45 protein-coding genes and 1 pseudogene (1 of these 46 running past the window's edge) are annotated in these 46,369 nt (G+C 65.5%); 32 read left to right on the plus strand and 14 right to left on the minus strand.

The genetic code is table 11. The features are described from left to right. Positions 1–433, minus strand: partial view of an efflux transporter outer membrane subunit gene (locus FHT32_RS20955; protein ID WP_176666496.1) — the 5' end (the start) only. The gene continues 1,025 nt to the left of window position 1, outside the view; only the first 433 of its 1,458 coding nucleotides appear in the window; its start codon is at positions 431–433; its stop codon lies off the left edge, out of view. Between the two features lie 107 nt (positions 434–540). Here FHT32_RS20955 and FHT32_RS20960 point away from each other — a divergent pair, with 107 nt between their 5' ends. The 6 genes from FHT32_RS20960 to FHT32_RS20985 all read left to right on the plus strand — a co-directional run bounded on the left by FHT32_RS20960 (position 541) and on the right by FHT32_RS20985 (position 7,784). After that, the gene (locus FHT32_RS20960) at positions 541–1,158 is read left to right on the plus strand and encodes a TetR/AcrR family transcriptional regulator (RefSeq protein ID WP_126472221.1); all 618 of its coding nucleotides are present in this window, start codon (positions 541–543) and stop codon (positions 1,156–1,158) included. An 82-nt stretch (positions 1,159–1,240) separates the two neighbouring features. Next, positions 1,241–2,365 (plus strand): efflux RND transporter periplasmic adaptor subunit, encoded by a 1,125-nt coding sequence (locus FHT32_RS20965; RefSeq protein ID WP_176666497.1) that lies wholly within the window; start codon positions 1,241–1,243, stop codon positions 2,363–2,365. Positions 2,366–2,373: 8 nt separating this feature from the next. Then, complete coding sequence (locus FHT32_RS20970; protein ID WP_176666585.1) at positions 2,374–5,451, plus strand: efflux RND transporter permease subunit; 3,078 nt, start codon at positions 2,374–2,376, stop codon at positions 5,449–5,451. 41 nt (positions 5,452–5,492) lie between these two features. Next, positions 5,493–6,299 carry an oxidoreductase gene (locus tag FHT32_RS20975; RefSeq protein WP_176666498.1) on the plus strand — a complete coding sequence of 269 codons (807 nt, stop codon included), beginning with the start codon at positions 5,493–5,495 and terminating at the stop codon, positions 6,297–6,299. Positions 6,300–6,337: 38 nt separating this feature from the next. Further along, a complete protein-coding gene (locus FHT32_RS20980) occupies positions 6,338–7,243 on the plus strand; it encodes a LysR family transcriptional regulator (RefSeq protein WP_176666499.1) in 906 nt (301 codons plus the stop codon). 193 nt (positions 7,244–7,436) lie between these two features. Next, positions 7,437–7,784: a hypothetical protein gene (locus FHT32_RS20985; RefSeq protein ID WP_176666500.1), complete on the plus strand. Its 348-nt coding sequence runs from the start codon at positions 7,437–7,439 to the stop codon at positions 7,782–7,784. Positions 7,785–7,997: 213 nt separating this feature from the next. On the opposite strand, the gene FHT32_RS20990 is transcribed toward FHT32_RS20985, so the two are convergent. Both FHT32_RS20990 and FHT32_RS20995 read right to left on the minus strand, forming a co-directional pair. Beyond that, positions 7,998–8,603 carry a hypothetical protein gene (locus FHT32_RS20990; RefSeq protein ID WP_176666501.1) on the minus strand — a complete coding sequence of 202 codons (606 nt, stop codon included), beginning with the start codon at positions 8,601–8,603 and terminating at the stop codon, positions 7,998–8,000. Between the two features lie 659 nt (positions 8,604–9,262). After that, positions 9,263–9,868, minus strand: a complete 606-nt coding sequence (locus tag FHT32_RS20995; protein WP_176666502.1) for a TetR/AcrR family transcriptional regulator — start codon at positions 9,866–9,868, stop codon at positions 9,263–9,265. A gap of 189 nt (positions 9,869–10,057) precedes the next feature. Between FHT32_RS20995 and FHT32_RS21000 the strand changes: the two genes are divergently transcribed. From FHT32_RS21000 to FHT32_RS21020, 5 genes are all read left to right on the plus strand, one after another. Beyond that, on the plus strand, positions 10,058–11,152 hold the full coding sequence (locus FHT32_RS21000) for an alkene reductase (RefSeq protein WP_176666586.1): 1,095 nt from the start codon (positions 10,058–10,060) through the stop codon (positions 11,150–11,152). Between the two features lie 57 nt (positions 11,153–11,209). Then, positions 11,210–11,998, plus strand: a complete 789-nt coding sequence (locus FHT32_RS21005) for an SDR family oxidoreductase (protein WP_176666503.1) — start codon at positions 11,210–11,212, stop codon at positions 11,996–11,998. 51 nt (positions 11,999–12,049) lie between these two features. Further along, on the plus strand, positions 12,050–12,880 hold the full coding sequence (locus FHT32_RS21010) for an alpha/beta fold hydrolase (protein WP_176666504.1): 831 nt from the start codon (positions 12,050–12,052) through the stop codon (positions 12,878–12,880). A 49-nt stretch (positions 12,881–12,929) separates the two neighbouring features. After that, positions 12,930–13,931, plus strand: a complete 1,002-nt coding sequence (locus tag FHT32_RS21015; protein ID WP_176666505.1) for an NADP-dependent oxidoreductase — start codon at positions 12,930–12,932, stop codon at positions 13,929–13,931. A gap of 80 nt (positions 13,932–14,011) precedes the next feature. Beyond that, entirely contained in the window at positions 14,012–14,836 is an 825-nt protein-coding gene (locus tag FHT32_RS21020; protein ID WP_218088319.1) for an SDR family oxidoreductase, read from the plus strand. 344 nt (positions 14,837–15,180) lie between these two features. Here the strand turns inward: FHT32_RS21020 and FHT32_RS21025 are convergent, their stop codons facing one another. Continuing rightward, complete coding sequence (locus tag FHT32_RS21025; protein ID WP_371132224.1) at positions 15,181–15,513, minus strand: helix-turn-helix domain-containing protein; 333 nt, start codon at positions 15,511–15,513, stop codon at positions 15,181–15,183. Between the two features lie 185 nt (positions 15,514–15,698). Between FHT32_RS21025 and FHT32_RS21030 the strand changes: the two genes are divergently transcribed. After that, on the plus strand, positions 15,699–16,271 hold the full coding sequence (locus FHT32_RS21030) for an XRE family transcriptional regulator (RefSeq protein WP_176666507.1): 573 nt from the start codon (positions 15,699–15,701) through the stop codon (positions 16,269–16,271). Positions 16,272–16,756: 485 nt separating this feature from the next. After that, positions 16,757–17,674, plus strand: a complete 918-nt coding sequence (locus FHT32_RS21035; protein ID WP_176666508.1) for an AraC family transcriptional regulator — start codon at positions 16,757–16,759, stop codon at positions 17,672–17,674. A gap of 25 nt (positions 17,675–17,699) precedes the next feature. Here FHT32_RS21035 and FHT32_RS21040 read toward each other — a convergent pair whose 3' ends face one another. Then, on the minus strand, positions 17,700–18,617 hold the full coding sequence (locus FHT32_RS21040) for a LysR family transcriptional regulator (RefSeq protein ID WP_176666509.1): 918 nt from the start codon (positions 18,615–18,617) through the stop codon (positions 17,700–17,702). Positions 18,618–18,796: 179 nt separating this feature from the next. Between FHT32_RS21040 and FHT32_RS21045 the strand changes: the two genes are divergently transcribed. The 10 genes from FHT32_RS21045 to FHT32_RS21090 all read left to right on the plus strand — a co-directional run bounded on the left by FHT32_RS21045 (position 18,797) and on the right by FHT32_RS21090 (position 27,037). Continuing rightward, positions 18,797–19,516: a pirin family protein gene (locus tag FHT32_RS21045; protein ID WP_176666510.1), complete on the plus strand. Its 720-nt coding sequence runs from the start codon at positions 18,797–18,799 to the stop codon at positions 19,514–19,516. A gap of 133 nt (positions 19,517–19,649) precedes the next feature. Next, entirely contained in the window at positions 19,650–20,303 is a 654-nt protein-coding gene (locus tag FHT32_RS21050) for a hydrolase (protein WP_176666511.1), read from the plus strand. Positions 20,304–20,328: 25 nt separating this feature from the next. Next, complete coding sequence (locus tag FHT32_RS21055) at positions 20,329–20,622, plus strand: DUF1427 family protein (protein WP_176666512.1); 294 nt, start codon at positions 20,329–20,331, stop codon at positions 20,620–20,622. A 104-nt stretch (positions 20,623–20,726) separates the two neighbouring features. After that, on the plus strand, positions 20,727–22,622 hold the full coding sequence (locus FHT32_RS21060; protein WP_218088321.1) for an amidohydrolase: 1,896 nt from the start codon (positions 20,727–20,729) through the stop codon (positions 22,620–22,622). Positions 22,623–22,633: 11 nt separating this feature from the next. Then, positions 22,634–23,032 (plus strand): DoxX family protein, encoded by a 399-nt coding sequence (locus FHT32_RS21065; protein ID WP_176666514.1) that lies wholly within the window; start codon positions 22,634–22,636, stop codon positions 23,030–23,032. Beyond that, positions 23,025–24,638, plus strand: a complete 1,614-nt coding sequence (locus FHT32_RS21070; protein ID WP_176666515.1) for an MFS transporter — start codon at positions 23,025–23,027, stop codon at positions 24,636–24,638. Before FHT32_RS21065 ends, FHT32_RS21070 begins: the two co-directional genes overlap by 8 nt. A 47-nt stretch (positions 24,639–24,685) precedes the next feature. After that, on the plus strand, positions 24,686–25,261 hold the full coding sequence (locus FHT32_RS21075) for a Dps family protein (RefSeq protein ID WP_176666516.1): 576 nt from the start codon (positions 24,686–24,688) through the stop codon (positions 25,259–25,261). A gap of 118 nt (positions 25,262–25,379) precedes the next feature. Then, a complete protein-coding gene (locus FHT32_RS21080) occupies positions 25,380–26,033 on the plus strand; it encodes an AraC family transcriptional regulator (RefSeq protein ID WP_176666517.1) in 654 nt (217 codons plus the stop codon). Positions 26,034–26,105: 72 nt separating this feature from the next. Next, positions 26,106–26,399, plus strand: a complete 294-nt coding sequence (locus FHT32_RS21085) for a GNAT family N-acetyltransferase (RefSeq protein WP_371132226.1) — start codon at positions 26,106–26,108, stop codon at positions 26,397–26,399. Positions 26,400–26,422: 23 nt separating this feature from the next. After that, on the plus strand, positions 26,423–27,037 hold the full coding sequence (locus tag FHT32_RS21090) for an antibiotic biosynthesis monooxygenase (RefSeq protein ID WP_176666519.1): 615 nt from the start codon (positions 26,423–26,425) through the stop codon (positions 27,035–27,037). Here FHT32_RS21090 and FHT32_RS21095 read toward each other — a convergent pair. Then, positions 27,028–27,750 (minus strand): YoaK family protein, encoded by a 723-nt coding sequence (locus FHT32_RS21095; RefSeq protein WP_176666520.1) that lies wholly within the window; start codon positions 27,748–27,750, stop codon positions 27,028–27,030. The genes FHT32_RS21090 and FHT32_RS21095 overlap by 10 nt on opposite strands. Positions 27,751–27,961: 211 nt before the next feature. On the opposite strand from FHT32_RS21095, the gene FHT32_RS21100 reads away from it, so the two are divergent. After that, entirely contained in the window at positions 27,962–29,404 is a 1,443-nt protein-coding gene (locus FHT32_RS21100; protein ID WP_256099090.1) for a catalase, read from the plus strand. 27 nt (positions 29,405–29,431) lie between these two features. Here the strand turns inward: FHT32_RS21100 and FHT32_RS35455 are convergent. Then, a pseudogene (locus FHT32_RS35455) lies at positions 29,432–30,006 on the minus strand (DsbA family protein). A gap of 78 nt (positions 30,007–30,084) precedes the next feature. Then, positions 30,085–30,969 carry an AraC family transcriptional regulator gene (locus FHT32_RS21110; RefSeq protein WP_256099091.1) on the minus strand — a complete coding sequence of 295 codons (885 nt, stop codon included), beginning with the start codon at positions 30,967–30,969 and terminating at the stop codon, positions 30,085–30,087. Positions 30,970–31,850: 881 nt separating this feature from the next. On the opposite strand from FHT32_RS21110, the gene FHT32_RS21115 reads away from it, so the two are divergent. The 4 genes from FHT32_RS21115 (at position 31,851) to FHT32_RS21130 (ending at position 35,731) form a co-directional block, all read left to right on the plus strand. Beyond that, the gene (locus tag FHT32_RS21115) at positions 31,851–32,687 is read left to right on the plus strand and encodes an alpha/beta fold hydrolase (protein WP_176666589.1); all 837 of its coding nucleotides are present in this window, start codon (positions 31,851–31,853) and stop codon (positions 32,685–32,687) included. Between the two features lie 342 nt (positions 32,688–33,029). Further along, positions 33,030–33,455, plus strand: a complete 426-nt coding sequence (locus FHT32_RS21120) for a MarR family winged helix-turn-helix transcriptional regulator (protein WP_176666522.1) — start codon at positions 33,030–33,032, stop codon at positions 33,453–33,455. A 5-nt stretch (positions 33,456–33,460) separates the two neighbouring features. Next, complete coding sequence (locus FHT32_RS21125; RefSeq protein ID WP_176666523.1) at positions 33,461–35,224, plus strand: chloride channel protein; 1,764 nt, start codon at positions 33,461–33,463, stop codon at positions 35,222–35,224. 201 nt (positions 35,225–35,425) lie between these two features. Continuing rightward, entirely contained in the window at positions 35,426–35,731 is a 306-nt protein-coding gene (locus FHT32_RS21130) for a 2Fe-2S iron-sulfur cluster binding domain-containing protein (RefSeq protein WP_176666524.1), read from the plus strand. 992 nt (positions 35,732–36,723) lie between these two features. Here the strand turns inward: FHT32_RS21130 and FHT32_RS21135 are convergent. Further along, entirely contained in the window at positions 36,724–37,086 is a 363-nt protein-coding gene (locus FHT32_RS21135) for a helix-turn-helix domain-containing protein (protein WP_176666525.1), read from the minus strand. 102 nt (positions 37,087–37,188) lie between these two features. On the opposite strand from FHT32_RS21135, the gene FHT32_RS21140 reads away from it, so the two are divergent. Continuing rightward, positions 37,189–37,917 (plus strand): SDR family NAD(P)-dependent oxidoreductase, encoded by a 729-nt coding sequence (locus FHT32_RS21140; RefSeq protein ID WP_176666526.1) that lies wholly within the window; start codon positions 37,189–37,191, stop codon positions 37,915–37,917. Between the two features lie 242 nt (positions 37,918–38,159). Here FHT32_RS21140 and FHT32_RS21145 read toward each other — a convergent pair whose 3' ends face one another. Then, positions 38,160–39,134 carry a GlxA family transcriptional regulator gene (locus FHT32_RS21145; protein ID WP_371132230.1) on the minus strand — a complete coding sequence of 325 codons (975 nt, stop codon included), beginning with the start codon at positions 39,132–39,134 and terminating at the stop codon, positions 38,160–38,162. On the opposite strand from FHT32_RS21145, the gene FHT32_RS21150 reads away from it, so the two are divergent. Genes FHT32_RS21150 through FHT32_RS34810 form a run of 3 tightly spaced genes read left to right on the plus strand, consistent with a single transcriptional unit; the run spans position 39,133 to position 41,149 of the window. Then, entirely contained in the window at positions 39,133–39,828 is a 696-nt protein-coding gene (locus FHT32_RS21150) for a DJ-1/PfpI family protein (RefSeq protein WP_176666527.1), read from the plus strand. The genes FHT32_RS21145 and FHT32_RS21150 overlap by 2 nt on opposite strands. A 15-nt stretch (positions 39,829–39,843) precedes the next feature. Continuing rightward, complete coding sequence (locus FHT32_RS21155) at positions 39,844–40,815, plus strand: tripartite tricarboxylate transporter substrate-binding protein (RefSeq protein ID WP_176666528.1); 972 nt, start codon at positions 39,844–39,846, stop codon at positions 40,813–40,815. Positions 40,816–40,840: 25 nt separating this feature from the next. Continuing rightward, on the plus strand, positions 40,841–41,149 hold the full coding sequence (locus FHT32_RS34810; protein ID WP_218088354.1) for a hypothetical protein: 309 nt from the start codon (positions 40,841–40,843) through the stop codon (positions 41,147–41,149). 155 nt (positions 41,150–41,304) lie between these two features. On the opposite strand, the gene FHT32_RS21165 is transcribed toward FHT32_RS34810, so the two are convergent. The 4 genes from FHT32_RS21165 to FHT32_RS21180 all read right to left on the minus strand — a co-directional run bounded on the left by FHT32_RS21165 (position 41,305) and on the right by FHT32_RS21180 (position 46,206). Next, positions 41,305–42,285: a tripartite tricarboxylate transporter substrate binding protein gene (locus FHT32_RS21165; RefSeq protein WP_176666529.1), complete on the minus strand. Its 981-nt coding sequence runs from the start codon at positions 42,283–42,285 to the stop codon at positions 41,305–41,307. A gap of 54 nt (positions 42,286–42,339) precedes the next feature. Continuing rightward, positions 42,340–43,689 (minus strand): FAD-binding oxidoreductase, encoded by a 1,350-nt coding sequence (locus FHT32_RS21170; RefSeq protein ID WP_176666530.1) that lies wholly within the window; start codon positions 43,687–43,689, stop codon positions 42,340–42,342. Then, on the minus strand, positions 43,686–45,134 hold the full coding sequence (locus tag FHT32_RS21175; protein ID WP_176666531.1) for a sulfatase-like hydrolase/transferase: 1,449 nt from the start codon (positions 45,132–45,134) through the stop codon (positions 43,686–43,688). Before FHT32_RS21175 ends, FHT32_RS21170 begins: the two co-directional genes overlap by 4 nt. Before the next feature lie 112 nt (positions 45,135–45,246). Then, positions 45,247–46,206, minus strand: coding sequence for a LysR family transcriptional regulator (locus tag FHT32_RS21180; RefSeq protein WP_176666532.1), 960 nt, complete (start codon positions 46,204–46,206; stop codon positions 45,247–45,249). Positions 46,207–46,369 lie beyond the last annotated feature (163 nt).

Below are 46,369 nucleotides of genomic sequence, written 5' to 3' on the forward strand. Positions count from 1 at the left end.
AGCTTGCACCGAGATTTGTTTCGTAGGCACTGCCGTGGCGGTCGAAGCCGGGCCTCGAGTTCAAGACCTGTCCCAGCGGCGTTTCAACCGACTGATAGGCCCGGGCGGCTTGCCCACTGAGGTTTCCGGAAGGCAGCAAAGCGGCATTCGCCGCGCCCAGCCCGGCGCGTGCTTGATCGATGCGCGCGGACGCCTGCGCAAGATCGAGGTTCTGCGCCAGCGCAAGCGTGACGAACCGAGCCAGTTGCGGGTCGCCGAAACCTGTCCACCACGCGTTTCGGTCGACGCTGGTCGAGGCAGGACGTGCATCGACGGCTGCCTGGCCGAGGTACTGCGGCGGCAGGGGCGCGTCGGGCCGGACATAGTTGGGGCCGACGGCGCAACCTGCGACGAGGCTGGCAGCGAAAAGCGGGACAAGAATGCGCTGGAGCATGGGCTTCTTTCGGAAAGAAGGGGGAAAGAAAACGTCGAATCGATGTGACTATAATTCAAAATGGTCACTCGTTGTTGATTTCCCTTGCTCGCGGTAAGCTGTCTGCCATGAGCAATGCAACTCTTTCCCCGGCTGTGGCGCGCGGCCCCGCCGATCACGATGTGCGGGACCAGATTGTTGCCGCGGCCACCGAGCACTTCGGCCGGTATGGCTACGAGAAGACGACCGTCTCCGACCTCGCCAAGGCCATCGGATTTTCCAAGGCCTACATCTACAAGTTCTTCGAGTCCAAGCAGGCGATCGGCGAGATGATCTGCGCGAACTGCCTGCGCGAGATCGAGGCCGAGGTCCGAGCGGCGGTCGATGTCGCCGACCGCCCGCCCGAGAAACTGCGCCGGATGTTCAAGTCAGTGGTCGAGTCGACCCTTCGACTGTTTTCCGAGGATCGCAAGCTTTATGAAATCGCGATGTCGGCCGCCAGCGAGCGCTGGCAGACCGTGGTCGTCTATGAGGAGCGCATTCGGCAATTGCTCCAGGACATCCTGCGCGAAGGCCGGGAAATGGGTGAGTTCGAGCGCAAGACGCCGCTGGACGAGGCGGCGGGAGCCATCTACCTCGTCATGCACCCCTACATCAATCCGCTGCTCCTGCAGTACAGCTTCGATCACGCGGCCCAGGCGCCGGTGCAACTGTCCAGCCTCGTGCTGCGCAGCCTTTCGCCATGAACTAAATTTACTGGTGACCATTGACTGAAATAGTCACTGGTCTCAGAATGCGGGTCCTGATCACTTCGTCACTGGGACCCTCATGCTTTGGCGCCGCCTTGCCACCTCTGCAGTCATCTGCGCATTGCCGTTCGCGCTGGTCGCTTGCGGCGAAAAATCGCCGTCCGATCCGCGCACCCAGGCGCCGCAGGTGCGCATCGCCACCGTCCAAGGGGCTGGTGTCACATCGCGCGCCTTCACCGGCACCGTAGCCGCCCGGGTCCAGAGTGACTTGGGATTCCGGGTTTCCGGCAAGGTGCTGGACCGGCTGGTGGACGCGGGGCAGGCCGTCAAGCGCGGCCAATTGCTCATGCGCATCGATCCTGCCGATCTGAAGCTCGCAGCCCATGCGCAGCTGGAGGCGGTCGCCGCCGCGCGGGCGCGCTCGCAGCAGGCGGCGGAGGATGAAGCCCGCTACCGCGATCTGCGCGGCACCGGTGCAATCTCGGCATCGGCCTACGACCAGATCAAGGCGGCCGCGGATGCCGCCAAAGCCCAACTCAGCGCGGCCGAGGCTCAGGCCGACGTGGCCCGCAACGCGAGTCGCTATGCCGAGCTCGTGGCGGACGGCGATGGCGTTGTCATGGAAACGCTGGCCGAACCCGGCCAGGTCGTGAGCGCGGGGCAGGTCGTGGTGCGCGTGGCCCGCGCCGGTCCGCGCGAAGCCGTTGTCCAGCTGCCAGAAACCCTGCGCCCGGCGGTCGGTTCCGCCGGACAGGCCACGCTTTTCGGCAAGGAGGGTGCGACCGTGCCGACCACGCTGCGGCAGCTCTCGGAGGCCGCGGATCGACAGACGCGCACCTTCGAGGCGCGCTATGTGCTCAAGGGCGATCTTGCCAATGCGCCGCTCGGCGCCACGGTCACGATCCGGGTTCCGGACGGGCTTTCCTCTGCGCAAGGGAGCGTACAGGTGCCGATCGGCGCCCTGTTCGATGCTGGCAAGGGACCAGGCGTGTGGGTCATCGGCGGCGAGCCGGCCAAGGTCAACTGGCGGTCGGTCGTGGTCGAGCACCTGGATGACGACGGCGCACGCATCGCCGCCGGCCAACTCAAGCAAGGCGACAGGATCGTCGCGCTCGGCGCCCACCTGTTGCACGAGGGCGAGCAGGTGCGGGTGGCGGACCAGGTCGTTGCCGTTGATGCGGCAAAGCCGGGAGTGCGTCCGTGAGCGCGTCGGTGAGCGAAGGCCGATTCAACCTGTCGGCGCTCGCTGTGCGCGAGCGCTCCATCACCCTGTTCCTGATCTGCCTGATCTCGCTGGCGGGTCTTGTTGCGTTCTTCAAGCTGGGCCGGGCGGAAGATCCCGCCTTCACCGTCAAGGTGATGACCATCATCACTGCCTGGCCCGGCGCCACCGCGCAGGAGATGCAGGATCAGGTCGCGGAGAAACTCGAGAAGCGCCTGCAGGAGTTGCGCTACTACGACCGCACCGAGACCTACACCAGGCCCGGGCTGGCCTTCACGACCCTGACCCTGCTCGACAGCACGCCACCTTCGCAGGTGCAGGAGCAGTTCTACCAGGCCCGCAAGAAACTCGGCGACGAGGCGGGAACCCTTCCAGCCGGTGTGATCGGGCCGATGATCAATGACGAATACGCGGACGTCACCTTTGCGCTGTACGCGCTCAAGGCCAAGGGCGAAGCGCCGCGCCTGCTGGTGCGCGACGCCGAGACGTTGCGTCAGCGCCTCCTGCATGTGCCAGGCGTCAAGAAGGTCAACATCGCCGGCGAGCAATCCGAACGCATCTATGTTGAGTTCTCGCACGAGCGCCTGGCAACCTTGGGCATTGGTCCGCAGGACGTGTTCGGTGCGCTCAATGGCCAGAATGCCCTGACGCCGGCGGGCTCCGTCGAAACCAAGGGACCCCAGGTGTTCATCCGCCTGGACGGCTCTTTCGATGAACTGCAGAAGATCCGGGACACGCCGGTTGTGGCGCAGGGCCGCACCCTGAAGCTGTCGGACATCGCCACGGTCAAGCGCGGCTATGAAGACCCGGCGACCTTCATGATCCGCAACGGTGGCGAGCCGACCCTGCTGCTGGGCGTCGTCATGCGAGAAGGCTGGAACGGCCTTGACCTGGGCAAGGCGCTGGACCACGAGGTCGCAGCGATCAATGCCGAGCAGCCGTTGGGCATGAGCCTGGCCAAGGTCACGGACCAGGCCGTCAACATCGCCGCCTCGGTCGACGAGTTCATGGTCAAGTTCTTCGCCGCACTGCTGGTGGTGATGCTCGTGAGTTTCCTGAGCATGGGCTGGCGCGCGGGCCTGGTGGTTGCCGCCGCCGTGCCGCTGACATTGGCGATTGTCTTCGTGGTGATGGCCGCGACCGGCAAGAACTTCGATCGCATCACGCTCGGGTCGCTGATCCTTGCGCTGGGCCTGCTGGTGGACGACGCGATCATCGCCATCGAGATGATGGTGGTGAAGATGGAAGAGGGCTACAGCCGCGTCGCAGCCTCGGCGTACGCCTGGAGCCATACCGCGGCGCCGATGCTTTCGGGCACGCTGGTCACGGCCGTCGGCTTCATGCCCAATGGCTTCGCGCCATCGACCGCGGGCGAGTACACCAGCAACATGTTCTGGATCGTCGGCATCGCGCTGATCGCGTCCTGGGTCGTCGCGGTGGTGTTCACTCCCTACCTGGGCGTCAAGTTGCTGCCCGATTTCAAGAAGGTCGAAGGTGGCCATGCCGCGATCTACGACACGCCGCGCTACAACCGCCTGCGCGGGGTGCTGGGGCGCGTCATTGCGCGCAAGTGGCTGGTCGCCGGTGCAGTGGTGGGCCTTTTCGTGGCGGCGATTCTTGGCATGGGGCTGGTCAAGAAACAGTTCTTCCCGATCTCCGATCGCCCCGAGGTGCTGGTCGAGGTGCAGATGCCGTATGGCACGTCGATCGCGCAGACCAGCGACGCCGCGGCGAAGGTGGAGGCCTGGCTGGCCAAGCAAGAGGAAGCCCATATCGTCACGGCCTACATCGGGCAGGGCGCGCCGCGCTTCTTCTTCGCGATGGGGCCGGAGCTTCCCGATCCGTCGTTCGCCAAGATCGTGGTTCGCACGGCCAGCCAGGAAGAGCGTGAGGCTTTGAAGCACCGGCTGCGCCAGGCGATCGCCGACGGGCTGGCTTCCGAGGCGCGGGTGCGCGTCACCCAACTCGTCTTCGGCCCGTATTCGCCGTTTCCTGTCGCCTACCGGGTCACGGGGCCGGATCCGCAGAAGTTGCGCGAGATTGCGGCCGAGGTCCAGAAGGTCATGGATGCGAGTCCGATGATGCGCACGGTCAACTCCGACTGGGGTACGCGCACGCCCACGCTGCACTTCACCTTGCACCAGGATCGGTTGCAGGCCGTGGGGCTGACCTCCACCGCGGTGGCGCAGCAGTTGCAGTTCTTCCTGAGCGGCGTGCCGGTCACCACCGTGCGCGAGGACATTCGCACGGTGCAGGTTGTGGCGCGTTCGGCTGGCGTCACCCGCCTCGACCCTGCGCGAATTGCGGACTTCACGCTGTCCGGTGCCAACGGGCAACGCATCCCGCTGTCGCAGGTGGGTGAGGTCGACATACGCATGGAAGAACCCGTCATGCGCCGGCGCGACCGCATGCCTACGATCACCGTACACGGCGATATCGCCGATGGCCTGCAGCCGCCGGACGTATCGACGGCCATCACCCATCAGCTGCAGCCCCTCGTCGACAAGCTGCCGGGCGGCTATCGCATCGATCAGGCCGGCTCCATCGAGGAATCGGAAAAAGCAACCAAGGCCATGTTGCCGCTTTTCCCGATCATGCTGGCGGCCACACTGCTGCTCATCATCTTCCAGGTGCGCTCCATGTCGGCGATGGTCATGGTCTTCCTGACGAGTCCGCTGGGCCTGATCGGCGTGGTGCCGACGCTGATTCTTTTCCAGGCGCCGTTCGGTATCAATGCGCTGGTCGGCCTTGTGGCGCTGTCGGGCATCCTGATGCGCAACACGCTGATCCTGATCGGGCAGATCCACCATAACCAGCAGGAGGGGCTCGACCCGTTCCATTCGGTCGTCGAAGCGACGGTGCAGCGCGCGCGGCCGGTGATCCTGACGGCGCTGGCTGCGATCCTGGCCTTCATCCCCTTGACCCATTCGGTGTTTTGGGGAGCGCTCGCCTACACGCTGATCGGTGGCACCTTGGCGGGCACGGTTCTGACCCTGGTGTTTCTGCCGGCCATGTATTCCATCTGGTTCAGGATCAGGCCGGGCGACGGCAATCCCGCGCCACATTGACAACGCTCTTCACCAATTCATTCAGATCGAAGGAAAACATCATGTCGGTTTCATCGGTTGTCGTCGTGACCGGCGCGTCGTCGGGCATCGGACGCGTCGCTGCGGAAGTCTTCGCCGCGCGAGGCTGCCGGGTGTTCGGCACCGTGCGCGACCTGCGCAAGGCGCCCGTGGTGCCCGGTGTCGAGTTTGTCGAAATGGACGTCCGGGAGGAGGAGTCGGTGCAGGCTGGCATCGACGCCATCATCGAGCAGGGCCTGCGCATCGATGTGCTGGTCAACAACGCGGGAATGATGATGCTCGGCGCGGTGGAGGAGACAGCGACGGCCGAGGCCGCGGCGCTGTTCGACACCAACGTCTTCGGCGTGCTGCGTGTCACGCGTGCCGTTCTCCCCTACATGCGCAAGCAGCATCGAGGGCGGATCGTCAACGTGAGCTCGCTGTTCGGCGTGCTGCCGGCGCCTTACATGGGCATGTATGCGGCCACCAAGCACGCGGTCGAGGGGCTCTCGGAGTCGCTGGACCATGAGGTGCGCCAGTTCGGCGTTCGTGTGACGCTGGTGCAGCCGGCGTTCACCCGGACCAACCTCGACGCCAACGCGCCCCGAGCCAAGGCGCCGATCGGGGACTACGACCGCGAACGCGACCTGGTCGAGCGTTCGGTGGCCGACAGCGTCAACAACGCGCCGCCGCCGCAGAGCGTGGCCAACACCATCGTCGAGGCGGCGCTCGGCCCCTGGCGCATGCGCCGCACGCCGCCAGGGCTGGCGTCGCTCTTGACGAAGCTGCGTCGCTTCATGCCCGCGGGGCCCGTCGATGCAAGCCTCAGGAAGAAACTCGGCCTCACCTGAAGAGTCCGTCTTGTGGTTCGCACAGCCAGGAGAAACCCTTGGATAGCCTGGATCTCTTGAGAACCTTCAGCGAAGTTGCAGGCTCCGGCAGCTTCTCCCGCGCCGCGAGTCAGCTGAAGCTGTCCAGAGGAACCGTCAGCAAGTACATCGCGACGCTGGAAAGTCGCTTCGGTGTCCGCCTACTGAATCGCACCAGCCACGCTGTCAGTCTGACGGACGCCGGCGTGTTGCTGCTCGAAAGAAGCAAGCCAATGCTGGAGCTGGTGGAGGAAACTCAAGCAGAACTCCAGAATCGGGCGTTGACTCCCCGAGGACGTCTGCGCATCTCTGCGCCGCATGGCATAGACCAGACGCAGCTTCCAGCGCTCATCAATACCTTCCTGGGTCACTATCCGGAAGTCAGCATCGACATGGTTCTGACCAACCGGATCGTAGACCTGGCGGAGGACGGCATTGACATCGCACTGCGGTTTGCGCCGACGGCCAATGAGAACCTCATTGTTCGAAAACTGCTTGCGATGGACTTGAGCGTTTGTGCGGCGCCAATGTACTGGGCAGCGCACGGCATGCCAGTTCACCCCGCAGAACTTGCGGGTCACAACGCGCTGGTCAGCACACATCTGAACCCTCAACCAAAGTGGCGTTTCGAAGTGGGCGGTGCTCCATTGGATGTTCCCGTGAGCGGACGCCTGAATGCAACGGAGGCGGCGCCGCTGATCCAGGCCGCGCTATTGGGCGCGGGGGTTCTCTACTTGCCTACGGCGATGCTGGCGCCTTACATCGAGAGCGGACGGCTGGTGCCGGTGTTGTCGGACTTCGTTCGCAGCGACATGTGGTTGTCGGCTGTCTACTTGCAGAGGCGGCACAGTACGGCCGTACAGCGCGCCTTCCTGAGTTTTCTTGAGGGCCGGATCAAGGCTCTCAAGAATGCTCGCGGTGCTTGAGCGAGAGCGGCCGACCTGCTCGACATGCCAGGCGAAGAGGGATGAGGTTTCCTCTTTGAAAACGCGGCGTTGCTGCGTACTCGTACTCAGACGGTAACCAAGCACCAGAAAATTGCGTTCCCCGGACGACAACTTTCAGATTGATGAAAGTTTGAGTCGAGGAAGTACTGGCCGACAATTTTCAAGGACCCCCATGAAGAAGTTTCAAATTGCTCAGAGCGCGATTCTTGCCCTCATGTTTGCGTCAACTGCCCAGGCGGAGGTTTACGACGGCGTACTCCAGAGCTCCGGCGTTCGCTCTCGGGCGGAAGTCGATGCAGAGGCTGCGGTCGCCACGCAAAAGGAAGACCCTTATCGGGAGGCTGCATCCAGCGGAGTCATTGCGCCGCTCGGGTATTCGAAGTCCCGGGAAACCGTCAATGCCGAAGCAGTCAAAGAGGCGCATTCGGCAAATCAGAATCTCACCGGAAAGGCCTACTACAGAGACGCTATTCCCTCCCAGTATGTGAATCAGCCGCGGCAAGTCAATGCTGCAAAGTGAACGCTCGATGGCGCCGATGTCGTAGGCATCAAGATCCCGACGGAGACAGGCGCGGACCTCATCGGTGCCATCAAGTACGGGACATTCATCGAGCGGGTGATGGCCACCGCGCTTTTGCCGGCACCCAAGGTGGACGCATGGCTGCGAGCCAACAGGGCCCGCTGCTCGGCCTCGGCGCCAGAGCGCGAGCCGGCGGCCGGGGCGCAGGGACAGCTACGCACAAAGTTGCTCGAGTTCGATACCCACCAAGGAGTTTGATTGGATCGTCAGTGCGGTACGCACCCCGATGACGACCTGAAACGCCTTCAGAGGTGCTGAGCCAAACTCGAGGCACGAGCGATACACCCCTGCAGCGAGGGGCTGAACGAGTTCCCTCAAGAACAGCGGGATGGGAACGACTTCATCGGCAAATCGGCCGCAGGACGAACAACGTCTTGCACGTTCAGCTGCAGAGTATGGCAGTGTCATTTGGGGACGTAGCCAGAAGTAGTCTGGGTCGGCCGGTAGTGCAACAAAATCCTCTCTCGTGGCACCCGACTCTTGGAGCACCTTGCGCAGGTGCGCCGAGACCAGGAGATAGCCGTCATGAGTAGCCGTGATGTCTCTGCGACGCTTTCTCACGCGATACCCGGGATTGGTGTAGTCGGATTCCAGCTTACCGCCGCATCCCCGGCACGTGGCCGGATGCGGTTGCCCCATGCTCCCGAAACGCCACTCGCTATTCTCAGGATCGGGCTTGTACGTCTCGTTCCCCAGCATGTACGAGCCGTCATCGTGCCCGTCCAACGCGTATGCCAAGGCGGTCTGACTCGTCTTCATTTATCCCTCTCGATGTCATCTCGTGGCGACTGAACGGCCAATCTGAAAGTCAGTTCCCGGCCGGCAGCTGAAGTCTAGCCTGCGAGGCGAAAGGCTGCGACGTGGTCCAGGTGGGACAACTGGTCGCATACGAAGCAGCCGCTCAGCGCAGCTGAACGTATGGTTCGTGCTCGATGAGCACGTGCAGCTTCGCCGCGAAGCTCAAGCTCGAAGCCGGCGTTATTCAACCACCTGAAGTTCATCCCGCACGAGGAACGTGTCGCTGTCGAAGATTGCACCGGTGGAGAGGCATTGGCGGCTCCTCCGTAGAGCAAGGCAATTGCAAGAGCGCCGATGGCTATGCCGTGTGGTCGTTTCATTTGTGGCTGGGGCTTCTTGGGCGATCCGCGGTGGGAGCAACTCGCTTTCCGACGCTTTGGCAGGCACTCTAGTGAGGCCTCGGGGCACGTGATTTGACATTCGGACACCACATCGCTTTCGAACCGGAAGGGGTGGTGTCGACCGGAAGTTGAACCGGGATGCGGCGGAAAACTTGAACTGCGAGATCTCGCTCAGTTCTCTCAGCGCTGCCGAACGCCGAGAGAGCCTTGGACCAGCGGCATGGAACCTGTCCGAGGCCTGATCCGCATCCCCTCTTTCAGCGTGTGCAAGAAATGGGACTAGCTGGCCTGGGCAGGGGATGAGCCACCAGTCGGAGAGGAAAGCCTCGACAGCACTGAGGTGCGGCAGACATCCAGAATTTCATCGGCGAGGGGTGAGTCATCAGGACACGCCCGCGACAGCACGATGGCCCCGATCAATTGCGCAAGAACATCGATGCGCCTGGCGCGAAGGTCGCCTTCCTCTTTCCCGCCCTCAGGGGCGCCGTGCTGGTTTGCCAGGGTATCGAGCAGGCTTTCCACGCCGTCCGCAAAAGCCGCCTTGATCGACGCCGGCTGACGTGCAGCATCTCCGCTTAGCGCGGCCATCGTGCAACCTTCGCTTCGAGCGTCGCGATGCTTCCGAGACAGGTATTGCTTGACGACTTCTGCCGCATCGGCCCCCTCGGCTTTCGCTGCCGACTGCGCAAAACCACAGGTCGCTGCTTCCGCGAGCAGGTCGGCCTTGGATCCGAAGTGCTTGTAGAACCCGCCGTGGGTAAACCCGGCGACTGCCATCAAGTCCGCAATCCCCACGCCGTCATAGCCACGCTCGCGAAACAGCGTGGAGGCCGTCTCGACGATATGTGCCCGATTCGCCTGGGCCTGAGCTTTAGTGACCTTCATGTCCGGATCTCTCTAGAAGTCCCATCAAAGAAGGCCTCGACTATACATTGATGTTGACTATCATCAAAACCATTGACAATAAAGATGATGATCGACATCATTGAGCCAGATCAGCTTGAAAGGCTTCTGGACATGAGCGATACCCACCTGACCCCCACCCGCTTCGTCGAGGCAAACGGCGAGAACGACCTGACTGATAAAACGCTTTTTGAGCCCTACACACTCGGCCCGCTCAAACTGTCCAACCGCATCGTGATGGCGCCGCTGACCCGCAACCGTGCGGGCTCGGGCCTGGTCCCCAGCGAACACGCGGCCGACTACTACAGTCAACGTGCCTCGGCTGGCCTGATCATTTCCGAGGCCACCCAGGTTTCGGCCGATGCGCAGGGCTACCAGGACACGCCGGGTCTCTACACGCAGCAACAGATCGACGGCTGGCGCAAAGTGACCGATGCCGTTCACGCCAAGGGCGGGCGGATCTTCGTCCAGCTGTGGCACGTGGGGCGCATCTCGCACGTTGACCTGCGGCCCGGCGGCACCGCCCCCGTGGCGCCATCTGCGATCCGCGCTGCAACCAAGACTTTCGTCAACAACGGCTTTCACGATGTCTCCGAGCCACGTGCCCTGACGCTGGAAGAGATTCCAGGCATCGTCGAGGATTTCCGCCAGGCCGCAGCCCACGCGATCACTGCGGGGTTTGACGGCGTCGAGGTCCATGGTGCCAACGGCTACCTGCTGGAGCAGTTCATCAAAGACAGCGCCAACACCCGGACAGACGCATACGGCGGCTCCATCGAGAACCGTGCGCGTCTGTTGCTCGAGGTCACGGCTGCCGTCGCTAAGGAGATCGGTGCTGAACGCACTGGAGTGCGCCTCTCGCCGGTGTCGCCCGCTGGCGCCATTTCCTGCAGCGACCCGCAGCCGCAGTACGACTACATCGCCGAGCAACTCAGTGCGCTGGGCATCGTGTACCTGCATGTGGTCGAAGGCGCGACGGGTGGTCCACGCGATGTCGCGCCGTTTGATTTCGATGCCTTGCGCAGCCGCTTCAAGCACACGTACCTGGCCAACAACGGCTATGACCTCGAGTTGGCCAACACAAGGCTGTTGCAAGGCAAAGCCGACCTGTTCGTCTTCGGCCGCCCCTTCATCAGCAACCCCGATCTGGTCGAACGGCTGCGGGTCGGTGCCCCCTTGGCCGCGCTGGATCCCGCCACGCTCTACGGCGGTGGCGCCAAGGGCTACACCGACTATCCGACCTTCGCAGGTTCCAGCGCCCGCTAGTCACTTTCCCATGCTGCATATCGCGTATCGGCCCATTTTTTTGATCCAGACCCAACCATGACCACCCATTCCACAGTTCTCATCACCGGCGCCTCAACTGGCATTGGCGCCGCCTACGCCGAACGCTTCGCACGTCGCGGGCACAGCCTTGTGCTGGTGGCGCGAGACAAAGCACGTCTGGAATCGCTCGCAGCGCGCCTGCGAGCGGAGACCGGCGCCGCCGTCGAAGTCCTTCCGGCCGATCTGACCCAACCCGGCGACCTGGACGCCGTCGAGGCGCGCCTGCGCGAGGACGCCAGGATCGAAACCCTGATCAACAACGCCGGAGCGGCGCTGTCCGGTCGCTTCGTCGACCAATCGACAGACGATGTGACCCGCCTTGTCGCTCTCAACACCACCGCATTGGTCAGGCTGGCCAGCGCCATCGCTCCGCGCCTGGTGCACGCCGGCAAGGGCGCGATCGTCAACATCGGCTCGGTGGTGGGCCTGGCGCCCGAGTTCGGCATGTCGGTCTACGGTGCGACCAAGGCCTTCGTGCTCTTCCTTTCACAAGGACTGAGCCTGGAGCTCGCGCCCAAAGGGGTCTACGTGCAGGCGGTCTTGCCTGCCGGAACCCGTACCGAAATATGGGAGCGCGCGGGCATCGATGTCAATGCGATGCCCGATCTGATGGGAGTGGATGAACTGGTAGATGCCGCGCTGGTCGGATTCGACCGCCGGGAACTCGTGACCATCCCGCCCCTGCACGAGGCTGCTCGCTGGGACGCACTGAACGCCGCCCGGCAGACACTGATCGCGGACATCCGGCAGGCGCATGTGGCAGCGCGCTATCGTCCCGTCGCCTGAAGTCACGAGAAATCCAGACTGCAACGCGGTCGAAAAGACCGCGGATCGTACATGTCCTACATTGACACCTCCACTCGATCGATCGATCTCGATGGGACTGCATTCGCGTACCGCGATCTCGGGCCGCGCGGTGGCGTGCCGCTGGTACTGCTCAACCACTGGGGCGCGGTTCTCGACAATTTCGACCCTCGCATCGTCGACGGGCTTTCCCGCAGGCATCGTGTCATTGCCATCGACTACCGCGGAATCGGCGCTTCGGGCGGAACCGCGCCAGTCACCATCGATGCGATGGCACGGGATGCGATCGCGCTGGTCCACGCACTGGATTTCGAGAAGGTCGATCTGCTCGGCTTCTCTCTCGGAGGGTTCGTGGCGCAGGACATCGTGCTGAAAGCTCCTGGCCTCGTGCGACGCCTCATCCTGACCGGGACGGGGCCCGCAGGTGGCACAGGCATCGACAAGGTGGGAGCGGTTTCCTGGCCGTTGATCGTCAAGGGCTTGTTGACACGGCGTGATCCCAAGACCTACCTGTTTTTCACCTCCACAGACAACGGCCGGCAAGCCGCGAAGGACTTCCTGAAGCGACTGGCGGAGCGCAAGACGGGTCGGGACAAAGGGCCGACGCCCAGGGCCTTCCTGCGGCAGCTGAAGGCGATCCAGGCTTGGGGCCGGCAGGCGCCCCAGGATCTGGGAGGCATCCGAATCCCTGTGCTGATCGCCAATGGCGACAACGACATCATGGTGCCGACCGCGAACAGCCATGACATGGCGCGTCGCATTCCCGGCTCGCAACTGGTCATCTACAGGGACGCCGGGCATGGCGGGATCTTCCAGTACCACGGCGAATTCGTGCCCAAGGCCCTCGCTTTCCTCAATGACTGAATGGCGGCTTTTTCGCGACCGACTTCAACCAAGAACTCAGAAAATTTCTATGCAAGCTTTCATCATTGATCGTTACGGAAAGAAGGAAGTCGGCCGCATCGGCGAAGTGCCCGAACCCGTGGTGCGGGACGACGACGTCCTGGTCCGGATCCACGCGGCGAGCATCAATGCGCTGGACTCGAAGATCAGAAGCGGCGAATTCAAACTGATCCTTCCCTACCGCCTTCCCCTGATCCTGGGCAATGACGTGGCCGGCACGGTGGTTCGGGTCGGTGCTCGCGTTCGCAGCTTCGAACCTGGCGACGAGGTCTATGCGCGCCCCGACGATGACCGCATTGGTACCTTTGCAGAGTTCATTGCCGTCAAGGAATCGTCACTGGCGCTCAAGCCCACGAATCTCAGCATGGTCGAAGCCGCCTCCGTTCCTCTGGTGGCCCTGACCGCCTGGCAGGTGCTGGTCGAAACCGCCAAGCTAAAAAAGGGACAGAAGGTCTTCATTCATGCAGGCTCCGGGGGCGTCGGCACGATCGCCATCCAGCTCGCGAAGCATCTGGGCGCGTTCGTGGCCACGACCACCAGCAGCGCCAACATCGCATGGGTGAAGGCGTTGGGCGCGGACGTCGTCATCGATTACAAGCAGCAGGACTTCGCCACAGTGCTGCGTGACTACGACGTCGTGCTGAACAGCCTCGGAAGCGGCGAGCTGCTCAAATCCCTCGAGGTTCTCAAGCCGGGCGGACACCTTGTCTCCATCTCGGGACCGCCCACCCCGGCGTTCGGCCTCGCGCGAGGGCTGGCCTGGCCGCTCAGGCAAGTGCTGCGGCTGCTGAGCTCCGGCATCAGAACGAAGGCAAAGAAGAAGAGGGTGCAATACACCTTCGTCTTCATGCGGGCCGATGGGCCGCAATTGCGCGAGATCACGAGCCTCATCGAATCGGGTGCCATCCAACCGGTCGTCGACAAAGTATTCCCCTTCCAGGACACCCGCCAGGCCCTCGCTTATGTCGACAGTGGCCGCGCCAAAGGCAAGGCCGTGGTGCAAGTGGCGTAGCGGCCGCATGCCTGTGCCATGCCTTCGATCAAGCCCTGGCCATCGCACGGTCCGCATGTTCAGGAGATAGGAGAACGATCTTGAGTCCATCCACGAGCACTGACACGCGCAGGCGCGCCCTGGTGACCGGCGCGTCCGGTGGCATAGGCGCGGCCATCGCGCGTGAGCTCGCGGCGCTCGGCGTTGATCTTGTGCTGACGGCAAGGCGCCGCGATGCGCTCGATGCGGTCGCCGCGAGTTGTGAGGGCGTGAAGGTCGAGATTGTCACCGCGGATCTCGGCAAGCCCGATGCAGCGCGCGCACTGTGGGAGGCCACGATCGCTGGAGGTCCGATCGACATCCTGATCAACAACGCCGGATTCGGCTACTTCCGCCGGTTCGACGAGGTCGATTGGGCACGCGATGCGGAACTCATTCAGCTCAACATGACTTCGCTGGTCGCTCTCACGCGGTGTTTCGTCGATGCGCACAAGACAAGTACCCAACCCGCGAACATCGTGAACATCGCGTCGACCGGTGCCTACCAGTCAGTACCGAACATGGCGCTGTACGCCGCGTCGAAGGCGTTCGTTCGAAACTTCAGCGAAGCCCTCCATGACGAGCACCGTGGCACGCCGCTTTCAGTGACCTGCATCTGCCCTGGTGGCACCGAAACCGCGTTTCATGCCGCGTCCGGCGGAGGTGACTACTCGTGGATCGCGAATGCGTCGACGAAAAGCGCGGAGTTCGTCGCGCACGCCGCGATCCGCGCGATGCTGCGCGGCAAGCGCACGGTTGTGCCCGGCTTCTTCAACAAGGTGTCGTGCTTCGGCGTGCGCTTCTTGACGCGGCGGTTTGCCTCGCGCGTGGCAACCCAAGTGCTTGGCAAGCCGCGGTTCGAGCTGCCGGCACGAAGAGGGATTTGAGAGAGGCGACTGAGCCTCTTCCCGTGGTCGAAGCCCAGGCTGTCACGGCTCCGTCCACCGAGCGCTGTCGTCAGTCAGTGGCCCAGGCTGAAGCGGTCATAAGAGGTGAATCGGCGACCGGCCGGTTGAATCCGCCCTGCGAAGCAGGCATTGGAGGCTTTAAAACGTTTACGCGCGATGAGCATGACTGCCATGTCTCTGCAGCGGGGGGCATCCTTGTGAGTAGATGTATTGGGTTGTCGCCGCTGCGATTTGCGCGTATCGAGAACGCAAGCCGGGTTTGGCTCTTCATTTCTCGAGTACTCCTGAGACCGAGTCCTGCGACTCTCGATTCCACTCGAATCCTAAACGGCCGATTTGAGCCGGCTGGCGTATTCGAGGAGTGACTTCCGCTGTTTCGTGTCCAACTGCCCGAACCAGAGGATAAGTTTGGCCAGGTCGTCATCGGCTGCATAGAAATAGGCAAGCGGCACACCAAGCTCCTCTGCCAGTCGATTCGCAAACGAAACGTTCGGCTCGTGTATTCCGCTCTCGTACCGAGAGATGCGTGCGCTTGCTGTCCCTTCGTCAAGCCCTGCCTTCACGCCGAGTTTGTCTTGTGGCAACCCGACCGCCAGCCTGGCAAGTCGCAAACGAGCGCCAAAGACGGAGCGAGACGGGGATGGGCCAGATTTCACTCTACGATAGTCGTAAGATTGGCTTCACGCGTCTCTACGTTTAACGTAGAATTTGGGTGAGTCATATCGACGCCAGGCTGCTACTCGTGACGCATCGAACGCTTGCTTCTCCCTTGCCGACAGCCCGCCCGCTGCGTTTGCCGGTCTCGGTGACGCGTGTGCGGTCCCGGCGACCTGCGCCTGTCGTGCGCAGCTTGTCCGCCGCGCGCATCGGCGCGCAGGTGAGGGCGCTGCGCATGGCGGCGGGGCGGTCTGCGGGTCAGTTAGCCTTGGCGTCGGAGATCTCGGCCTCGATGCTCTCGCGCATCGAGCGGGGGCTGGTCTCACCTTCGGTGGAGACGCTGGAGCGGCTCGCGCAGGGGTTGCACGTGCCGGTCTCACGCTTCTTCGGGGACCAGGCGCGGCGCACGGACTTCTGCCATGTGCGGGCAGGGCAGGGGCTGGCGGTCGACCGCATCGGGGCCGTGGCGGGCTACCGCTACGAGTTGCTGGGGCACTCGCTGTCCGGCAACCTCTTTGTGGAGCCTTACCTCGTGACGTTGTTGCCGGAGGCGGGGCCGTACGTGACCTTCCAGCATCCGGGGCTCAAGTTCCTGTACTTCCTGTCCGGGGCGGTGACCTACCGCTACGGCGCGAAGGCGGTGGAGGTGAGGGCAGGGGACACGCTGCTGTTCGATGCGACGGCGCTGCATGGGATCGAGGCGATCCATTCGGGGCCGGTGTCGTACCTCTCGGTGGTCTTCACGCTCAGGGAGTGAGGCGGTAGAGGCGGATCGGCTGTCTTTGGCACGCGCCCTTCTTTCTTCTTTTTGTTTGTCAGTTGCAGTACGCGAGAACCCGGTGTCGAGGCGAGTGCGGCGCTGGAGGTTCTCTCGGTTGACGAGCCCGGGTGCGCTTGCAGAACGGTTTGTCATACATGCGACTTCTTCGTTGCCGCGGATCTCGGTTCCGGTGGTGCGCTGGTCGGATCTGCTGGCTGCGGGGGATGGCCGTGGGGCGGAGAGGGCCTCCTCCGGTGGTCGGTTTCGCTGGCGCGGCGGCATGGATGTGGTGCGCCGGGGCGAGAGGGCGATGCTGTGTGCGCCTACCTCCAAGATCTGGCTGGCGGTGGGATATGACCTCGTTTCTACAACGCATCCCAGGTGTCGTTGTTCCGCGTCGGCCGAGATTCGATGCGAGTGGTACGCCGCGAATTAAGATACCCGCTCTCGCCAGGACAGGTACCACACCCTCTTGCTCACAGATGCCGATCACCCATTGCTCTGACAATCGTTTCGGTCAGCGCTTGGCGCAACAGTACGGCGTCGACGGCGTCCCGTCGCTTGTCGCCACGTCGCGTTGGGGCTCGCAACTCGGCATTGCGTACATGTGCCACGAGCTTCCGCATCTTTTTGTGCTGCCGCCGTTGCCGACGGAAGATGCTTTCCTGCTCAGCGTGGAAATCGCGTCGGGCGGCTGTCGGGGGATCTCCAGCGGTGGCACCATGCTGCGGTTGGGTTTGCAGCAGGAAGGGGCCTTTCGCATCGCCGACCTGTCCGAATGCAGCGCTGCCTATGTATGCAGTCCATTCCATTCGGTGCTGTTCCACGTGCCGCGCGAAGCCCTCGACGCGTTCTCGGAAGAGATGGACATGCCCCGTGTCGGCGCGTTGCGTTGTGACGCAGGCACGGTCGACACGGTGGTGGCGAGCCTTGGCCGTGCGATGTTGCCGGTGTTGAAGGAGCCTGGCGATGCGAGCACGCTGTTTGTCGATCACCTCACGTTGGCATTGAAGGCTCATGTGCTGCATGCCTATGGCGGTGTTGCGGGCACGGCCAATGCCGGTTCACGGGGCTTGGCGCCTTGGCAGGAGCGCCGCGCCAAGGCCTTCCTGATGGAGCACTTGGCTGGTGATGTATCGCTGGCGGACGTGGCGCGCGAGTGCGCATTGTCGCGCAGCCATTTCAGCAAGGCCTTCAAGCAGACGACGGGCCAGGCGCCACATGCATGGCTGGTGACGCAGCGCATCGATGCCGCGTGCCGCCTGCTGCGCCAGCTTGAACTTCCCATCTCGGAGATCGCTGCGACCTGCGGCTTCGCCGATCAGAGCCATCTGACCCGTGTGTTCTCCGCGCATATCGGAACCTCTCCGGCCCGCTGGCGTCGTCTGAGCTCCGGTTGATCGGCACACCGCTTCGTATTGCTGCTCACCGTATCGATGTCGAGCGCGGCAGGAGGGCGGGCACCAATTGCCTGCTCAGTTGGCTCACCCACCATCGCAGCGCTCGCCCCTGCGCGCCGGTTTTCCAGGCCAGCCAGAAGGCCTCGGGCGGGCGCTGCTCTTCCGTCGGCAGTTCGACCAGCGTGCCGCGCTTCAGCTCGTCCATGACGCAGGCACGTGGCAGGAAGCCGTGGCCGAGGCCGGCGACCTGGCAGGCGATCTTCGCGGGCATCGAGGGCACGGTGATGCGCGGCTGGCCGGCCAGCAGGCCGACGGTGCGCTCCGAGAGCGTGCGGGCGCTGTCGCCCACCACGATGGCGTTGCACTCCAGCAGGTCGCCGCGCTGCAGCGGGCGGCCCAGGCGCGCGAGCGGGTGCGAAGGCGCCACGCAGAAGGCGAAATCGAGGCTGCCCACGGTCACGGCCTGGTAGCCGCCGCCGGCCGGGCCGTCGCCCGCCGCGATGACGATGTCGGCACGCCCCTCGCGCAGCGCCTCCCAGCTGCCGGTGAGCGCCTCGCAGCCGATGCGCAGCCGTGTGCCGCAGCGCAGGTCCTCGAAGGCGCGGATGTCGTCGATGAGCGCGTTCGTGGGAATGAGCGAGTCGTGCACCAGGCGGACCTCCGACTCGTAGCCGGTGGCGATCTGCCGCATGCGCGATTCGAGATCGTTGGCGGCACCGAGCAGCCAGCGCCCCTCCTTGAGCATCTCGCTGCCAGCAGCGGTAAGCGCAATACGCGGTCCGTTGCGCTCGAAGAGCCGCATGCCCAGCTGCTCCTCGAGCTTGCCTACCGCATAGGAGATGGTGGAGGGCACCTTGTTCAGGCGCGCGGCGGCGGCTGCGAACGAGCCGTGGCGGTCGATGGCATCGACCACCTCGATGGCTTCCAGGCTGAGCTTGAGCATGCGGTGCTTCCTGCAGGAAAAGGGGCTCGAATCAATGTTCGAAAAATCCGATGATAAACGGCAAAAGGTTTCGCCAAAAGACCCCACGCAAAGCCGGATGATTCATCCCATGCCTCGGAAATACCTCCGACGCCAATTGTGAATTCAATCGAATTCAAACCCTTGCCAAGGAGTGAATCATGCTGGAAATTCGCGGCGCCAACGACCGCGGCCTCGCCGACTTCGGCTGGCTCAAGTCCCGCCATACCTTCTCGTTCGGCCACTACCACGATCCCGAGCAGGAAGGCTTCTCCGACCTGCTGGTGATCAACGACGATCGCGTCACGCCCGGCCGCGGCTTCGGCACCCATCCGCACCGCGACATGGAGATCTTTTCTTACGTGCTGGACGGCGCGCTCGAGCACAAGGACTCGATGGGCACGGGCTCGATCATCCGCCCGGGCGACGTGCAGATGATGAGTGCCGGCACGGGCGTGCGCCACAGCGAGTTCAACTCCTCGGCCACCGATGCGCTGCACTTCCTGCAGATCTGGATCGTGCCGGACAAGAAGGGCGTGGCGCCGCGCTACCAGCAGGTGCACTTCGCACCTGAAGAAAAGCGCGGGCGCCTGCGCCTGATCATTTCGCCGGAAGGCACCGGCGGCTCGCTCGCGGTGCACCAGGACGCCCGCGTCTACGCCGGGCTGTTCGATGGCGCCGAGCAGGCCACGCTCACGCTCGACGCCGACCGCCATGCCTATGTGCACGTGGCCCGCGGCAGCGTGGAGCTCAACGGCCAGCGCCTGAACGAAGGCGACGGTGCGCGGGTGCGCGATGAGCGCCAGCTCGCGCTGGCTCGTGGCGAAGGCGCCGAGGTCCTGGTGTTCGACCTGCGCCCGAACGAGCTGCCCGTGCTCTGAGCGCCGCGACGGCAAATGTCCAAACGGCCTCATTAATCGACAAGACACGCACCCCCCGCTGCAGCGAGGATGCGCTCGACGGGGCGACCCCCACTTTTTCCATCTCTCATCTACCTCATCACGGAGTCATTTCATGTCCATCAAAGCCACCCCCACCGCCGGTTCCAAGCTGCTCAAGCCCACCGATCACACGCTCGTGATGATCGACTTCCAGTCGCAGATGGCCTTCGCCACGCACTCCATCGACGCCGTGAACCTGCGCAACAACGCCGCGCTGGTGGCGCAGGCGGCGGCCGGCTTCGGCGTGTCGACCATCCTCACGACGGTGGCCGAGAAGAGCTTCTCGGGCCCGATGTTCAGCGAGATCACCGACGCCTTCCCGGGCCAGAAGATGCTCGACCGCACCTCGATGAACACCTGGGAAGACGCTGCCGTGATCGAGCGCGTGAACCAGATCGGCAAGCCGCGCATCGTGCTGGCGGGCCTGTGGACCAGCGTGTGCATCGTGGGCCCGGCGCTGTCGGCACTCGACCAGGGCTTCGAGGTGTACGTGATCGCCGATGCCTGCGGCGACGTCTCGAGCGAGGCGCACAACCGCGCGATGGAGCGCATGGTGCAGGCCGGCGCGCAGCCGATGACCTCGCTGCAGTACCTGCTGGAGCTGCAGCGCGACTGGGCCCGCGGCGAGACCTACGAGCTGACCACCGGCATCGCGAAGAAGGTCGGCGGCGCCTACGGCCTGGGCGTGACCTACGCCAAGACCATGTTCGGCGCGCACGAAGGTTGATCACAACACTGAGGCCGACGAGATCATGAAGCCCTATGTCCTCTCGCTCGCGCTCGGCCTCCTGGTCGGCGTGATCTACGCGCTCTTCCAGGTGCGCTCGCCGGCGCCGCCAGTCATCGCCCTGGTGGGGCTTCTGGGGATCCTGCTCGGCGAGCAGATCCCGCCGCTCATCAAGAGCGTGATCAAGCCCGATGCGGTGGCCACCTCGTGGCTGCACCACCAGGTCAAGCCGCACGTGTTCGGCGAACTGCCGACGTGCGCACAGCCCACGGCGGCGAACAAGGCGGAGGCACCGTCCCGCGGCAGGCACGACGCATGAAATCATCCGCAGATTCCAACCGCCGCCGGCTCCTTGGCTCTCTCGGAGCGCTCGGCGCCACCCTCGCAGCTCCCGGCCTTGCGGTCGCATCCTTCTCCGACAACATGTCCACTACCACCGAAACCCCCGACCTGATCCTGCACAACGGCCGCTTCACCACGCTGGACCGCGCCAACCCGGTGGCTGACGCCGTGGCCATCAAGGACGGCCGCTTCACGCGCGTGGGCCGCGCCGAAGACGTGCTGCCGCTGGCCGGCGGCGCCACCCGCGTGATCGACCTGCAGGGCAAGCGCGTGCTGCCGGGGCTCATCGACAACCACCTGCACATCATCCGCGGCGGCCTGAACTTCAACATGGAGCTGCGCTGGGACGGCGTGAGGAGCCTGGCCGACGCCATGAACATGCTCAAGCGCCAGGTGGCGATCACGCCCGCGCCGCAGTGGGTGCGCGTGGTGGGCGGCTTCACCGAGCACCAGTTCGCCGAGAAGCGCCTGCCGACCATCGCCGAGCTGAACGCGGTCGCGCCCGACACGCCCGTGTTCATCCTGCACCTGTACGACCGCGCGCTGCTCAACGGCGCCGCATTGCGCGCCGTGGGCTACACCAAGGACACGCCCGCGCCCCCCGGCGGCGAGATCGTGCGCGACAGCGCCGGCAACCCCACCGGCCTGCTGCTGGCCAAGCCCAACGCGGCCATCCTCTACGCCACGCTGGCCAAGGGCCCGAAGCTGCCCTTCGATTACCAGCTCAATTCCACGCGCCACTTCATGCGCGAGCTCAACCGCCTGGGCGTGACCGGTGCCATTGACGCGGGCGGCGGCAACCAGAACTACCCCGACGACTACGAAGTGATCCAGAAGCTCGCCGACGACGGCCAGCTCACCATCCGCCTGGCCTACAACCTGTTCACGCAGAAGCCCAAGCAGGAGAAGGAAGACTTCCTGAACTGGACCGCCAACTCCAAGTACAAGCAGGGCGACGACTACTTCCGCCACAACGGCGCCGGCGAGATGCTGGTGTTCTCGGCCGCCGACTTCGAGGACTTCCGCCAGCCGCGCCCCGACATGGCACCCGAGATGGAAGGCGACCTCGAAGGCGTGGTGCGCATCCTGGCGCAGAACCGCTGGCCCTGGCGCATGCACGCGACCTACGACGAGACCATCAGCCGTTCGCTCGACGTGTTCGAGAAGGTCAACAAGGACACCCCGCTGGCCGGCCTGAACTGGTTCTTCGACCATGCCGAGACCATTTCCGAGAAGTCGATGGACCGCATCGCCGCACTGGGCGGCGGCGTGGCGGTGCAGCACCGCATGGCCTACCAGGGCGAATACTTCGTGGAGCGCTACGGCGCAGCCGCCGCAGAGGCCACGCCGCCGGTCAGGCGCATGCTGGAGCGCGGCCTGAAGGTCTCGGCCGGCACCGACGCGACCCGCGTGGCCTCGTACAACCCGTGGGTGTCGCTGTCGTGGCTGGTCACGGGCAAGACGGTGGGTGGCCTGCAGATCACGCCGCAGCGCAACCTGCTCGACCGCGAACAAGCCCTGCGCATGTGGACCGAGAACGTCACCTGGTTCTCGAACGAGGAGGGCAAGAAGGGCCGCATCCAGGCCGGCCAGCTCGCCGACCTCGTGGTGCCCGACCGCGACTTCTTCGCCTGCCCCGAATCGGACATCGCCGACACGACCGCGCTGCTGACGATGGTGGGCGGCAAGGTGGTCTATGGTGCCGGCCCCTTCGCCTCGCACGACGAGGGCTCGGTGCCCCCGGCCATGCCCGACTGGTCGCCCGCGCGCACCTTCGGCGGCTATGCCGGCTGGGCCGACAAGAAGGAGGGGGCGCCGCTGCAGAAGGTCATGAGGAAAGCAGCGATGTCCTGCGGCTGCGCCAACGACTGCAACGTGCACGGCCACAGCCACGCCACCGCCTGGAGCAGCAAGCTGCCCGTGGCCGACCTCAAGAGCTTCTGGGGCGCGCTGGGCTGCGCCTGCTGGGCGGTGTGAGGAAGATGACGATGCGCTGGACAACCTCCCCCGTGCTGCGCTGGGTCGCCTTGCTGCTGCTGTGCGCGGCCTACCTGCAGGGCGGCCTGAACAAGGCGATGGACTTCGACGCGGCGCTGGCCGAGATGAACCACTTCGGCCTGTCGCCGGCCGGCCCGCTGGCCGTGGCGGTGATCGTGCTGGAGCTGGGCGCCTCGGCGCTCATCCTCACGGGCCGGCTGCGCTGGCTCGGCGCGCTGGCCCTGGCCGGCTTCACGCTGATGGCGACCTTCGTGGCGCTGCGCTTCTGGCAGATGCCCGTGGGGCAGGAGCGCTTCATGGCGGCGAACTCCTTCTTCGAGCACCTGGGCCTGGTCGGTGGCTTCCTGCTCGTCGCCTGGCTCGACCTGAAGGAGCGTGCAGATGTCTGACACCTCGCACGGCGCGACCACGCCGGCACCACCGTCGCCGAACCAGCCCGGCGCCTTCGCGCCGCTGCGCCAGCCGGTCTTCGCGGTGCTCTGGGCCGCCACGGTGCTGGGCAACATCGGCAGCTTCATGCGCGACGTGGCCAGCTCCTGGCTGGTGACCGACCTGTCGGCCAGCCCGACGGCGGTGGCGCTGATCCAGACGGCGGCCACGCTGCCGATCTTCCTGCTGGCCATTCCGGCGGGCGTGCTGTCGGACATCCTCGACCGGCGGCGCTTCCTGATCTTCGTGCAGCTGGTGCTCGCGGCGGTCAGCGGCACGCTGCTGGTGCTCTCGCACACCGGCGCGCTCACGGTGCAATACCTGATCGCGCTGACCTTCGTGGGCGGTATCGGCGCGGCGCTGATGGGCCCGACCTGGCAGTCGATCGTGCCCGAGCTGGTGCCTCGGTCCGACCTCAAGGGCGCCGTGGCGCTGAATTCGCTGGGCATCAACATCGCGCGCTCCATCGGGCCGGCCGCGGGGGGGCTCATCCTCGCGAGCTTCGGCGCGGCGGCGACCTACGGCGTGGACGTGCTGAGCTACGTGTTCGTGATCGCGGCGCTGCTGTGGTGGAAGCGCCCGCCGGCCGAAGACACCGCGCTGTCGGAGAACTTCCTCGGCGCCTTCCGCGCGGGCCTGCGCTACACCCGCGCCAGCAAGGAGCTGCACGTGGTGCTGCTGCGCGCGGCGGTGTTCTTCCTGTTCGCCAGTTCCGTGTGGGCGCTGCTGCCGCTGGTGGCGCGCCAGATGCTCGGCGGCTCGGCAGGCTTCTACGGCGTGCTGCTGGGCGCGGTGGGCGCGGGCGCCATCAGCGGTGCATTGGTGATGCCGCGCCTGCGCGCGCGGCTCGATGCCGACGGCATGCTGCTGCTGGCCGCGCTGCTCACGGCGGCCGTGATGGGCAGCCTGGTCTTCGCGCCGCCGAAGTGGCTGGCGATCGTGCTGCTGCTGGTGCTGGGCCTGGGATGGATCGTGGCGCTGACCACGCTCAACAGCGTGGCGCAGTCGATCCTGCCGAACTGGGTGCGCGGGCGCGGGCTCGCGGTGTACCTGACGGTGTTCAACGGCGCGATGGCCGCCGGCAGCCTGGGCTGGGGCCTGGTGGCGCAGCAGATCGGGGTGCCGATGACGCTGGTGGCCGGTGCGATCGGGCTGGTCGTGGCGGGCGTCGTCTTCCACCGCGTGCGGCTGCCCGCCGGCGAGGCCGACCTGCAGGCCTCGCACCACTGGCCCGAGCCGCTGCTGGCCGAGCCGGTGGCGCATGACCGCGGGCCGGTGATGATCCAGGTCGAGTACCGCATCCGCAAGGAGGACCGCGAGGCCTTCCTGGCCGCGATGAAGCGCCTGTCGCTCGAACGCCGCCGCGATGGCGCCTACGCCTGGGGCGTGCACGAGCACACGGCCGACCCGGAGCGGGTGATGGAGTGGTTCCTCGTCGAGTCGTGGGCGGAGCACCTGCGCCAGCACCACCGCGTGTCGCACGCCGACGCGGACCTGCAGAGCGAGGCGCTGCGTTTCCACATCGGGCCTGAGAAGCCCGCGGTGCATCACTTTCTTTCCCTTTGACGACACACGGCATTTCGCCAACACACAGCACTTTCCAAGGAAGACACATGGCCACATCCAAGTCCACCAAGCCTGCAAAGACCGCAAACACGGCCAAGGCCGTCAAGGTCCTGGCCGACAGCACCAAGGCGCGCCGCGTGGCGTCGCTGCACACGCCGAGCGACCTGGGCGCCGATGCCACGCGCGACATTTCGGCCGCGCTGAACGTGCTGCTGGCTGACGTGCTCGCGCTGTATTTCAAGACGAAGAACTTCCACTGGCACATGTCGGGCCCGTCGTTTCGCGACTACCACCTGCTGCTGGACGAGCAGGCCGACCAGATCTTCGCCACGGTCGACCCCATTGCCGAGCGCGTGCGCAAGGTGGGGGGCACCACGCTGCGTTCCACCGGCCATGCCGTGCGCCTGCAGCGCCTCTCGGACAACGACGCCGACTTCGTGACCCCCATTGGCATGCTGGCCGAACTGCGCGAGGACAACCAGCGCCTGGCCGGCTTCATGCGCGCTACGCACGCGGTGTGCGACGAGTACGGCGACGTGGCCACGGCCAGCGTGCTGGAGAACTGGATCGACGAGGCCGAGCGCCGTACGTGGTTCCTGTTCGAGTCGGTGCGCCAAGGCTGAGCCCCCTGCGTTTTATTCCCTCTGTGACCACCCTTGCCTTGCGTGACGGCAGCGAGCGTTCCTGCAAGGAACGGGATTCGGGCGTGAACGCCGGTTCGCCGGCGCTCATCGAGGGCCGATGCTTTCCGTGACGCGCGAGGGCGCCTACGGCGACCTGCTGGGACGGTACTTCGAGTTGCCATCCGCGCCCTCGCTCGTCATGCTGCCGGCGCTCGACGCGCCGGCCACCGGCGCGGAGTCCTTCATGGCGCCCTTCGTCGTCACGCGCATCACCTGCCTGCCCGACCAGTTGGGCATGAAGCGGGAGATCCCGCCCGAGGACGCCTTCCTTGTCACGCTGCACCTTGTCGGCATGCGCCACCACGAAACCTGGGTGCGCGGACGGCCGTCGGTGGTGCGTGGCTATGTGCCGGGCGCGCTCGGCATCGTCGATCTGCGCGACGAGGTCGCGAGCTACCTGGGCAACCCGTTAGACGCGCTGCAGTTCTACGTGCCGTACACACTGGTGCGCGCCGTGGCGCGCGCGGCGGGCATGGCGCGCGTGAGCGGCCTGGCGTGCGCGCCCGGGCTGGTCGACCCGGTGATGTGCAGCCTGGGCGCGGCCGTGCTGGCCCTGTTCGAGCGGCCGCAACGCGCCGGCTCGCGCGTGCAGCAGCATCTGGCGCTGGCCATCTGCGCCCACCTGGTGCACCGGTTCGGGAACAATGACGACGTCACCGCCGCAGCGTCCCGCTGGCCGTTGCAGCTGCAGCACCTGCAGCACCTGCATTGATCGAACCGCCCCTATCGAGAACTTTTCATGACCACTGCTTCTTCATCCTCTCCTTCCCTTCCTGCTTCTCCCGTGGTTCAAGACAACCCGGCGAAACACCGCTTCGAATACGTGTCGCAGGGCCACCATGCAGTCGCCATCTATTCGCTCGAGGGTGGCGTCATCACGTTCATTCACACGCTGGTGCCCGAAGCCCTGCAGGGGCAGGGCATCGCCAAGCAGCTGGTGCTCGCCGGCCTGGCCTCGGCGCGCGAGCGCGGACTGCGCGTGGTTCCGCAGTGCCCGGTGTTCAATGCCTACATGCGCGCGCACCCCGAAACGCACGACCTGCTGAGCGACGAGGGCCGCAAGTTGATCGGCCTCTGAGACCTTTGAACAGGGCGCCATTCATGACCACCGACGACCGACAACCGGCCTTGCGCACCGCCACGCTGGACGAGATTGCCGGGCGCGCGACGCCCGGGGCCGAAACCGTCACCGCCGTGATCCAGCAGACCGTTCGCCGCGAGCGGGTGGCCGACTACGAGCGATGGCTGAAGAAGGTGGTGCCCATTGCGTCGCGCTTTCCCGGACACCGCGGCGTCAATGTGATTCACCCGGCGGCAGGGAGCCTGCAGTACACCATCACCATCCGCTTCGACTCGCTCGCGCATGCGCAGGATTGGTTCGATTCGGACGCGCGCCGCCAGTTGATCGAAGAGGCGCAGCCGCTTCTGGAGGCGCAAGAAAAGGTCGAGACACGCAGCGGCCTGGAGTTCTGGTTCCACCCGCCCGCGGGGCAGCCGCCGGCCAAACGCTACAAGCAGTTCCTGCTGACGCTGTCGGTGATCTACCCCCTGACCATGCTGGTGCCCGCGGTGCTGCACTGGTTGCTCGCGCCGGTGCCCGTGCTGTCCTTGTATGGGGTCGAGCACCTGCTGGCGTCGGCCGCCGTCGTGGGGCTGATGGTGTACCTGATCATGCCGAGGTATACGCGCCTGATGGCGCGCTGGCTCTACAAGTGACGTGGTAGCGCAGCCTGGGGCGGCGGCGCCACGCCGTCGCCTTCGTGCGTGCCGCCCTGCAGCACGACGGCCAGTGCGGCCAGCACCGGCGGCACGGCAAAGCACCACATGTCCCAGCGCGCGTAGATGAGCGCCGCCGCTGCGCAGCCGGCGGCGAACCACGCCACCGCGGCCGACATGCGCCGTATGCGGGCATGCGCGGCGGCCTTCTCTTCGGGTGCCTGCCCGCCGCGCATCAGGTCGGCCAGGTCGACCATGACCTGCGTGGTCGTGCCGGTCATCAGCGTGGTGGGTGGCGCGCTGCCCAGGTGGATGCGGTGCACCGCGTTCTGGATGGCCATGGCCGATACCAGCACCAGGCCCGCGAGCATCGCCATGGCGCTGTCGCCGTCGGCGAAGGGGCCGAAACGGATGGCCAGCACGCCACCCGCCAGCAGCAGCACGGCCTTCAGCACCAGCATCGTGCGCAGCACCGGCAGGCCCAGGCCGGGCAGGCCGTAGCTCAGCAGGCGGGCGAGCATCACCACCGCACAGAACACGGGCAGCGCGAGCAGCTTGGTGAGCGCGCCCGAGGTGCCGTGCACCAGCGCCGCGCCAATGGTCACGAAATTGCCCGTCACGTGCGCGGTGAACAGGCCGTGCAGCGCCAGGAAGCCGGCGGTGTCGACGAAGCCGCCGTTGAGGCTCATGAGCTGGGGCAGGGTGGGTTTCATGGGAGGTGCCTGTCGTGGGGTGGGGCTCCATGGTGCACCCGGTGCGTCGCGTCGTCTTGTCGGGTTGGGCGCGGCTTTGCACATTCGGGCGTTGCTGCGTTGCTGCGTGGGTGGCTTGCAATTCGCAGTCGTTCAAAACGGGCGACTCCTGTTCAAGACACGCGCGCCCAGCCGGCTCACCATGCTGCGAGACTCGATCAGGAAGATCGCCATGACGACAAACCCAAGGCCGCCGACCTTGACCACCGCAGGTGGCGCACCCGTGGCGGACAGCCAGCACTCGATCACCGCCGGGCCGCGCGGACCGATCCTCCTGCAGGACTACCAGATGGCCGAAAAGCTCGCCTACCTGGCGCGCGAGCGCATTCCGGAGCGGGTGCTGCACGCCAAGGGCGCCGCCGCGTTGGGCAAGCTGCGCATCACGGGCGACATCGCGCGCCACACCCGCGCGCGCTTTCTGCAGCCGGGCCGGGTCACGCCCGTGCTGGTGCGCTTCTCGGGCCTCACGGGCGAACGCGGCTGCGCGGATGCCGAGCGCGACATGCGCGGCTTCGCCCTCAAGGCCTACACCGAAGAAGGCAACTGGGACCTGGTCGGCAGCCACCTGCCGGTGGCCTGCATTCGCGATCCGCAGAAGTTCCCCGACCTGGTGCGCGCGCTCAAGCGCCACCCGGTGAGCCACCTGCGCTCGCCCACCGCCATCTGGGACTTCTGGTCGCTCTCGCCGGAGAGCATCCACCAGATCGTGATGCTGTTCTCCGATCGCGGCCTGCCCAGCAGCTACCGCCACATGCACGGCTACGGCGCACATGCGTTCGGGCTCATCAACGATGCCAATGAGCGCTGCTGGGTCAAGTTTCATTTCAAGACACGGCAGGGCATTCGCTGCCTCACCGATGCGCAGGCCCGCGCCACCATCGCCGAGGACCGCGAGAGCGCACAGCGCGACCTGTTCGAGGCCATCGAGCGTGGCGAGCATCCGTGCTGGTCGCTGCATGTGCAGCTCATGAGCCAGCAGCAGGCCGAGGCACTGTCCTTCGATGCCTTCGACCCCACCAAGGTCTGGCCGCAAGCCGAATTTCCGCTCGTCGAATTGGGCGAGCTCACGCTCGACGCCAACCCCGACAACTATTTCGCGCAGGTGGAGCAGGCGACCTTCAATCCGGCGCACATGGTGCCGGGCCTGTGCATCTCGCCCGACAGGCTGCTGCAGGGACGGCTGCTGGCGTATGCCGACGCGCAGCGCTACCGCGTCGGCACGCACCATGCAGCGCTGCCGGTGAACCGCCCGCGCGCGCCGGTGCACACCTACCACGCCGACGGTGCGATGCGGCTGGACGTGCCGCCTCGCACCGATGCCTACTACGAACCCAACTCCTTCGGCGGACCGCGCCCTGATCGACAGCACGCCGAGCCGACGTTCCCGCTGAGCGGCGACGCCGGGCGCTTCGACGATCGCCAGGGCCTCGGCGACTATGTGCAGGCCACGGCGCTGTACTGCCGCATGGGAAGCGCAGAGCGGGAGCGCCTGGCCGCCAATATCGCGGCGGCGATGGCAGGTGTGCCCGAGGCCATCCAGCGACGCCAGGTCGAGCACTTCCGTCTGGTTGACGCCGGGTTGGGGCAGGGGATCGCAGCGCAGCTCGGCATCTAGCCGCAGGCCGCAAGGCTCGGAGCGCGGTCAGGGCGCGGGCGGTTTTCGCAAGGCGCGCTCGATGGCGTCCCGCAGTTGCAGCAAACCGAAGGACACATCCGTGAAGACGCCGTTCACGTAGAACGTGGGCGTGGCGCGCACGTTCAGCCGGCGCCCGCCTTCGACCTGCTCCTGCACGCGCTGGCGGTAGACACCGTCCTTCAGCTCGTTCTCAAAGCGTGGCATGTCCAGGTCGAGCTGCCTGGCATAGGCATCCAGGTGCCGGCTGTCGAGGTGGCTCTGGTGATTGAAGAGCAGGTCTGCGTAAGCCCAGAACTTGCCCTGCGCGCTCGCAGCCTCGGCGGCTTGCGCTGCCAGCTCCGCATGCGGATGGACTTCGCGCAGCGGAAATGCCTGTACACGAAGCGCAGCTGTGGCCCGAAGTGCGACAGCGTGAACTGCACGGTCGGGTGAGCCTGGCGGCAGGAGGGGCACTCGAAGTCGCCGAACTCGACCACGGTCACGGGGGCCGACGCTGGCCCGAGGATGTGGTCAGTGGCCGCGTCCGGCGAGAGCAGTGCGAGAAGGGCGAGATCGGGCTTCGCGTGGGATGGCGTGCTCATGGCGGGCCTGTTCGAGGTAGTGGGTACGAAGGATTGCGGAGCTCGGCGTTTCGCATCGGTATCCGCGTTCGGGCATTCTTATTTTTCAAGCTGCGTCTTTTTGCGCCAGCTGCCCGGCGGCATGCCGGTGTACTGGGAAAACACGCGCGTGAAGTGACTCTGGTCGGCAAAGCCGCAAGCCGCGGCAACGTCCGCCAGGGGCCGTTCGAAGTCCTTCAGCAGCGCGCGCGCACGTTCCAGCCGCTGTGCGGTCAGCCATTGGTGCGGCGTCTGGCCGGTGGTCTCGCGAAAGGCGCGGATGAAATAGCTGCGCGACAGGTTGCAGGCGTCGGCAATCTCGGCGATCGAAATGCTGCCGTCCATCTTGCTGCGCAGCATCTCCTTGACGCGCGCCTCGTGCGAGCGCGAAAGCAGCCGGTTGGCCCGGGGCTCGGTCGCAGTCGCAACGCGGCCGTAGTTGTCGATGAGGTAGCTCGTCATCGCGACGCTGAGCTGATCGACGAACAGCAGGCTGACCTCGGCAGGGCGTTCGAGCGCAGGGGTCAGGGCGCTCGCGAGATGGGCGAGGACCTCGTCCCTCACGCCTGCGACATCGACAAGGCCGCCCACGCGCGGCCCCGGTTTTTCGTCCATGGCGCGCTCCAGGGCCGAATGGGAGATCTCGAGCAGCACGAAGTCGAAGCCGCTTTGCATGTCCGCGCGATAGCGGTCGCAGAAATCGCGGACGTAGATCGAGCCCTTGCCGAAGTCGTGACAAGACGCATGGTGTTCATGAAGGATTCGCCGGCGATGACCGTCGCGCAACGAGATGCCGAGCAGGACGCCGCGACCGCTGGGGGCTGTCTCCACATGGTGCCGCTCATGGGCGTTCACGGTCTTGCGATAGATCCGAACGCCGTCAGCCGAAAGTTCCTGATCTCTCTGCAGATGACCGACGGTGCAGCCGAGCAGGTCTTGTGGCATGAGCCCTAGACCTGTGGGGAGAGGTTGACTTCTCGCCTCGTTGAGACTGCTTTCGGCGCGCATGAACTGGGAGGGCGGGAGTTGGAGTGATGGGGTATCCGATTGGCGGCGCTGCGAGGAATGATGGATAGAAATTTTGCGCGCTTCCTTGAAGATATTCCTCGCGCAGTCGATCGAGCCTGTGAGGTCGCACCCTTGTCGGCTCGACCTCGTTCTTCCCGTCGCACATTGCGTGCCAGCCGTCAGTGTAGATGTGGAGTGCCGCCACGGCCGAGCCCCGGTGAGTCTCGAGCGAGGTGAAGCGGTGCTCGATCGGTGCCGAGTGTGCGTTCGCCCCTCCTGCACGAAAACCCCCTTCATCAGCAAAAAACTTGTTCCTGAAAATCAACAGTTGTGCGGGCGTTCAAGGCAGTCGCGGTCGCGAGGCTGTCGCGCAAGCCGATGCGGCGCCTCGGGCGGCGCAAGAAAAACAAGCGTTCAATTTGGGCGCCGAATCTGCAATACGCGCGTCGCGCTGCGCCTCATAGTCGGGCCCCATGGTTCGTCGCCCTCTCGAAACGGGGTGCCTTGCGCGATCCAAGCCCGTTGATTTCTTTCAAGGAAACCATGAATATTCCCGCCGATCCCAGGATCACCGTCTTGCTGGTTCACGTCGTTCTCGAGACTGTCCGGGCAGTCGCTCCCCTTGAAGCGCAAGCTTGACGCTGCCGAGGTAACACATGAAACAGCTCGATCTTCAAACCGTTTTTGACAGCGAACGGCGCAAGCTTCTTCTCGCCAGCGCGGGGGGCATGGCGATCGCCGGTCTCCCGATGGTGGGGAATGCAACCCCCTCCACCAAGCACCGCGCAACCGCGCATTCTCAGAAAGGGCATCACCTCATGAACACGATCACCACCAAGGACGGCGTAGAGATCTTCTACAAGGACTGGGGACCCAAGGACGGCCAGCCCATCATGTTCCATCATGGCTGGCCTCTTTCGAGCGATGACTGGGATGCCCAGATGCTCTTCTTCGTGCAGCGCGGCTACCGGGTAATCGCGCATGACCGGCGCGGCCATGGGCGATCGGCGCAGGTCAGCGAAGGTCACGACATGGACCACTACGCTGCCGATGCCTTCGCCGTCGTCGAGGCACTGAACCTGACCAAGGTCTTCCACGTCGGCCACTCGACCGGCGGCGGTGAGGTTGCGCGCTACGTCGCCAAATTCGGTCAGCCCAGCGGCCGTGCTGCGAAGGCCGTGCTCGTGAGTGCAGTCCCCCCCTTGATGCTCAAGACAGCGAGCAACCCGGAAGGATTGCCGATCGAAGTGTTCGACGGCTTTCGCAAGGGTGTCGCCGACAACCGGGCACAGCTCTTCGTCGACGTCCCGACCGGTCCGTTCTATGGTTTCAACCGCGAGGGCGCGAAGGTCTACCCGGGGGTGATCCAGAACTGGTGGCGCCAGGGCATGATGGGCAGCGCCAAGGCCCACTATGACGGCATCAAGGCGTTTTCGGAGACCGACCAGACCGCGGACCTCCAGGCGATCACCGTGCCGACCCTGGTCATGCACGGCGACGACGACCAGATCGTTCCGATCGCCGACGCCGCGCTGAAGTCGGTCAAGCTGCTGAAGAACGGCACGCTCAAGGTGTACAAGGGCTATTCCCACGGAATGCTCACCGTCAACGCAGACGTCCTCAATCCGGACCTGCTGGCGTTCTTCAAGAGCTGAGGCGTCAGGCGAACGAGCGCCCTCCCGGTGCGTCTGGGGGCGGCGCCTGCAATCGCGTGATGACGAACGGGCAGACGGCCACTCGGCCGCCTGCCCGTTTTCACTTCTGTTCTGTCTGGAACGAACGTTTCGAGGCTGCTCGCCGTGGGCGATTGCCGCGGTTCCGTCAATTGGAAAGAGCCCGGACGCCAAATGAAGGTTTTCTCCTGCCGCATTTAGTCGCCGAACTGAATGCTGAATCTGGGGAAGAAGTATCCCGGGCGATCCTGAAGGGAATCGTGCCGTCAGAGGATATATATCATGACGTGATATATTCGCGGCCGTTCCGTCGACCGCACCGCCATGGCTCCCACACCCCGCAAGCTCGCCAAGAAGGACTTCGAGGCGCTCTCCCAGTTCCGCTACCAGATGCGCCGCTTCGAGCGCTTTTCCGAACGCGCCGCGCAGGCCGAGGGCCTCACGCCGCAGCAGTACCTGGTGCTGCTGCACATCAAGGGCGTGCCGGGGCGCGACTGGGCCACGGTGGGCGAGATCGCGGAGAGGCTGCAGCTGCAGCCCCACGGCGCGGTCGCGCTGGTCACGCGCTGCGAGGCGCTCGAACTCGTGCAGCGCCGGCCCAGCGAAACCGACCGCCGCCAGGTCGAGGTGCACCTGCTCGCCGAGGGCGAGAAGCTGCTGTCGAGGCTGGCCGAACTCCACCGCGCGGAACTGCGCTCGCTCAAGGGCGTGTTCGACGTGCCGCAGATCGATCTTCCCGACGCCTCGTGAGCACCATGACGACCAAGGCTTCCTCCCACCCGCCGCGCGGCGACTTCGCGCTCAACACGCGGTTGATGCGCATCACCCTCATGGCCGCCTTCATCGGCGCCATCAGCACCGTGGCCGCGCGCGTGCTGCTCGACCTGATCCGCTTCTTCACCAACCTGTTCTTCTTCCAGACCTTCTCGCTGGCCGAGCGCTCGCCGGCCACGCACACGCTGGGCGCATGGGTCATCGTGGTGCCGGTGATCGGCGGGCTCATCGTCGGGCTGGTGGCGCGCTACGGCTCCGACAAGATCCGCGGCCACGGCATCCCCGAGGCCATCGAGGCGATCCTGTTCGGCAAGAGCCGCATGTCGCCGAAGGTGGCGCTGCTCAAGCCGCTGTCCTCGGGCATCGTGATCGGCAGCGGCGGGCCCTTCGGCGCCGAGGGGCCGATCATCATGACCGGCGGCGCCATCGGCTCGCTGATCGCGCAGCACTTCCATCTCACCGCGGTCGAGCGCAAGGCGCTGCTGGTGGCGGGCGCGACAGCCGGCATGACGGCCGTGTTCGGCACGCCGGTGGCTGCGGTGCTGCTGGCCGTCGAGCTGCTGCTGTTCGAGCTGCGCCCGCGCAGCCTGCTGCCGGTGGCCGTGGCATGCGCGGTCGCGGGCTTCGCGCGTCCGCTGCTGATGGACCCGGGCCCGCTCTTCCCCTTGCAGACGGCCGTGCCGGGCCCGCTCGCCCTGCTGTCGTGCGTGATCGCGGGCGTGCTGTGCGGCGCGCTGTCGGCGTCGCTTTCGATCTCGCTCTACAAGGTGGAAGACTGGTTCGGCAAGCTGCCGATTCACTGGATGTGGTGGCCCGCCATCGGCGGCCTGGCCGTGGGCATCGGAGGCTGGTTGCAGCCGCGCGCGCTGGGCGTGGGCTACGACGTCATCGGCGACCTGTTGCACAACCACCTCGCGCTCGGCGTGGTGCTCGCGCTGCTGGCGGTGAAGGCCGTCATCTGGGTCATCTCGCTGGGCTCCGGCACCTCGGGCGGCGTGCTCGCGCCGCTGCTGATGATGGGCGCCGGCCTGGGCGTGGTGCTGTCGCACGTGCTGCCGGGCAACGATCCGATGCTGTGGCCGCTGGTGTGCATGGCGGCCACGCTGGGCGGCGTGATGCGCGCGCCGCTCACCGCCTCCATCTTCGCCTTCGGGCTCACGCACGACAGCAACGCGCTACTGCCGCTGCTGGCCACATCGGCCGTGGCCTACGGCTTCACCGTGCTGACGATGCGCCGCTCGATCCTCACCGAGAAGATCGCGCGCCGCGGCTATCACATCTACCGCGAATACGGCATCGATCCGCTGGAGCGGCATTCGGTGGAAGAGGTGATGACGCGCGAGGTGCGCAGCATCGACGCGGCCATGCCGGTGACGCAGGCGCTGTTCGAGCACTTCGGCGAAGGGCAGGCGCATCGCGCCTTCCCGGTGCTGCGCAACGGCGCGGTGATCGGCGTGGCCGATCGCGCGATGCTCGCCGCGCGCAGCACGCGCGACCCCATCGCCACGGTGGGCGATGCCTGCGCCGACGTGCCGCTCTACTTCGCGCTGCCGGGGGAGAACTGCCGCGCCGTCGCCACGCGGCTCGCGCGCCACCGGCTGGAGCGCCTGCCGGTGGTGAAAGAAGCGCAGTCGCTTGCGCTGGTGGGCATCGTGGCGCGCAGCGACCTCATCAAGCCTTCCCTCGCGCACTTCGACGAAGAGGAAAAGCGCGAGCGCATGCGTGGGCTGCCCTGGCAGGACTGAGTCCACTTCGGACTGCCGCGAGTTTGCGGTCCATTCTCGCACTCGTATCGGCGCGCCGACATCTCTCGTCAAACCAATGGTGAGCGCCCCGTCCTTCCGTCGACCGGAGCCCAGCCCGAGTCCGTGATCTTCAAGCGGCGGTCATGGATGCAGCGAAGGCGACGCACTCCACGAGGTTGAGAGCGGCCTGCAGCAGGTACTATGGAGCGCTTTGGCCTTGCCGCACCGTCCGCAGATTCGTACAGCTTCGAAGTGCATCTGGTCAAGAGCGCACAGCAGATCGTTGTCGGATCTGACGTCAGCATCCTCGATGCACTGCTTCAGTCGGGCGTAAACATAGGTTGCTCCTGCCGTCAACGCATCTGCAGCGCCTGCGAGGTCCGCGTTCTTGAAGGCGTCGCGGATCATCGGGACGAAATCCTGACCGATGCAGGGCGGTCGAGCAACAAGACGATGATGGTTTGCTGTTCCCGCGCACGCAGCCGAACATTGGTGCTCGACCTCTAGGGAAGGCAGACTTCACCTTGAACAGATGGTCGATACGGCTATCGGTAGCCGACCAATGCGTACGCCTCTTGATGCAGTGCGACCCATCTTGCTCGCGTCCAAGTCTCGCTCCGCTCCTCTGCAGAGTACGACTGATGTGCGCACCGTTGTCACTTGCTCGCCGCGCCTCGGCAAATTCTCCCCGTGAGTTGAATGTGCATGGAGCAGGGTTCTGCTGGAGTTCGAAGATAGGGTCTCGCCCTGCGAGAGTTGCAACCGCAGCGACTTCTTCATCGGCATTCACCGGCGCAACCCGGTCCGTCTCCATCGCTTCAAGGTGCCTCTGCCGTCCACCACCGATGGACGCCTGCCGGCGATCAAGGGCGAGCGTCTTCGCTGCAGATCAGTGGATACGTCTCCTGATTTACGGAACTCTATAAAAAATAGGACGTTTTGGTGGCGACGATCGAGATGGCGCGCGCGGGCCTGGGCCTCGATCCTGCGGCGGGGCTGGACTGCATCTGCGACTTGATTGGGCTGGAGGACCCACAGGACGCGGATTACGACCAGAACGTGGAGGGGCTGCTCCGACTTGCTGCGTGCATCTGGCGCTTGAGACACTCGCTTCTTTCGCCTGCCTCCGCCTCAGGCGCATCCGTAGCACCCCAAATAGCAGGCCTATCTTTCTGCCACCCACAACTTCGAGTTGAACATGCAAGACGCCGGCAGGCGAGTTCACTGGGTTCCTTCTACGCCCTAATGGATTGCAATTGTCCCCTCAGCAAGCGTCTGAATCGCATACCTAACGCACGCTTCGATTGCCCGGCTGGCACGTGGGTACAAGGCGTTGACAACAGTCCGCACGAACGCAACACATGCAGCTTGTGCTGCGCCGGCAACCGCATCGCCAATTCATGCCGCCGGGTAGTGCACGGCAAGATCGCGCAAGCCGAGCCCCGGATGGCGGAAAGCGCCTGAGAAGGCAGATCTGCGCCCCAGCAAATGTCGCGATCTCACGGGCTCCCTCGCTCCGACTGAGCGGCCATCAATTCCCCGCCATGCTGCTGGGCCCAGCGGATCAGGCTCTCGAACGGCTGCTGCAGCGTGCGTCCCAACGGGGTAATCGAATACACCACGGCAATTGGCGAACTTGCGATGACCTGTCTGTTAATCAAGCCGTTCCTTTCCAGTCGGCGCAGAGCTTCTGTCAGCGCCTTGTGGGTGATCGGATCGAGGCGGCGCTTGATCGCATTGAAGCGCGCCGGCTCCTCGCAAAGAACTGCCAGGACGAGGACCGACCACTTGCTGGCGATCTGTTCGAGCACCGGCTTCGTGCTGTTGATTTCGGCGAGCACGGTCGCGACGTCTTGAGGCATGACGCTTTCCTTTCGTATATCTAGCATAGATCGAGTGCGTAATTGACACTAGATATACGAAATGCATCATGCATGGTTCATTCACTCAAGCAAAGCTACGCCATGTCAAGACTTCCTGGAAAGATTGCCCTCATCACCGGCGGCAGCAGCGGCATCGGGCTGGCCGTCGCGCGCCGCTTCGCGGCGGAGGGCGCAAAGGTCTTCATTGCCGGCCGCAAGCAGAGGCAGCTCGACCAAGCGCTCTCCCAGATCGGCAACGGTGCCGAGGGGATCCAGGCAGACGTCACCCAAACCGCCGACCTCGAGCGGCTTTTTGCAACCCTGTCCAAACGCACCGGCCGGCTCGACGTGCTGGTCACGTCGTCCGGGATCGCCGAGTACGCGACCCTTGCAGACACCACCGAGGAGCACATCGACCGCGCCTTCGACCTGAACGTCCGCGCGATGGTCTTGACGGTTCAGCGCGCAACGCAATTGATGACGGATGGCGGATCAATCGTGCTGGTCGGCTCGATCGCCAGCAGCATCGCCAACCCCGGCTATGCCACCTACTCGGCCTCCAAGGCAGCGGTGCGTTCGTATGCCCGGACCTGGACCCACGAGCTGGCCGGCCGGGGCATCCGCGTGAACACGCTCAGCCCGGGACCTACCGACACGCCGATGTTTGATGGGGTGGGCGAGGACGTGCGCCGGGCTTTGACGAACCGGATTCCGTTCGGGCGCCTTGGCCGGCCGGAAGAGATCGCAGCCGCCACTCTGTTCCTCGCAAGCGAAGACAGCCGCTATGTCGGCGGCGCAGACCTGCATGTCGATGGCGGCATGGTGGCGTGATGCAGGCACTTCGCGGGGACGCCTTCACCACTCGGATCGATCCGCCTTCCAAGTTAGCGCGCTTCTTCTGCCTTCTCGTTGGCAGGCATGCGGAACGCCGTCTCGGCCTCGTCGTCTGTCATCCCGGCCTATTTTCTGGGCCTGCTGCGCGAGGTGATCATCAGGCGATCGACCGCGGGCCTTCCTGACCTTTCAGGCCAAGCTCGCAACCGACTGAAAGCCAGAGATACGGAACGGCCCGTTCAATCGACTCGCGGACGGCCGGTTGTGGTTCCCATCATCCGGGCCAGTTCCTTCTTGGGCAGATGGCCTGCCTTCGATAGCTGCTGTTCTCGCTCGGAGCGCAGAATCTTCAGCACATCGGATGGGCCCACGCCAAAGCTTTCCTTGAATTTGCGTTGAAAGCTGCGCCGTGACATGTGGCACAGCGCCGCCATGTCGTCCACGGTCCAGCGCAAAGACAATTGCGCCTCGATCTTTTCGATGAGCTTCGCAAACGGTGCCCCCGCCCGGTCCTGCAGCCGAAGCGTCTGGCTGTACTGTCGCTGGTCGCCGGTGCGGCGCAGGTAGACAACAAGGCGGCGCGCGACGCGCTGAGCGATCAGGGCACCGCAGTCGCGCTCCACCAGTACAAGTGCGAGATCAATGCCGGCAGTCACGCCTGCTGTGGTCCAGTACTTTCCACTCTCGCAGAAGATCTGCTCGTCCGCCACGTCCAGTCGAGGAAACTCGCGGCGCAGCCGCTCTGCGGTACGCCAATGGGTGGTCACACGATGGCTGTCCAGCAATCCCGTGGCGGCCAGCAGGAAGGCGCCGGTACAGACGCTGCAGGTTCGCTCGGTCGTGCGGTCCTGCGCCCGCAGGCATTCCAGCAGCGCCAGGTCCTTGCTCGCTGCATACACACCTTCTCCGCCGGGAACGACAAGCGTGTGGGGCTGCCACTTCACCGATTCCGCAAGCGAATGGCCGACCAGTATGCGCAGCCCGCCATCAGGGGTGGACGCCGTTGCTTCGGGACCGAATGTGGCGAGCTCGTAGCGCACGTGTCCCAACTCTTCGTTGGCCGTGGTGAATGCCTGCCAGGGGCCACTGAGGTCAAGAGGCTGGAAGTTCGGAAAGACCAGAAACGCCACGCGTATTGGCGCGCCGCCCCCCATTTTTGGCACACCTGGAAGGGGCCCGACTTCTAGAGTTCTCGTTTTAAGGAGCGTCTTCATGCAAGTGAACTTTCTGCTATTTCCGGCGTTGACACAACTGGATCTGACTGGCCCATTCGAGGTGCTCGCACGCGCGCCAGGCTTCAAGATTGACTTCGTCTCGCCGACCATGGACCCCATCCGCTCGGATCGGGGTTTGACGATGATGCCGACGGCCACCTTCGCGACCGCCGGCCCTTGCGACATCCTGGTGGTGCCGGGCGGCCCCGGCACGGATGACGCGCTGGTGGACCCGGCCTGGGTGGAATTCACGGCGAGCCAGGCCGCCAACGCACAATTCATCCTCGGCGTGTGCACCGGTTCGCTCCTGCTGGGGGCCGCAGGACTGCTGCACGGCAAGCGGGCAGCATGCCATTGGCAAGCGAGAGAGTTTCTGGCTTCGTTCGGAGCGATTCCCGATGACGCGCGCACCTGCATCGACGGAAACATCATCACGTCTGGCGGCGTGACGTCCGGGATCGACATGGCCCTTCGGGCGGTGGCAGTGATGCTGGACGAAGACGCCGCAAAGCAGATTCAGCTCCAGATCGAATACGACCCGGAGCCGCCATTCGAGGGCGGCACTCCCCGCACGTCGCCCGACTACATCGTGAAGCGGTGCCTGGAGGCCACGCGCAAGCGACACGCGCTGCGCAGCCAAGCAGTCGCACGCGCCGCAGCGGCCATGGGCGCCGCGGCAATCCCGACTGCGTGAACGAAGGAGCGCGACATGTCTTCGCTTCTACGTTCGACCGCCGTTTTGATGCTCGCAGTCCTCTTCGGAAATTGCCACGCTGGTTTTCCGGACAAGCCCATCAACATCATCGTTCCCTACGCTGCGGGAGGGCCGATGGACAAGCTAGCCCGCCAGCTTGCGCCCCAGATGAGCAGTTTGCTCGGTCAACCCGTGATCGTGCAAAACCAGGGTGGGGCGGGCGGAAACATCGGCGTGGCCATGGCCAAGCGCGCTGCGCCCGATGGCTACACTCTGTTGCTCGATCACGTGCACATGGCCACGGCCCCTTCGCTGTACCGCAAGCTCGACTTTGCGCCCGCAATCGACTTCGAGCCCCTGGGCGTGGTTGCCGAGTCGCCGCTGATTCTCATCAGCAGAACTGACGTTCCCAACGTCTTCGCCGACCTGTTGCGCTGGATGGCGCGGCAGCCCCAAGTGACCCTGGCAAATGCCGGCATCGGATCGGCCTCGCACCTGTGCGGCCTGCTGCTGCAGTCCTCGCTGAAGCTGCGCATGACCACTGTCCCGTACAAAGGAACCGGCCCGGCCATGATCGACTTGATGAGCGGCCAGGTCGACCTGATGTGCGACCTGACAGCCAATGCGCTGCCGCAGATTCAAGCTGGCAAGGTGCGTCCGATTGCTGTCACGGTGCGCGAGCCGATGAGCGGTACGCCGCTGGAGGCCGTCCCATCGATGGAGAAGCTGGGCATTGCCCAAGGCCCCCTCACCATCTGGTACGGCTTGTACGCTCCTCGCGGCACGCCGACGCCGGTCATTCAACAGCTGTCAGCCGCACTGACCACGGTGACGAACAGCGCTGCTTTTCGCAAACAGCAGATGGACTCCGGCCTGAACCCGGTCAACGACTGGCGCCTGACCCCGGCTGGGCATCGCAAGTATCTGCACGAAGAGATCAATCGTTGGGCTGGACCTATCAAGGCGGCTGGCGAGTATGCCGATTGAGACACGGGCGTGTACATCTTCGACGATGAGCGTAAACGACGCGCCGGTCCCACAGGCGCACTTTCAGGGAAATCGGTGGTCTCGCCCAAAGCGCAACGCTACTTCTGCGGAGTACAGCGCCTGTGCTGGGAAGCTGGTTCGCGCGCTGGTGCTGATGCCCTCGCTGGTGGTGCTCGATGAGCCCGTGGCGGCGATCGACGAGTCGGCGCAGGCGCAGATCCTGAATCTGCTGCGCGTGATGAACGCCGTGTGTTGGTCGGCGGTCGCTGGTCACACTGGCATTGCGAAATACCTAACACTTCTTCGCTCATCTTCCGAAACGGGCCTTCCCTGATGGCAGATCGAAGTTGAACTTTTGAGCATGCTTGTGGAAGGGACTGACTGCTATCTATGGAGACCACCCTGTCGCCGCGTCGTTGTGCTCTGCGACGCACAGAGCATCGGCCGTGCCGATGAAGGCCACGCGCGATGTGTCCCTGTCCGGGGCGCTCAGCTGGCCTTGATCTGGAAGCGCTGGATGATCTGCCGATACTGCTCCGACTCGTTCTTCATGCGCTGTGCGAAAGGAACCGCAGGCATGGCGACCGGATCCGTGCCCAGAGCCTGCAGGCGCTCGCGCACGGCGGGCTGGGCCAGCGCCGCGGCCGCGGACTTCTGAAGGCGGTCCACCGCCTCAGCCGGCGCCTTGGCTGGCGTCAGAAGGCCATACCAGGCGACGAAGTCGACGTCTTTCATGAGGCCCGCGGCTTCGCCGATCGTGGGCACCTGCGCCAGCAGCGGTGAGCGCTGTGGCTGCGTCACGGCCAGCGCACTAATCTTTCCGGCCGTGATGTGCGGCAGCAGCGGTGGCGCGCCGACCAAGGCGAAAGCGATCTCGCCCCCCAGCAGAGCGACGGTGGCGGGGCCAGCACCCTTGTAGGGCACGTGCACGATGTCCAGGCCGCTTTGCACACGCAGAAGCTCCACTGCCACGTGCATGGGCGAGCCATTGCCTGGCGTGCCCACGGTGACGCCGCCCGGGCGCTTCTTGGCGGCGGCGAGGGCCTCGCTCAGCGTGGCCGCACCCAGTGAGTGCAGGCAGGCGATCACGCTGGGCGACTGCGACACCAGCTCGATCGGCTTGAAGTCGACGAGCGGCTGGTAGCTCGCCTTCTGCAGCCAGGGCGTGATGGTGAGCTCCGGATTGCCCGCGAACAGCACCGTGTAGCCGTCGGGCGCCGCACGCGCCACGAGTTCGGCGCCCAGCATGCCGCCAGCGCCGCCACGGTTGTCCACCACCAGACTCTGGCCGAGGTCATCGGCCATCGCCTTGGCGACCAGGCGCGCCACGGCATCGATGCCGCCGCCCGCGGCGTAGGGCACCACCATGCGGATCGGTGCGGTGGGCCACGCCTGTGCGCTTGCCAGGCGCGGCAGCGCCAGAGCAGCGGGGGCGGCGCCCAGGGCCGCGAGGATGTCTCGTCTCTTCATCGCGTGTCTCCGTATTCTCGTTGTCGTTGTCGTTGTCGTTGTCGTTGTCGGCGGTCAGTCCAGCACGCGGCCCGCGTTGAGGATGCCCGCCGGGTCCAGGGCCATCTTGATGCGGCGGGTCAGCGCCAGCTCGCTCTCGCCGCGTGTGATGGAAAGAACCTCCTTCTTGAGCCGGCCGACGCCATGCTCGGCGCTCACGGTACCGCTGCGGCCGCGCAGGGCCTCGTAGACGATGCGGTCACACGCGGCGTGCTGCGCGTCGTCGAGTGGACCGCAGATCAGGTGCAGGTTGTTGTCGCCCAGGTGGCCCAGGAACAGGTGGCGGGCCGCGGGCAAGGCGGAGCGCAGGGCCGTGTCGACTTCCTGCACATAAGGACCGGTCTCGCGCCAGGGCAGACCCACGTCGTAGGTGCCGGCGGGCTTCAGACGCGTGAGCACCTCGGGGATCGCTTCGCGCAGCCGCCAGAAGGCCTCGTGCTGGGCCAGCGATGTGGCAATCGCCGCGTCCTCGATCTCCTCGGCCTCCACCGCATCGGCTAGGCTGGCTTGAAGCGCTTCGCTTAGGTCGCTGACGCTGGCATGCGCCTCGCCGGCGACTTCCACCAGCACATGCCAGGGCGAATCGGCCAGCGGCCGCGCCGTGCCGCTAAGCTGCGAGGCCAGTGCGACGAAATCGCCCGACATGAACTCGAAGGCGCACAGCGAGGAACCAAGCCTCTGCCGCAGCCGACGCAGCAGCGCCGGCAGATGCTCGAAGCGCGAGGCCGACACCCACGCCGCCTGGGGCTCGCCCATCGGCGGATGCAGCCGAAGGGTCAGCCGCGTGATGACGCCCAGCGTGCCCTCGGTGCCGACGAAGAGCTGGCGGGCTTCCAGCCCAGTGCTGTTCTTGATCAGCCGGCCCAACGACTCGACGATGGTGCCGTCGGCCAGCACGGCCTCCACCCCGAGCACCTGGTCACGCATGGTCCCGAAGCGCAGCACGCGGATGCCGCCGGCATTGGTCGACGCGTTGCCGCCCATCTGGCAGCTGCCGCGCGCACCCAGGTCCACCGCGAAGTGCCAGCCGGCAGCGGTCGCCGCCTCTTGCACGCTCTGGAGCGTGGCGCCCGCCTGCACCTGCATCAGGCCTTCGAGTTCATCGAGCGACTCGATGCGGTTCATGCGCTCCAGGTTGATGACCACATCGCCGGCATCGGGCACCGCGCCGCCGGACACGCCGGTCATGCCGCCCTGGATGGTCACGCGTTGGCCCTGCGCATGGCAGCGCTGCAGGATGGCCGACACCTCGGCCGTGGAGGTCGGCCGAAGCACCTCGCGCGGCCGGCCGCCCTGCAGGCCGCTCCAGTCGGCCAGGAAGCGCGGATCAATGTCGGCCTCGGCCTCACTCATGGTGCTGCTCATGATGTCGCGCCCGCAGGCACCGGCGTCGAGGTCGAGGAGCCAAGCATGTGCGCCTTCTCGACGCCGCCATAGCCCTCGATCATGGCGGCCTGATCGGCCTTGGCCTGGGCGTCCACGGTATTGGGATCGCAGATGCGGCCGAGCGCGGCGCGCATGCGTGCCAGCGTCTCGGCATGTGCCGGGTCGCCGGCCAGGTCATGCAGCTCCTCGGGATCGGTCTCCAAGTCGAAGAGTTCGGGTGCGAAACCCACGTAGTGGTGGTACTTCCAGCGGCCCAGGCGCAGCATGAAGCCGGCCGAATTGCTTCCGGCCGCGTGGTACTCGGACAGCACCGGCCGATCGGGCCGATCCGGCGATCTGGCGATCGCGAAAAGCGAGCGACCGGGGCGCTCGCCCATCTCGGGCGCCGGATCGATGCCCGCCGACTCCAGGATGGTGGGAAACAGGTCGAGCAGGTCGACTGGCGTGCGGCACACGCCTGGTTCCACGCCGGGGCCCGCAAGCAGCATGGGCACCTTGACGCTCTCCTCATAGAGCGTGCTCTTTCCCCAGACGCCGCGCGCCCCCAGGTTGTCGCCATGGTCCGAGGTATAGACGACCTGGGTGCTGCCGCCCAAGCCGCTGTCGTTCAGCGCGCCGAGGATCTGTCCCACGTTGTGGTCCAGCCAGGAGACGAGGCCGTAGTAGGCCGCGAAGGCGCGGCGGCGCTCGTCGGCGTCCTTGAACTTTTCTTCCGAGCCCATGAAGTCGCAGTACTCCTGCACCCAGGGATGCCGTGCGTAGCCCGTGCCCGGATGCAGCTTGGGCTCGCCGAGCTTGTCGAGCGGATAGAGGTCGTAGAAGGCCTGTGGCACTACCAGCGGAAAGTGCGGCGCAACCAGGCCGACATAGAGCACGAAGGGCTCGTCGGGCCGGCTGCCGGCGTCGCGCAGCCACTCCATCGTGCGCGCGGCCACGGAGCGGTCGTACTGCGTGTACGAGGATTCGCCGGGGCCGATGCGCTCGCCCAGCATGCGCGGGCCATCGGGCCGCGGACGGTACGGATTGCGGATCGAGGCCCACACCATGCCGTGGCCGCCCACCACGTGCATGGGCAGGTGCTCGGCATCGAAGCCGGCCGGGTCTTCCTCGCTGCGGTAGTGCAGCTTGCCGATGCTCTCCACCCGCACGCCATGGTCCTGCAGCACGTGGCCCCAGCCACGCTGCCGGCCGGTATAGGGCATGGCGTTGTCCCACAGGCGAAGCTGGTGCACGCGCAGGCCGGTGGCGAAGGCGGCACGCGCCGGCACGCAGATCGGACTTGGCGTATAGGCGTCGGTGAAGCGCCGGCCCCGCGCCGCGAGCGCGTCGAGGTTGGGGGTCTGGACGAAAGGATGTCCGGAGCAGCCCATGATGCGGGGGTCGTGCTCGTCGGACATGATGACGACGAGGTTGCGTCGGCTCATGCTGGTTGTCTCCGTGTGATGCGCGCCGCTCGAAGGGCACGACGTCGCTACTGTGCAACCCGGCGGAGGCCGCGTCCAATACCGTCTGTGATGCAGCAGCCTTTGTTTTTTCTTATGGCTCGGTGCTCGTCGAGGAAGACGGCCGCAGGCGCCGCCCTGGCAGCCGACCCTTTGAGATGAGGCGGTGGACCACATCGACGACGAGGTCACGCACCGCCAGCTCGACGGGGCCCGGAGTGGGGCTTTCGGGCCAGGCCACGGCCTGCACGCGTGCGAGGTCGCCGCCGCGGATCGGACGTCCCTCCACATCGCCCAGCGCCACCGCATCCACGCAGGCGCTGGGCGGCATGATGGCGAAGGCCAGGCCCTCGCGGACCACCGCCATCAGCATCGGCGGGCTGTTCAGCTCATAGCGCACGTCCAGCCGCAGGCCTTGCTGAGTCGCGGCGCGCTCGATGATCTTGCGCAGGTCGTGCGCGCCGTCGGGCTCGGCCAGCGGCAGCCCTGCCACGCGCGCGAACGAGGGCGTGGCCGGCAGCGCATGCATCGCCTCGACCGTTCCATACAGCATGAATCGTTCCTCGTAGAGCGGCACTGAGGCGATGCCGTGAAGCTCCGAGGCGCCAGGCATCACGGCCAGGTGCACCCGGCCGGATTCGAGCTGCATTCGCACCTCGGACGAAAGGCCTTCGCTCACGTCCAGCGACACACCGGGATGGCGCTCCTGCACCTGCCGCAGCAGTGGGGCGACCACCACTGCCGCCAGCGATCCGGCCATGGCCAGCCGCACCACCCCCTGGATGCGGGCCTCGCTGCCCGCCACCTGCGCCGGCAGGGTGTCCAGCCGCGCCAGCAGCTCGACGGCCTCGGCGAACAGGCGCTCGCCGGCCAGCGACAGGTCCACGCCGCGCGCATGCCGCTCGAACAGCCGGACGCCCATCAATCCTTCGAGCGCGGCGATGTTTTGGCTCAGCGCCGGCTGGGCGATGGCCAGTTGCGCGGCAGCGCGGGAGAAGCTGCGGCTTTGCGCAATGGCGACGAAGTAGCGCAGTTGGCGGAGAGTGAGTTTCATGGAGGCAGTATCCGGGTGCCGCGGGCTTGGCGCCATGCGGTGGCATCCCAGTCCAGCCGGCCAGGCGGCTAGGAGTCTGGGCGGCAGAAGCTACGGAGCTCGGGTGAGCTGGACTTGGGGCAAGTGCTTTCGGGGCGCTTGGCCGTTGCGCACGGTGATGAGG

Source organism: Variovorax sp. SG517, from assembly GCF_013376045.1.
Taxonomy (GTDB): Bacteria; Pseudomonadota; Gammaproteobacteria; order Burkholderiales; family Burkholderiaceae_C; genus Variovorax.

Coding starts and splice junctions, on each gene's coding strand:
- FHT32_RS21120 (WP_176666522.1), top strand. CDS start 33,030: ATGGCTCCCACACCCCGCAAGCTCGCCAAGAAGGACTTCGAGGCGCTC.
- FHT32_RS21055 (WP_176666512.1), top strand. CDS start 20,329: ATGAAGCCCTATGTCCTCTCGCTCGCGCTCGGCCTCCTGGTCGGCGTG.
- FHT32_RS20995 (WP_176666502.1), bottom strand. CDS start 9,868: ATGAAGGTCACTAAAGCTCAGGCCCAGGCGAATCGGGCACATATCGTC.
- FHT32_RS34810 (WP_218088354.1), top strand. CDS start 40,841: ATGAGCGTAAACGACGCGCCGGTCCCACAGGCGCACTTTCAGGGAAAT.
- FHT32_RS21180 (WP_176666532.1), bottom strand. CDS start 46,206: ATGAAACTCACTCTCCGCCAACTGCGCTACTTCGTCGCCATTGCGCAA.
- FHT32_RS21070 (WP_176666515.1), top strand. CDS start 23,025: ATGTCTGACACCTCGCACGGCGCGACCACGCCGGCACCACCGTCGCCG.
- FHT32_RS21005 (WP_176666503.1), top strand. CDS start 11,210: ATGACCACCCATTCCACAGTTCTCATCACCGGCGCCTCAACTGGCATT.
- FHT32_RS21110 (WP_256099091.1), bottom strand. CDS start 30,969: ATGCCACAAGACCTGCTCGGCTGCACCGTCGGTCATCTGCAGAGAGAT.
- FHT32_RS21015 (WP_176666505.1), top strand. CDS start 12,930: ATGCAAGCTTTCATCATTGATCGTTACGGAAAGAAGGAAGTCGGCCGC.
- FHT32_RS21165 (WP_176666529.1), bottom strand. CDS start 42,285: ATGAAGAGACGAGACATCCTCGCGGCCCTGGGCGCCGCCCCCGCTGCT.
- FHT32_RS21050 (WP_176666511.1), top strand. CDS start 19,650: ATGTCCATCAAAGCCACCCCCACCGCCGGTTCCAAGCTGCTCAAGCCC.
- FHT32_RS21115 (WP_176666589.1), top strand. CDS start 31,851: ATGAACACGATCACCACCAAGGACGGCGTAGAGATCTTCTACAAGGAC.
- FHT32_RS21140 (WP_176666526.1), top strand. CDS start 37,189: ATGTCAAGACTTCCTGGAAAGATTGCCCTCATCACCGGCGGCAGCAGC.
- FHT32_RS21080 (WP_176666517.1), top strand. CDS start 25,380: ATGCTTTCCGTGACGCGCGAGGGCGCCTACGGCGACCTGCTGGGACGG.
- FHT32_RS21075 (WP_176666516.1), top strand. CDS start 24,686: ATGGCCACATCCAAGTCCACCAAGCCTGCAAAGACCGCAAACACGGCC.
- FHT32_RS21100 (WP_256099090.1), top strand. CDS start 27,962: ATGACGACAAACCCAAGGCCGCCGACCTTGACCACCGCAGGTGGCGCA.
- FHT32_RS21155 (WP_176666528.1), top strand. CDS start 39,844: ATGTCTTCGCTTCTACGTTCGACCGCCGTTTTGATGCTCGCAGTCCTC.
- FHT32_RS21040 (WP_176666509.1), bottom strand. CDS start 18,617: ATGCTCAAGCTCAGCCTGGAAGCCATCGAGGTGGTCGATGCCATCGAC.
- FHT32_RS20960 (WP_126472221.1), top strand. CDS start 541: ATGAGCAATGCAACTCTTTCCCCGGCTGTGGCGCGCGGCCCCGCCGAT.
- FHT32_RS21150 (WP_176666527.1), top strand. CDS start 39,133: ATGCAAGTGAACTTTCTGCTATTTCCGGCGTTGACACAACTGGATCTG.
- FHT32_RS21095 (WP_176666520.1), bottom strand. CDS start 27,750: ATGAAACCCACCCTGCCCCAGCTCATGAGCCTCAACGGCGGCTTCGTC.
- FHT32_RS20965 (WP_176666497.1), top strand. CDS start 1,241: ATGCTTTGGCGCCGCCTTGCCACCTCTGCAGTCATCTGCGCATTGCCG.
- FHT32_RS20990 (WP_176666501.1), bottom strand. CDS start 8,603: ATGAAGACGAGTCAGACCGCCTTGGCATACGCGTTGGACGGGCACGAT.
- FHT32_RS21145 (WP_371132230.1), bottom strand. CDS start 39,134: ATGAAGACGCTCCTTAAAACGAGAACTCTAGAAGTCGGGCCCCTTCCA.
- FHT32_RS21130 (WP_176666524.1), top strand. CDS start 35,426: ATGGAGCGCTTTGGCCTTGCCGCACCGTCCGCAGATTCGTACAGCTTC.
- FHT32_RS20985 (WP_176666500.1), top strand. CDS start 7,437: ATGAAGAAGTTTCAAATTGCTCAGAGCGCGATTCTTGCCCTCATGTTT.
- FHT32_RS21010 (WP_176666504.1), top strand. CDS start 12,050: ATGTCCTACATTGACACCTCCACTCGATCGATCGATCTCGATGGGACT.
- FHT32_RS21060 (WP_218088321.1), top strand. CDS start 20,727: ATGTCCACTACCACCGAAACCCCCGACCTGATCCTGCACAACGGCCGC.
- FHT32_RS21065 (WP_176666514.1), top strand. CDS start 22,634: ATGCGCTGGACAACCTCCCCCGTGCTGCGCTGGGTCGCCTTGCTGCTG.
- FHT32_RS21090 (WP_176666519.1), top strand. CDS start 26,423: ATGACCACCGACGACCGACAACCGGCCTTGCGCACCGCCACGCTGGAC.
- FHT32_RS21035 (WP_176666508.1), top strand. CDS start 16,757: ATGCCGATCACCCATTGCTCTGACAATCGTTTCGGTCAGCGCTTGGCG.
- FHT32_RS21175 (WP_176666531.1), bottom strand. CDS start 45,134: ATGAGCCGACGCAACCTCGTCGTCATCATGTCCGACGAGCACGACCCC.
- FHT32_RS21170 (WP_176666530.1), bottom strand. CDS start 43,689: ATGAGCAGCACCATGAGTGAGGCCGAGGCCGACATTGATCCGCGCTTC.
- FHT32_RS20975 (WP_176666498.1), top strand. CDS start 5,493: ATGTCGGTTTCATCGGTTGTCGTCGTGACCGGCGCGTCGTCGGGCATC.
- FHT32_RS21045 (WP_176666510.1), top strand. CDS start 18,797: ATGCTGGAAATTCGCGGCGCCAACGACCGCGGCCTCGCCGACTTCGGC.
- FHT32_RS21125 (WP_176666523.1), top strand. CDS start 33,461: ATGACGACCAAGGCTTCCTCCCACCCGCCGCGCGGCGACTTCGCGCTC.
- FHT32_RS21135 (WP_176666525.1), bottom strand. CDS start 37,086: ATGCCTCAAGACGTCGCGACCGTGCTCGCCGAAATCAACAGCACGAAG.